Annotated in this window: 52 protein-coding genes and 2 pseudogenes; 16 read left to right on the plus strand and 38 right to left on the minus strand. The window is 59.9% G+C overall.

Going from position 1 to position 56,814, the window contains the following annotated elements; all coding sequences use genetic code 11:
* The 23 genes and pseudogenes from ACF8EA_RS11765 to rpmH all read right to left on the minus strand — a co-directional run.
* Positions 1-175 (minus strand): annotated as a pseudogene (locus ACF8EA_RS11765) (IS5/IS1182 family transposase); the annotation flags it as partial.
* Between the two features lie 355 nt (positions 176-530).
* Positions 531-872: a TniQ family protein gene (locus tag ACF8EA_RS11770; protein ID WP_392522096.1), complete on the minus strand. Its 342-nt coding sequence runs from the start codon at positions 870-872 to the stop codon at positions 531-533.
* A gap of 317 nt (positions 873-1,189) precedes the next feature.
* On the minus strand, positions 1,190-3,025 hold the full coding sequence (gene glmS, locus ACF8EA_RS11775; RefSeq protein ID WP_392522097.1) for a glutamine--fructose-6-phosphate transaminase (isomerizing): 1,836 nt from the start codon (positions 3,023-3,025) through the stop codon (positions 1,190-1,192).
* Positions 3,026-3,028: 3 nt separating this feature from the next.
* Complete coding sequence (locus tag ACF8EA_RS11780; RefSeq protein WP_003253204.1) at positions 3,029-3,805, minus strand: DeoR/GlpR family DNA-binding transcription regulator; 777 nt, start codon at positions 3,803-3,805, stop codon at positions 3,029-3,031.
* Between the two features lie 189 nt (positions 3,806-3,994).
* Positions 3,995-5,362: a bifunctional UDP-N-acetylglucosamine diphosphorylase/glucosamine-1-phosphate N-acetyltransferase GlmU gene (glmU, locus tag ACF8EA_RS11785; RefSeq protein WP_274143793.1), complete on the minus strand. Its 1,368-nt coding sequence runs from the start codon at positions 5,360-5,362 to the stop codon at positions 3,995-3,997.
* Positions 5,363-5,481: 119 nt separating this feature from the next.
* A complete protein-coding gene (locus ACF8EA_RS11790) occupies positions 5,482-5,901 on the minus strand; it encodes a F0F1 ATP synthase subunit epsilon (RefSeq protein WP_021785309.1) in 420 nt (139 codons plus the stop codon).
* A gap of 43 nt (positions 5,902-5,944) precedes the next feature.
* Positions 5,945-7,321, minus strand: a complete 1,377-nt coding sequence (atpD, locus tag ACF8EA_RS11795) for a F0F1 ATP synthase subunit beta (RefSeq protein WP_003253197.1) — start codon at positions 7,319-7,321, stop codon at positions 5,945-5,947.
* A gap of 27 nt (positions 7,322-7,348) precedes the next feature.
* Entirely contained in the window at positions 7,349-8,209 is an 861-nt protein-coding gene (gene atpG, locus ACF8EA_RS11800) for a F0F1 ATP synthase subunit gamma (protein WP_003253195.1), read from the minus strand.
* Positions 8,210-8,257: 48 nt separating this feature from the next.
* Complete coding sequence (gene atpA / locus ACF8EA_RS11805) at positions 8,258-9,802, minus strand: F0F1 ATP synthase subunit alpha (RefSeq protein ID WP_021785310.1); 1,545 nt, start codon at positions 9,800-9,802, stop codon at positions 8,258-8,260.
* A 21-nt stretch (positions 9,803-9,823) separates the two neighbouring features.
* Positions 9,824-10,360, minus strand: coding sequence for a F0F1 ATP synthase subunit delta (locus tag ACF8EA_RS11810; RefSeq protein WP_003253191.1), 537 nt, complete (start codon positions 10,358-10,360; stop codon positions 9,824-9,826).
* Positions 10,361-10,372: 12 nt separating this feature from the next.
* Positions 10,373-10,843, minus strand: coding sequence for a F0F1 ATP synthase subunit B (locus ACF8EA_RS11815; RefSeq protein WP_010955888.1), 471 nt, complete (start codon positions 10,841-10,843; stop codon positions 10,373-10,375).
* 56 nt (positions 10,844-10,899) lie between these two features.
* Positions 10,900-11,157 (minus strand): F0F1 ATP synthase subunit C, encoded by a 258-nt coding sequence (gene atpE, locus ACF8EA_RS11820; RefSeq protein ID WP_003097235.1) that lies wholly within the window; start codon positions 11,155-11,157, stop codon positions 10,900-10,902.
* Positions 11,158-11,301: 144 nt separating this feature from the next.
* Complete coding sequence (atpB, locus tag ACF8EA_RS11825) at positions 11,302-12,171, minus strand: F0F1 ATP synthase subunit A (RefSeq protein ID WP_392522100.1); 870 nt, start codon at positions 12,169-12,171, stop codon at positions 11,302-11,304.
* Positions 12,172-12,187: 16 nt separating this feature from the next.
* Complete coding sequence (locus ACF8EA_RS11830; RefSeq protein ID WP_008092225.1) at positions 12,188-12,595, minus strand: F0F1 ATP synthase subunit I; 408 nt, start codon at positions 12,593-12,595, stop codon at positions 12,188-12,190.
* A 149-nt stretch (positions 12,596-12,744) separates the two neighbouring features.
* Positions 12,745-13,617 (minus strand): ParB/RepB/Spo0J family partition protein, encoded by an 873-nt coding sequence (locus ACF8EA_RS11835; protein WP_003253185.1) that lies wholly within the window; start codon positions 13,615-13,617, stop codon positions 12,745-12,747.
* Between the two features lie 9 nt (positions 13,618-13,626).
* A complete protein-coding gene (locus tag ACF8EA_RS11840; protein ID WP_003253182.1) occupies positions 13,627-14,418 on the minus strand; it encodes a ParA family protein in 792 nt (263 codons plus the stop codon).
* A gap of 18 nt (positions 14,419-14,436) precedes the next feature.
* Positions 14,437-15,087: a 16S rRNA (guanine(527)-N(7))-methyltransferase RsmG gene (gene rsmG, locus ACF8EA_RS11845; protein ID WP_021785311.1), complete on the minus strand. Its 651-nt coding sequence runs from the start codon at positions 15,085-15,087 to the stop codon at positions 14,437-14,439.
* On the minus strand, positions 15,084-16,976 hold the full coding sequence (mnmG, locus tag ACF8EA_RS11850; RefSeq protein WP_274119163.1) for a tRNA uridine-5-carboxymethylaminomethyl(34) synthesis enzyme MnmG: 1,893 nt from the start codon (positions 16,974-16,976) through the stop codon (positions 15,084-15,086). The genes rsmG and mnmG overlap by 4 nt, the downstream gene beginning before the upstream one ends.
* A gap of 635 nt (positions 16,977-17,611) precedes the next feature.
* Positions 17,612-18,982 (minus strand): tRNA uridine-5-carboxymethylaminomethyl(34) synthesis GTPase MnmE, encoded by a 1,371-nt coding sequence (gene mnmE / locus ACF8EA_RS11855; RefSeq protein ID WP_392522102.1) that lies wholly within the window; start codon positions 18,980-18,982, stop codon positions 17,612-17,614.
* Positions 18,983-19,069: 87 nt separating this feature from the next.
* A complete protein-coding gene (yidC, locus tag ACF8EA_RS11860; RefSeq protein ID WP_021785314.1) occupies positions 19,070-20,752 on the minus strand; it encodes a membrane protein insertase YidC in 1,683 nt (560 codons plus the stop codon).
* A gap of 2 nt (positions 20,753-20,754) precedes the next feature.
* Complete coding sequence (yidD, locus tag ACF8EA_RS11865; protein WP_003253169.1) at positions 20,755-21,000, minus strand: membrane protein insertion efficiency factor YidD; 246 nt, start codon at positions 20,998-21,000, stop codon at positions 20,755-20,757.
* Positions 20,993-21,397 (minus strand): ribonuclease P protein component, encoded by a 405-nt coding sequence (gene rnpA / locus ACF8EA_RS11870; protein WP_003253166.1) that lies wholly within the window; start codon positions 21,395-21,397, stop codon positions 20,993-20,995. Before rnpA ends, yidD begins: the two co-directional genes overlap by 8 nt.
* A 13-nt stretch (positions 21,398-21,410) precedes the next feature.
* Positions 21,411-21,545 carry a 50S ribosomal protein L34 gene (rpmH, locus tag ACF8EA_RS11875; RefSeq protein ID WP_003253163.1) on the minus strand — a complete coding sequence of 45 codons (135 nt, stop codon included), beginning with the start codon at positions 21,543-21,545 and terminating at the stop codon, positions 21,411-21,413.
* Between the two features lie 595 nt (positions 21,546-22,140).
* Here rpmH and dnaA point away from each other — a divergent pair.
* From dnaA to gyrB, 4 genes are read left to right on the plus strand one after another with little or no spacing between them, the layout of a single operon-like run.
* On the plus strand, positions 22,141-23,658 hold the full coding sequence (gene dnaA / locus ACF8EA_RS11880) for a chromosomal replication initiator protein DnaA (protein WP_176682963.1): 1,518 nt from the start codon (positions 22,141-22,143) through the stop codon (positions 23,656-23,658).
* Between the two features lie 40 nt (positions 23,659-23,698).
* Complete coding sequence (dnaN, locus tag ACF8EA_RS11885; protein WP_021785316.1) at positions 23,699-24,802, plus strand: DNA polymerase III subunit beta; 1,104 nt, start codon at positions 23,699-23,701, stop codon at positions 24,800-24,802.
* A 15-nt stretch (positions 24,803-24,817) separates the two neighbouring features.
* A complete protein-coding gene (gene recF / locus ACF8EA_RS11890) occupies positions 24,818-25,921 on the plus strand; it encodes a DNA replication/repair protein RecF (protein ID WP_003253154.1) in 1,104 nt (367 codons plus the stop codon).
* A gap of 4 nt (positions 25,922-25,925) precedes the next feature.
* Positions 25,926-28,346, plus strand: coding sequence for a DNA topoisomerase (ATP-hydrolyzing) subunit B (gene gyrB, locus ACF8EA_RS11895; RefSeq protein ID WP_021785317.1), 2,421 nt, complete (start codon positions 25,926-25,928; stop codon positions 28,344-28,346).
* Positions 28,347-28,410: 64 nt separating this feature from the next.
* Here gyrB and ACF8EA_RS11900 read toward each other — a convergent pair whose 3' ends face one another.
* Together ACF8EA_RS11900 and ACF8EA_RS11905 are read right to left on the minus strand one after the other, a co-directional pair.
* The gene (locus tag ACF8EA_RS11900; protein WP_392522104.1) at positions 28,411-28,818 is read right to left on the minus strand and encodes an RcnB family protein; all 408 of its coding nucleotides are present in this window, start codon (positions 28,816-28,818) and stop codon (positions 28,411-28,413) included.
* 129 nt (positions 28,819-28,947) lie between these two features.
* Positions 28,948-29,439: pseudogene (locus ACF8EA_RS11905) on the minus strand (helix-turn-helix domain-containing protein); the annotation flags it as partial.
* 358 nt (positions 29,440-29,797) lie between these two features.
* On the opposite strand from ACF8EA_RS11905, the gene ACF8EA_RS11910 reads away from it, so the two are divergent.
* The 3 genes from ACF8EA_RS11910 to ACF8EA_RS11920 are packed head-to-tail and all read left to right on the plus strand — an operon-like array spanning position 29,798 to position 32,807.
* Positions 29,798-30,682 carry an MBL fold metallo-hydrolase gene (locus tag ACF8EA_RS11910; RefSeq protein WP_010951461.1) on the plus strand — a complete coding sequence of 295 codons (885 nt, stop codon included), beginning with the start codon at positions 29,798-29,800 and terminating at the stop codon, positions 30,680-30,682.
* A gap of 41 nt (positions 30,683-30,723) precedes the next feature.
* A complete protein-coding gene (locus ACF8EA_RS11915; protein ID WP_392522106.1) occupies positions 30,724-31,992 on the plus strand; it encodes an FAD/NAD(P)-binding oxidoreductase in 1,269 nt (422 codons plus the stop codon).
* Positions 31,989-32,807, plus strand: coding sequence for a sulfite exporter TauE/SafE family protein (locus ACF8EA_RS11920; RefSeq protein ID WP_392522108.1), 819 nt, complete (start codon positions 31,989-31,991; stop codon positions 32,805-32,807). The genes ACF8EA_RS11915 and ACF8EA_RS11920 overlap by 4 nt, the downstream gene beginning before the upstream one ends.
* On the opposite strand, the gene ACF8EA_RS11925 is transcribed toward ACF8EA_RS11920, so the two are convergent.
* Entirely contained in the window at positions 32,796-33,683 is an 888-nt protein-coding gene (locus ACF8EA_RS11925; RefSeq protein ID WP_021784548.1) for a LysR family transcriptional regulator, read from the minus strand. The genes ACF8EA_RS11920 and ACF8EA_RS11925 overlap by 12 nt on opposite strands.
* 231 nt (positions 33,684-33,914) lie before the next feature.
* On the opposite strand from ACF8EA_RS11925, the gene ACF8EA_RS11930 reads away from it, so the two are divergent.
* Positions 33,915-35,561: a GMC family oxidoreductase gene (locus tag ACF8EA_RS11930; RefSeq protein ID WP_392522109.1), complete on the plus strand. Its 1,647-nt coding sequence runs from the start codon at positions 33,915-33,917 to the stop codon at positions 35,559-35,561.
* A 97-nt stretch (positions 35,562-35,658) separates the two neighbouring features.
* The gene (locus tag ACF8EA_RS11935) at positions 35,659-37,278 is read left to right on the plus strand and encodes an MFS transporter (protein ID WP_392522111.1); all 1,620 of its coding nucleotides are present in this window, start codon (positions 35,659-35,661) and stop codon (positions 37,276-37,278) included.
* Between the two features lie 177 nt (positions 37,279-37,455).
* Here ACF8EA_RS11935 and ACF8EA_RS11940 read toward each other — a convergent pair whose 3' ends face one another.
* The 4 genes from ACF8EA_RS11940 to glyQ are packed head-to-tail and all read right to left on the minus strand — an operon-like array spanning position 37,456 to position 41,816.
* Entirely contained in the window at positions 37,456-38,241 is a 786-nt protein-coding gene (locus ACF8EA_RS11940) for a 1-acyl-sn-glycerol-3-phosphate acyltransferase (RefSeq protein WP_103469532.1), read from the minus strand.
* A gap of 45 nt (positions 38,242-38,286) precedes the next feature.
* Complete coding sequence (gene gmhB / locus ACF8EA_RS11945) at positions 38,287-38,814, minus strand: D-glycero-beta-D-manno-heptose 1,7-bisphosphate 7-phosphatase (RefSeq protein ID WP_003253129.1); 528 nt, start codon at positions 38,812-38,814, stop codon at positions 38,287-38,289.
* A 3-nt stretch (positions 38,815-38,817) separates the two neighbouring features.
* Positions 38,818-40,872 (minus strand): glycine--tRNA ligase subunit beta, encoded by a 2,055-nt coding sequence (gene glyS / locus ACF8EA_RS11950; RefSeq protein WP_392522112.1) that lies wholly within the window; start codon positions 40,870-40,872, stop codon positions 38,818-38,820.
* Positions 40,869-41,816, minus strand: coding sequence for a glycine--tRNA ligase subunit alpha (gene glyQ, locus ACF8EA_RS11955; RefSeq protein WP_003253126.1), 948 nt, complete (start codon positions 41,814-41,816; stop codon positions 40,869-40,871). The genes glyS and glyQ overlap by 4 nt, the downstream gene beginning before the upstream one ends.
* Positions 41,817-41,899: 83 nt before the next feature.
* On the opposite strand from glyQ, the gene ACF8EA_RS11960 reads away from it, so the two are divergent.
* Entirely contained in the window at positions 41,900-42,451 is a 552-nt protein-coding gene (locus ACF8EA_RS11960) for a DNA-3-methyladenine glycosylase I (RefSeq protein WP_021784553.1), read from the plus strand.
* 40 nt (positions 42,452-42,491) lie between these two features.
* Complete coding sequence (locus tag ACF8EA_RS11965) at positions 42,492-43,379, plus strand: lysophospholipid acyltransferase (RefSeq protein WP_392522113.1); 888 nt, start codon at positions 42,492-42,494, stop codon at positions 43,377-43,379.
* Positions 43,380-43,476: 97 nt separating this feature from the next.
* Here ACF8EA_RS11965 and ACF8EA_RS11970 read toward each other — a convergent pair whose 3' ends face one another.
* Genes ACF8EA_RS11970 through def form a run of 5 tightly spaced genes read right to left on the minus strand, consistent with a single transcriptional unit; the run spans position 43,477 to position 48,006 of the window.
* The gene (locus ACF8EA_RS11970; protein WP_392522114.1) at positions 43,477-43,791 is read right to left on the minus strand and encodes a tetratricopeptide repeat protein; all 315 of its coding nucleotides are present in this window, start codon (positions 43,789-43,791) and stop codon (positions 43,477-43,479) included.
* An 11-nt stretch (positions 43,792-43,802) separates the two neighbouring features.
* Positions 43,803-45,176 (minus strand): Trk system potassium transporter TrkA, encoded by a 1,374-nt coding sequence (gene trkA / locus ACF8EA_RS11975; RefSeq protein WP_021784554.1) that lies wholly within the window; start codon positions 45,174-45,176, stop codon positions 43,803-43,805.
* A gap of 23 nt (positions 45,177-45,199) precedes the next feature.
* The gene (rsmB, locus tag ACF8EA_RS11980; protein ID WP_392522116.1) at positions 45,200-46,510 is read right to left on the minus strand and encodes a 16S rRNA (cytosine(967)-C(5))-methyltransferase RsmB; all 1,311 of its coding nucleotides are present in this window, start codon (positions 46,508-46,510) and stop codon (positions 45,200-45,202) included.
* Positions 46,507-47,439: a methionyl-tRNA formyltransferase gene (fmt, locus tag ACF8EA_RS11985; RefSeq protein ID WP_392522117.1), complete on the minus strand. Its 933-nt coding sequence runs from the start codon at positions 47,437-47,439 to the stop codon at positions 46,507-46,509. Before fmt ends, rsmB begins: the two co-directional genes overlap by 4 nt.
* 60 nt (positions 47,440-47,499) lie before the next feature.
* Complete coding sequence (def, locus tag ACF8EA_RS11990; protein WP_003253111.1) at positions 47,500-48,006, minus strand: peptide deformylase; 507 nt, start codon at positions 48,004-48,006, stop codon at positions 47,500-47,502.
* 206 nt (positions 48,007-48,212) lie between these two features.
* Here def and dprA point away from each other — a divergent pair, with 206 nt between their 5' ends.
* From dprA to ACF8EA_RS12005, 3 genes are all read left to right on the plus strand, one after another.
* Positions 48,213-49,310 carry a DNA-processing protein DprA gene (dprA, locus tag ACF8EA_RS11995; RefSeq protein WP_084850788.1) on the plus strand — a complete coding sequence of 366 codons (1,098 nt, stop codon included), beginning with the start codon at positions 48,213-48,215 and terminating at the stop codon, positions 49,308-49,310.
* Positions 49,311-49,352: 42 nt separating this feature from the next.
* Positions 49,353-49,910 (plus strand): L-threonylcarbamoyladenylate synthase, encoded by a 558-nt coding sequence (locus tag ACF8EA_RS12000; RefSeq protein ID WP_392522119.1) that lies wholly within the window; start codon positions 49,353-49,355, stop codon positions 49,908-49,910.
* 914 nt (positions 49,911-50,824) lie between these two features.
* On the plus strand, positions 50,825-51,142 hold the full coding sequence (locus ACF8EA_RS12005; RefSeq protein WP_392522121.1) for a hypothetical protein: 318 nt from the start codon (positions 50,825-50,827) through the stop codon (positions 51,140-51,142).
* Positions 51,143-51,269: 127 nt separating this feature from the next.
* On the opposite strand, the gene ACF8EA_RS12010 is transcribed toward ACF8EA_RS12005, so the two are convergent.
* Entirely contained in the window at positions 51,270-52,247 is a 978-nt protein-coding gene (locus ACF8EA_RS12010) for an NADPH:quinone reductase (protein WP_392522122.1), read from the minus strand.
* Between the two features lie 134 nt (positions 52,248-52,381).
* Here ACF8EA_RS12010 and hemF point away from each other — a divergent pair, with 134 nt between their 5' ends.
* Together hemF and aroE are read left to right on the plus strand one after the other, a co-directional pair.
* A complete protein-coding gene (gene hemF, locus ACF8EA_RS12015; RefSeq protein ID WP_176682979.1) occupies positions 52,382-53,293 on the plus strand; it encodes an oxygen-dependent coproporphyrinogen oxidase in 912 nt (303 codons plus the stop codon).
* Between the two features lie 25 nt (positions 53,294-53,318).
* Positions 53,319-54,143 (plus strand): shikimate dehydrogenase, encoded by an 825-nt coding sequence (aroE, locus tag ACF8EA_RS12020; RefSeq protein ID WP_021784560.1) that lies wholly within the window; start codon positions 53,319-53,321, stop codon positions 54,141-54,143.
* 27 nt (positions 54,144-54,170) lie between these two features.
* On the opposite strand, the gene ACF8EA_RS12025 is transcribed toward aroE, so the two are convergent.
* Complete coding sequence (locus tag ACF8EA_RS12025) at positions 54,171-55,736, minus strand: SulP family inorganic anion transporter (protein ID WP_392522124.1); 1,566 nt, start codon at positions 55,734-55,736, stop codon at positions 54,171-54,173.
* A gap of 142 nt (positions 55,737-55,878) precedes the next feature.
* Complete coding sequence (gene choX / locus ACF8EA_RS12030; RefSeq protein WP_392522126.1) at positions 55,879-56,802, minus strand: choline ABC transporter substrate-binding protein; 924 nt, start codon at positions 56,800-56,802, stop codon at positions 55,879-55,881.
* Positions 56,803-56,814 lie beyond the last annotated feature (12 nt).

Genomic DNA, 56,814 nt, shown 5'->3' on the forward strand with positions numbered 1-56,814 from the left:
CTGGGCGACCTGTTGCTGCCGGATCGACGCCTGCGAAACCGAGCGCGCTCAGGTCGAGTTCATCGACAAAGACATCGACCACTCGCACTGGGTTTTCATCGGTGATGTAGTCATCCAGGCACTCTGGCAGCAATGTGACCTGCGTCCGAGCCTCACCTTCGATGAACCGCTTCATGATTTTCCCCGCCACGATCACGACGGTCAGAAGGTTAGACAACTGCGGGCGTTTTCACACAGCCTGGACCCAGAGCATGCATTCACGACGGCCAGTTGCTGGCCGTGTAAACCACTTTTTTTACCTGTAAACCACCTAGGTTTACAGGTAAAAAAAGTGGTTTACACGTTTCCATCCGGCAAGCATTTTTCAGCTGGGTTTTTTAGGCTTACCCGACTTCATTTCCTCCACATACTTCGCGAATGCCACCTGAGTTTCACCAGGGGTGGCCTTGGGTAAAGGCTTACGCCGCGGGGGTTTGGCGTGGGGGCTCCGGCTTGCTGATTCGATATGCTTTAAAGCTTTGCGCTCCTGCTCAGTCATGGCCTCTCCACATAACATCTAGACGATGTTTCGGATCGCCCAATGAAGTTTTGCAATACGGGCAGTGTGTAAGCAATAACGTATTATGCTTGTGGCAAACAGTGTCGTTTTCAAACCGGGAATATGCCCGACGCCAATATGAGAAACCAAGCCTTACTAAGTCCTCCTTAGCGCACTCAGGACAGTAACTTACATTTTTTTCGGTGTACGGCTCACCCTTAAATGGATAGAGCTTCCGCGAGTAGGAAATATCCTGAGAATGTTTAACAACGTAATTCACAGCGAGGGAAGTATGAAGGGAAATCAGCCGATCGAACCATAGCTTCCATCCCACCCCAGAAAGACCGAAATTTCTTTCAGGTCAGATTTGAAGAATCGAACCTTATTTTGAAATTTACGGATGTCGTCGACAGCATGAGAGTCCCAGCAGAGGAACAAAGAACGTTCCAGATACGAACGAATTGACTCTTCTGGCTGAATTTGCAAATGCGGTATGGAGAGCATGCTGAGACTGCTTGGATAACGTAACTGTGTCGGGCCGACCCTCGCGACCGCGGCCCCTATGGGAGGCCGCAGTCGCGCATGACAGCTTTTATTGTGGCGGTACCGCTTTTATTGTCGGAAACCATTTCATCAACACCTGACTACCCGTTACTCGACAGTCACCGATTTGGCCAGATTACGAGGCTGGTCAACGTCGGTCCCCTTGAGCACGGCCACGTAATAAGACAGCAATTGCAGCGGAATGGTGTACAGGATTGGCGCCAGGGCATCGGCAATGTGCGGCACCTTGATCACGTGGGTGCCTTCGCCATTGGTCATGCCAGCATGCTCATCGGCGAACACGACCAGCTCGCCACCACGGGCACGCACTTCCTGCAGGTTGGACTTCAGCTTCTCCAGCAGTTCGTTGTTCGGTGCAACGGTAACCACCGGCATGTCGTTGTCCACCAGAGCCAGCGGGCCGTGCTTCAACTCGCCTGCTGGGTAAGCTTCGGCGTGGATGTAGGAGATTTCTTTAAGCTTGAGAGCACCTTCCATCGCCACCGGGTACTGCGCGCCGCGGCCGAGGAACAGGGTATGGTGCTTGTCGGCGAACAGCTCGGCAATTTTCTCGACGGTGGCATCCATGGCCAGGGCTTCGCCCAGGCGGGTAGGCAGTCGACGCAACTCTTCAACCAGCTCAGCTTCGACACCGGCTTCCAGCGTACCGCGCACCTGACCAAGGGCCAGGGTCAGCAGCATCAGCGAAACCAGCTGGGTGGTGAACGCTTTGGTCGAAGCCACGCCGATTTCAGGGCCGGCCAAGGTCAGCAGGGTCAAGTCCGACTCGCGTACCAGCGAGCTGATACCCACGTTGCAGATCGCCAGGCTGCCAAGGAAACCCAACTCCTTGGCGTTGCGCAGTGCGGCCAAGGTATCGGCGGTTTCGCCGGACTGCGAGATGGAGACGAACAGAGTATCCGGCTGCACCACCACCTTGCGGTAACGGAACTCGCTGGCCACTTCTACCTGGCAAGGGATGCCGGCCAGGCTTTCCAGCCAGTAACGCGCAACCATACCGGCGTGGTAGCTGGTGCCACAGGCAACGATCTGCACGTTGCGCACCTTGGCAAACAGGTCGGCAGCTTGCGGGCCAAAGGCCTGGACCAGCACGTTGTCCTTGCCCAGGCGGCCTTCAAGCGTGCGCTGAACAACGCTTGGCTGCTCGTGAATTTCCTTGAGCATGAAGTGGCGGTAAGCGCCCTTGTCAGCAGCCTCGGCACCTTCGTGATACTGCACGGTTTCGCGCTGGACCTTATTGCCCTGCTGGTCCCAGATAGAGACCTGATCACGGCGGATTTCAGCGATGTCGCCTTCTTCCAGGTACATGAAGCGGTCAGTAACCTGGCGCAGCGCCAATTGGTCGGACGCCAGGAAGTTCTCGCCAAGGCCCAGGCCGATTACCAGCGGGCTGCCACTGCGTGCGGCGACCAGGCGGTCCGGCTGCTTGGCACTGATCAGCGCCAGGCCGTAAGCACCATGCAGGCGCTTCACCGCCGCCTTCAGGGCGTCGGTCATGTCTGGAATGCTCTTCAGGGTGTGGTGGATCAGGTGGACGATGACTTCGGTATCGGTCTGCGAAGTGAAGAGATAGCCCAGTTCCTTCAGCTCTTCGCGCAGCTCTTCGTGGTTTTCGATGATGCCGTTGTGCACCACGGCCACGTCATTGCCCGAGAAGTGCGGGTGGGCGTTGCCTTCAGTCGGCGCGCCGTGGGTAGCCCAACGGGTGTGGGCAATACCCAACTGGCCTGCCAACGGCTCATCAGCAACAGCGACCTCCAGCTCGCTGACCTTGCCGATGCGGCGGCGGCGCTGCAGTTCACCGGTCTGGGTGAGTACAGCCAAACCGGCACTGTCGTAACCGCGGTATTCAAGACGCTTGAGGCCTTCGATCAGGATGGCTGTGATATTACGCTCGGCGACAGCACCAACGATTCCACACATGTTTTATTGCTCCTGGCTGATCGCGGCGCAGATCAGGTTGATGCCGCGGGCTTGAATTTGTTCGCGCGCTGCTGCTGGCAGGCGTTCATCTGTAATAAGGGTGTGTACGCTGCCCCAGGGCAGCTCGAGGTTAGGGATCTTGCGCCCCACCTTGTCCGACTCGACCATCACGATCACTTCACGGGCAACTTCGGCCATGACCCGGCTCAGCCCAAGCAGCTCGTTGAAGGTAGTGGTACCCCGGCCGAGGTCGATGCCGTCGGCACCGATGAATAATTGGTCGAAATCGTAGGAGCGCAGTACCTGCTCCGCGACCTGGCCCTGGAACGATTCGGAATGCGGGTCCCAGGTGCCACCGGTCATCAGCAGCACCGGCTCGTGTTCGAGGTCGCAGATTGCACGGGCCACATTGAGCGAATTGGTCATCACCACCAGGCCTGGCTGGCGCCCCAGTTCGGGGATCATTGCCGCCGTGGTGCTGCCGCTGTCGATGATAATGCGCGCATGTTCGCGGATACGTCCCACCGCGGCACGCGCAATGGCCTTTTTATAAGAAGAGACGGGTTGTGCCGGTTCACCGAGCAACTCTTGCGGCACCGGCACCGCACCACCGTAGCGGCGTAACAACAAGCCGTTGGTTTCCAAGGCGGCAAGGTCTTTGCGAATGGTCACTTCCGAGGTGGCGAAACGCTTGGCCAACGCGTCCACACTTACCTCGCCCTGCTCGCTGAGCAAAGCCAGAATATTGTGTCGCCGTTGTGGTGTGTTTCGTTTCGACATGTGCGTTTAAGTTTCGATTCGAAAGTTAATGGTTGCAATCAAAACCTAAGACGAGCGATCCGTCAAGCTGTCGTTGACCTGTGGATTGTTTGCCTCTGCTTTGACGCGGTCCTTTATGCGCGGCAGCGCCAATAAAAAAGCCGACTTATTCACATAAGTCGGCTTTCGATCGAAACGGCTGTGAATAACTCAGCTCTTCTTGATCTTCTCAGGGCGCTTCCAGCCCGAAATGTTGCGCTGGCGTGCACGAGCTACAGCCAGGTCACCCGCTTCTACGGCCTGGGTGATGGTCGAGCCGGCTGCGGTGGTCGCGCCGGCCTTGATTTCCACAGGCGCCACCAGCGAGTTGTTCGAACCGATGAACACGTCTTCACCCATCACGGTCTTGAACTTGTTGGCGCCATCGTAGTTGCAGGTGATGGTGCCGGCGCCGATATTGGTGCGCGCACCGATTTCGGCATCACCCAGGTAGGTCAGGTGACCAGCCTTGGCCCCTTCACCCAGGTGGGCGTTTTTCAGTTCGACGAAGTTACCCACATGGGCCTTGGCGTCCAGTACGCTGCCCGGGCGCAGGCGAGCAAACGGGCCAGCATCGCTGCCTTCTCCCATCACGGCGCCTTCGAGGTGGCTGTTGGCCTTGACCACCGCGCCTTTGCGCAGGGTCGTGTTCTTGATCACGCAGTTAGGGCCGATCTGCACATCGTCTTCGATGACCACCTTGCCTTCGAGAATCACGTTGATGTCGATCAGCACGTCACGACCAACGCTTACTTCACCACGAACATCGAAGCGTGCCGGGTCACGCAGGGTAACCCCCTGAGCCATCAGACGGCGGCCTTCACGCAACTGGTAGTGACGCTCCAGCTCGGACAGCTGGCGGCGGTCGTTGGCGCCCTGCACTTCCATAGGGTCGTGCGGCTGTTCAGTTGCCACCACCAAGCCATCAGCCACTGCCATGGCAATTACGTCGGTCAGGTAATACTCGCCCTGAGCGTTGTTGTTCGACAGGCGGCCCATCCAGTCGGCAAGGCGCGCGGCTGGCAGTGCCAGAATTCCGGTGTTGCCTTCCTTGATAGCTTTTTGCGCGTCGTTGGCGTCCTTGTGCTCAACGATGGCAGTTACCTTGCCCTGCTCGTCACGCACGATCCGGCCATAGCCGGTCGGATCATCGAGGGTGACGGTAAGCAGTCCCAGTTGCTGATCGTTGGCCTTCGCCAACAGACGCTGCAGGGTCTCCACTTCGATCAACGGCACGTCGCCGTACAACACCAGCACAGTGTCAGCGGTCAGCGCCGGCAGTGCCTGGGCAACAGCATGACCGGTACCCAGCTGTTTATCCTGCATCACGAAATTCAGGTCGTCAGCGGCCAGGCGCTCGCGAACCAGTTCGGCACCATGGCCAATGACCACATGAATACCTTGCGGCTGAAGTTGGCGCGCACTGTGGATAACATGGCCGAGCATGGAATTGCCAGCTACCGGGTGCAACACTTTGGGCAGCGCCGAGCGCATGCGGGTGCCTTGGCCGGCGGCGAGAATAACGATATCGAGTGACATTACTGGCTACCAATCCTGGGCGGTCAGTGAAAGACCGTGGGGAGAAAACAGAAAAAGAAAAAGGGTAGCCGAGGCTACCCTTTTACTCAATCGCAACAGCAGTTATCAGCCTTGGCCGATTACTTGCCTCTGCGCATTTGCTGGACGGTACGCAGCTGAGCTGCGGCCTCGGCCAGACGTGCGGCGGCGGCACTGTAGTCGAAGTCCGCGCCTTTCAGATTCAGGGCGTTCTCGGCGGCCTTGAGGGCCTCCTGAGCCTGAGCTTCATCCAGGTCTGTAGCACGTTGCACGGTATCGGCAAGCACCTTGACCATGTTCGGCTGAACCTCGAGGAAACCACCAGAGATGTAGAACACCTCTTGTGCGCCACCCTGCTTGGTCAGCGTGATCGGACCAGGCTTGAGATTGGTGATCAGCGGCGCATGGCCTGGAGCGATACCAAGATCACCCAGGTTACCGTGCGCAACCACCATCTCGACCAGGCCGGAGAAGATCTCTCCTTCCGCGCTGACGATATCGCAATGGACTGTCATAGCCATCTGCTTGCCTCAACCTGATAGCGCCCCTTGCGGGGCGCAGGAATTACAGTTTCTTGGCTTTCTCGATCGCTTCGTCGATGCTGCCGACCATGTAGAACGCTTGTTCTGGCAGGTGGTCGTAGTCACCTTTGAGGATGCCGCTGAAGCCAGCGATGGTGTCTTTCAGGGAAACGTACTTGCCTGGCGAACCGGTGAAGACTTCTGCCACGAAGAACGGCTGCGACAGGAAGCGCTGGATCTTACGAGCGCGGGCTACCAGTTGCTTGTCGGCTTCGGACAGTTCGTCCATACCCAGGATCGCAATGATGTCCTTCAGCTCTTTGTAGCGCTGCAGAACATACTGAACGCCACGAGCGGTCTCGTAGTGCTCGTTGCCGATCACGTTCGGGTCCAGCTGGCGCGAAGTCGAGTCCAGTGGGTCGACCGCTGGGTAGATACCCAGGGAGGCGATGTCACGGGACAGAACGACGGTGGCGTCCAAGTGGGCGAAGGTGGTCGCTGGCGACGGGTCGGTCAAGTCGTCCGCAGGTACATATACGGCCTGTACCGAGGTGATCGAACCTTCCTTGGTGGAGGTGATGCGCTCTTGCAGAACGCCCATCTCTTCAGCCAGGGTCGGCTGGTAACCTACTGCCGAAGGCATACGGCCCAGCAGTGCGGATACTTCGGTACCGGCCAGGGTGTAACGATAGATGTTGTCGACGAACAGCAGAACGTCGTTACCTTCGTCACGGAACTTCTCAGCCATGGTCAGGCCGGTCAGCGCTACACGCAGACGGTTTCCTGGTGGCTCGTTCATCTGACCGTAGACCAGCGCTACCTTGTCGAGAACGTTGGAGTCCTTCATCTCGTGGTAGAAGTCGTTACCCTCACGAGTACGCTCACCCACACCAGCGAACACGGAGTAACCGCTGTGTTCCATGGCGATGTTACGGATCAGTTCCATCATGTTTACGGTCTTGCCGACACCGGCACCACCGAACAGACCAACCTTACCACCCTTGGCGAACGGGCAAACCAGGTCGATAACCTTGATGCCGGTTTCCAGCAGGTCGTTGCCGCCTGCCTGGTCAGCGAACGAAGGCGCTGGCTGGTGGATACCGCGACGCTCTTCTTCGCCGATCGGGCCGGCTTCGTCGATCGGGTTGCCCAGTACGTCCATGATACGGCCCAGGGTGGCCTTACCAACTGGAACGGAAATGGCAGCGCCGGTGTCGACGACATCCAGACCGCGCTTCAGGCCTTCGGTCGAGCCCATCGCAATGGTACGAACCACGCCGTCGCCCAGCTGCTGCTGAACTTCCAGGGTGGTTTCCGCGCCTTGTACTTTAAGCGCGTTGTATACACTCGGCACGACGTCGCGTGGGAATTCCACGTCGATGACGGCGCCGATGATTTGAACGATACGTCCGCTACTCATAGCTGGATCCTCTGAATATGTGAACCGTTAAACCGCGGCAGCGCCGCCGACGATTTCCGAGATCTCCTGGGTGATCGCAGCCTGACGCGCCTTGTTGTAGATCAACTGAAGCTCTTTGATCAAATCACCGGCGTTGTCTGTGGCGTTCTTCATGGCGATCATCCGGGCCGCTTGTTCAGCAGCGTTGTTCTCGACCACCGCCTGGTATACCTGCGACTCCACGTAACGCACCATCAAGCCGTCCAGCAGCTCTTTTGCGTCGGGTTCGTACAGGTAGTCCCAGTGATGCTTGAGATCCTGATCCGGGGTTGCCACCAACGGTACCAATTGCTCGACCGTCGGCTTCTGGGTCATGGTATTGATGAACTTGTTCGAAACCACCGAGAGGCGATCGATACGGCCGTCCAGGTAGGCGTCCAGCATCACTTTGACGGAGCCGATCAGATCGTTGATCGATGGCTCTTCGCCCAAATGGCTGATCGCTGCTACGACGTTGCCGCCAAAGATGCGGAAGAAAGTCGCACCCTTGCTGCCGATCACGCACAGGTCGATTTCCACGCCCTGTTCGCGGTTTGCGCTCATGTCCTTGACCAGGGCCTTGAACAGGTTGGTGTTCAAGCCACCGCACAGACCACGGTCACTGCTCACCACGATATAACCGGCGCGCTTTACAGGGCGCTCGATCATGAACGGGTGGCGGTATTCCGGGTTGGCGTTGGCCAGATGACCGATCACCTGGCGGATACGTTCCGCGTAAGGACGGCTAGCAGCCATGCGCATTTGTGCCTTGCGCATCTTGCTGACCGCCACTTTCTCCATGGCGCTGGTAATTTTTTGCGTGCTTTTGATGCTCGCAATCTTACTGCGAATCTCTTTTGCGCCTGCCATGTATCACCTATCAGGTTAGCAAGCGGGGGCCTGAGCCCCCGCTGCGGCTTACCAGGTCTGGGTGGCCTTGAACTTCTCGATACCGGCTTTCAGGCCTGCGTCGATTTCGTCGTTGAAGTCACCCTTCACGTTGATCTTCGCCATCAGTTCAGCGTGATCACGGTTGAAGAAGGCGATCAGTGCTTGCTCGAAGCTGCCGATCTTGGAGACCTCTACGTCGGTCAGGAAGCCACGCTCAGCGGCGTACAGCGACAGAGCCATGTCCGCAATGGACATCGGCGCGTACTGCTTCTGCTTCATCAGCTCGGTAACGCGCTGACCATGCTCCAGCTGCTTGCGGGTCGCTTCGTCCAGATCGGACGCGAACTGGGCGAATGCAGCCAGTTCACGGTACTGAGCCAGAGCGGTACGAATACCACCGGACAGCTTCTTGATGATCTTGGTCTGAGCGGCACCACCTACACGGGATACCGAAACACCGGCGTTCACTGCAGGGCGGATGCCCGAGTTGAACATGGCCGATTCCAGGAAGATCTGACCGTCGGTGATGGAAATCACGTTGGTCGGAACGAACGCAGAAACGTCGCCAGCCTGGGTTTCGATGATCGGCAGAGCGGTCAGGGAACCGGTTTTGCCAGTGACAGCACCGTTGGTGAACTTCTCGACGTACTCTTCCGAAACGCGCGATGCACGCTCCAGCAGACGGGAGTGGAGATAGAACACGTCGCCTGGGTATGCTTCGCGTCCTGGTGGACGGCGCAGCAGCAGGGAGATCTGACGGTAGGCAACGGCCTGCTTGGACAGGTCATCGTAAACGATCAGTGCGTCTTCACCGCGGTCGCGGAAGAACTCGCCCATGGTGCAACCGGCGTATGGCGCCAGGAATTGCAGTGCGGCGGATTCCGAAGCACTGGCAACAACCACGATGGTGTTGGCCAGGGCGCCGTTTTCTTCCAGCTTGCGAACGATGTTGGCAACGGTGGAACGCTTCTGGCCGACAGCAACATAAACACAGAAAATACCGGAGTCTTTCTGGTTGATGATGGCGTCGATGGCCATGGCGGTCTTGCCGATCTGACGGTCGCCAATGATCAGCTCACGCTGGCCACGGCCGACAGGAATCATGGCGTCGACGGATTTGTAACCAGTCTGTACAGGCTGGTCTACCGACTTACGCCAGATCACGCCTGGAGCAACTTTCTCGACTGCGTCGGTCTCGGTGTTGCCCAGAGGACCTTTGCCATCGATAGGGTTGCCCAGTGCGTCGACGACGCGACCCAGCAGTTCCTTACCAACCGGAACTTCCAGGATGCGGCCGGTGCACTTGGCGCTCATGCCTTCGGCGAGGGTGTCATATGCACCCAGGATCACTGCACCTACGGAGTCTTGCTCCAGGTTCAGGGCCATGCCGTAGACGCCACCAGGGAACTCGATCATTTCGCCGTACATGACGTCGGCCAGACCGTGGATCCGCACGATACCGTCGGATACCGAAACAACGGTACCTTCGTTACGGGCTTGGGAGCTCACATCGAGGTTATCGATGCGGCCCTTGATGATTTCACTAATTTCGGAAGGATTGAGTTGCTGCATTGCTCTGCTGCCCCTTCAAACTCAAGATTTCAATGCTTCGGCCAGTTTCGCGATTTTGCCGCGAACAGAGCCATCGATTACCAGGTCACCGGCGCGGATGACGACGCCGCCAATCAGGCTGGCATCCTCCGACGCGTGCAGGCGCACTTCCTGGCCTAACCGTGCACTGAGAACCTTGGCGAGTTTGTCTTGCTGTTCTTGGTTCAACGCGAAGGCACTGGTGACTTCCACGTCCACGGATTTCTCTTGCTCGGCCTTGTACAGGTCGAACAGGGCGGCAATCTCCGGCAGAAGCAGGAGACGGTCGTTTTCCGCGGCAACATGAATGAAATTCTGTGCCTGTGCATTGAACTTGTCACCGCACACGTCAATGAACGTGGCGGCCTTTTCTGCGCTCGTCAGTCGCGGGGCCTTGAGCAGGCGCTGCATGGTGTCGTCTTGCGACACCGCAGCAGCCAGGCCGAGCATGGCTGACCAATTGGCCAGTTGCTGATGGGCCTGGGCATGCTCAAAGGCAGCCTTAGCGTAAGGTCGGGCCAACGTGGTCAGTTCTGCCATGATCGCCCTCGCTTAAATTTCAGCGGCCAGTTTGTTAACCAGCTCCGCATGCGCGTTTTGATCGATTGTGGCGCCAAGGATCTTTTCAGCACCACCAACGGCCAGAGCACCCACTTGGGCACGCAGGGCGTCTTTAGCGCTGTTCAGTTCCTGTTCGATCTCGGCCAGAGCCTGAGCCTTCACACGGTCAGCTTCGACACGAGCCTGTTCACGGGCTTCGTCGACAAGCTGAGCAGCGCGTTTCTTGCTTTGCTCGATGATTTCGGCTGCCTGTGCTTTAGCTTCACGCAGTTGCTGACCCGCTTTCTCTTGGGCCAGCTCCAGGTCGCGAGCTGCGCGGTTGGCAGCGTCCAAGCCGTCGGCAATCTTCTTTTGGCGCTCTTGCAGGGCAGTGATGACCGGAGGCCATACATACTTCATGCAGAAGAGTACAAAAATCAGGAAAGCAACGGATTGGCCAATCAGGGTTGCATTAATGTTCACGCCAACACCTCGCTCGGTCTTAATTCATACAGCCATCAACTCGTGGTGACGAGTGATTAGCCGGCGATCTGACCAACGAACGGATTCGCGAAGGTGAAGAACAGAGCGATACCAACACCGATCATGGTTACGGCGTCGAGCAGACCGGCAACGATGAACATTTTGACCTGCAGCATCGGAACCATTTCTGGCTGACGAGCAGCGCCTTCCAGGAACTTGCCACCCAGCAGGCCGAAACCAATGGCGGTACCCAGAGCACCCAGGCCGATCAGCAGAGCAACAGCGATAGCGGTCAGACCAACTACAGTTTCCATCTTTCCTCCCGACTTTTACGTCGTATTGGTTAGGTTTTTAGTTTGAAGCGGTAAAACAAATCGTTTGGTACAGCATGCCCTTGCGGACTTTTTAAGCCCTCCCCCCGTACAGGCAGGGAAGGCTATCAGACACGCCAGGCGGTCTTAATGGTTATCTTCGTGAGCCATCGACAGGTAGACGATGGTCAGCATCATGAAGATGAAAGCTTGCAGGGTGATGATCAGGATGTGGAACACAGCCCACGCCCATTGCAGCACCACACCCAGGCCGCTGAGCCACAGCAGGCCAGAGCCGAACATTACAGCGATCAGGATGAACACCAGCTCGCCAGCATACATGTTGCCGAACAGACGCAGTGCCAACGAGATCGGCTTAGCGATCAGGGTGACGAATTCCAGCAGGAAGTTGACAGGAATCAGCAGGATCTGCACGAAGATATTCTTGCTGCCAAACGGGTGCAGGGTCAGCTCACCGATGAAGCCGCCCAGTCCCTTGACCTTGATGCTGTAGAAGATGATCAGGGCGAAGACGCAGAAGGCCATTGCCAGGGTCGCGTTCGGGTCGGTGGTCGACACGGCGCGGAACGGAATGTGCGGGTCACCGGAAATCCGGATGGCCAGCTGAGGAATCCAGTCGACCGGTACCAGGTCGACGGCGTTCATCAGGAATACCCAGACGAAAATGGTCAGCGCCAGCGGTGCGATTACCGGGCTACGGCCGTGGAAGGAGTCCTTCACGCTGCCGTTGACGAAGTCGACCATCACTTCAACGAAGTTCTGCAGACCGCCAGGTTGGCCGGAAGTCGCCTTCTTGGCCGCCATGCGGAAGATCAACAGGAAGATCAGACCCAGCGCGACGGACCAACCCAGGGTGTCCAGGTGGAACGCCCAGAAGCCCATTGCCTTGGCTTCTGCAGCCGAATGGGCGAAGCCCCAGCTGCCGTCTGGTAGTTGACCGTAGGTCAGGTTCTGCAAGTGGTGCTGGATATAGCCCGAAGCGGTTTCTGCTGCCATGGTTGCCTCAAACGCCCTAAGGTCTCGAAAGTCTTTTATTCATCAGCAGGGGCGCGAACCAGCTGACCAAAAGGGTCAACACGAAGACGCCGAATACTGCTAACGGCGCCAGTGGCTTCACTCCTGCAAAGGTCAGTGCAAAAAGCACTGCCGTCAAAATCATCTTGCCTGCCTCGCCCGCGTAAAACGACTTGACGATAGCTTGTGCCGCCCGAGCCCCGCTGAAGCGAAAAGCCTTCCAGGCGAAATACACATTGGGCAGCCAGGCAATCAAACCTCCGCAAAGGCCTGAATATCCACTGACCGCCCCTTTCCACTGCCACAACACCAAGGTTGCCAGCAGCAGTACGACAAATTGAGCCAGCAGTACCGGAAAAACCGCCCAGCGATGGAAAGGCAGGCGGTTTGGCGTGCGTATTTCCATCACAACTGCTCCTCGGAAGTCGACCAACAAGTCAGCTATGACTTGGCATAATTTGTGCCGACAAAATGCGCGCAGAGTATAGGGGTGGATTAACCCCTATTCAACTCTTCGGTAGTGATTTCCGACTTCGCGCTACAACAGGAATTGTTTCAGCGGATGTGAGCGAGCACGCCTTGCAACTCGTCAAGCGAGTTGTAGCGAATAACCAACTGGCCTTTGCCCTTGTTGCCATGACGAATCTGTACGGCCGAGCCCAGGCGCTCTGCGAGCCGCTGTTCAAGCCGTGCGATATCCGGATCAGGTTTGCTCGGTTCGACCGGATCAGGCTTGTCGCTGAGCCACTGACGGACCAGTGCCTCGGTTTGGCGCACGGTGAGGCCACGTGCGACAACATGACGCGCCCCCTCCTCCTGACGATTTTCATCCAGGCCGAGCAATGCACGGGCGTGCCCCATCTCCAGGTCACCGTGGGCGAGCATGGTCTTGATCGCATCGGGCAAGGTAATGAGGCGCAGCAGGTTGGCCACGGTCACCCGCGACTTGCCCACAGCGTCAGCCACCTGCTGCTGGGTGAGCTCGAATTCCTGTTGCAGGCGCTGCAGGGCCATGGCCTCTTCCAGTGGGTTGAGGTCTTCGCGCTGGATGTTCTCGATCAATGCCATGGCGATGGCGGCTTCGTCGGGCACTTCGCGGACCATGGCCGGGATCGTGTCCAGGCCGGCCTGCTGGGTGGCGCGCCAACGGCGCTCACCGGCGATGATCTCGTATCGGTTGTCGCCAATCGGGCGTACCACGATCGGTTGCATCACACCATGGTTGCGAATCGAGTGCGCAAGCTCTTCCAGCGCCTCCGGGTCCATGTCACGGCGAGGTTGATACTTGCCACGCTGGACCAGCTCGACCGGCAGGTGTTGCAGTTCTTTCTGGTCGATCTTCACAGCCTGCTCTTCGAGCGCGCTGACGGAAGGACCACTGAGCAGTGCATCCAACCCACGTCCGAGACCCCGTTTCTTGACGGCCATACGGATTCCTTAAGTTGTTTGTGCAGTGCGTGATGGACGGCGTTGACGGCGTACCAGTTCCCCAGCCAGGGCCAGGTAAGCCAGCGCGCCCCGCGATTGCTTGTCGTAAGCAAGGGCTGGCATGCCGAAGCTGGGGGCCTCGGCCAAGCGAATGTTGCGCGGAATGACCGTGTCGTAAAGCTGAGGGCCAAAGTGCTCCTTCAACTGCGCCGAAACATCGTTGTTCAGGCTCAGGCGCGGATCGTACATGGTCCGCAGCAGGCCCTCGATCTTCAACTCCGGGTTCAACCGGGCGGCGATGCGCTTGATGTTATCCACAAGGTCGCTGAGACCTTCCAGTGCGTAATACTCGCACTGCATGGGGATAATTACGCCATCGGAAGCGACCAGCGCATTGAGCGTAAGCATCGACAGCGACGGCGGGCAGTCGATGAGGATGTAGTCGTAGTTATCGCGGATAGGCGCCAGCGCGTTGCGCAGACGGCTCTCCTTGACCTGCATTTCCAGCAGCACCACCTCAGCGGCGGTCAGGTCGCGGTTGGCCGGCAGCAACTGGAAGCCTCCGTGCTCGGAGTAGTGCATAGCCTGGGCCAAGTCGCACTCCCCGATCAGCAGGTCGTAGACCGAGTGCTCGAGCTCGTGCTTGTCCACACCGCTGCCCATGGTGGCGTTGCCCTGCGGATCGAGGTCGATCAGCAGGACACGACGCTTGGTCGCAGCCAGCGAGGCGGCGAGATTGATACAGGTGGTTGTCTTGCCCACACCACCTTTCTGGTTCGCGATTGCGAATACCTTAGCCATTGTTGCGAGTGTTCCCAGTCATGCCTTGCGGCGCAGTATCAGCAGATGGCGCTGGCCCTGGCAACCCGGAACGGTCAGGGCCTGTTCGCTTTCCACTGTGAAGTCTGCGGGCAATGCTACCAGTTCATCGGCAGGATGCAGCCCCTTCATTGCAAGCCATTGCGTCCCGGTGTCGCCCAAGTGGCGGGTCCAGTTGGTGAAGTTCTCCATGCTGCTGAAGGCGCGGGAGATGATTCCGTCGAACGGTTGTGCCGGCTGGAAGGCCTCGACCCGGCTGTGGATAACCGTGAGGTTGTCCAGCCTGAGTTCCATTTTCACCTGTGTCAGGAAACGGGTTTTCTTGCCATTGGCGTCCAGCACGGTGACGCGCTTGTGTGGATGCAGGATAGCCAGCGGAATGCCGGGCATGCCACCGCCGCTGCCAACATCCAGCCAGTTTTCACGGTCGTTGTGGATAAAAGACATGACGCTAAGGCTGTCGAGCAAATGACGCGAAACCATCTCGTCCGGGTCGCGCACGGCAGTCAGGTTGTAGGCTTTGTTCCATTTGATCAACAGAGCCAGGTAGCCAAGCAGCTTCTCGTGCTGCTCGGCAGTCAGCTCGACACCAAGCTGGCGCGCACCTGTGGACAACTCTTCAGCGTGTTGAGGGGTGACCAGGGAACTCAAGCGCTTTGCTCCAATTCGCGGCCAGCGCCGCGTTTTTTCAAGTGAATCAGCAACAGGGAAATCGCCGCCGGGGTCACACCCGGGATACGCGAAGCCTGACCCAGCGTCTCCGGACGGGTCTGGCTCAGCTTGCCCTGTATCTCCTTGGACAGGCCGGAAATCGTCGTGTAGTCGATATCCACAGGCAGGCGTGTGTCTTCGCTGGCGCGCAGTCGGGCAATTTCATCCTGCTGGCGGTCGATGTAGCCGGCGTACTTGGTGCGGATCTCGACCTGCTCGGCAACCTGTGAATCGATTACGTCACCGCCAGTCGCTTCGATCAGGCCGGCGTAGTCGATTTCGGGGCGCGCCAGCAGGTTGAGCAAGCTGTACTCGTGGCTCAGCGGAGTGCCGAACTTATCCACAATGGCCTGGCCTTGCTCGGTATTCGGCCGAACCCAGGTCGATTTCAGGCGCTGTTCCTCACGCTCGATACCGTCGCGCTTGGCGCAGAACGCGGCCCAGCGCTGGTCATCGATCAGGCCCAGTTCACGGCCCTTTTCGGTCAGGCGAAGGTCGGCGTTGTCTTCGCGCAGGATCAGGCGGTACTCGGCGCGCGAAGTGAACATGCGGTACGGCTCCTGAGTACCCAAAGTGATCAGGTCGTCGACCAGCACACCGATGTACGCTTCATCGCGGCGCGGGCACCAGCTGTCGCGACCTTGCGCACGCAGTGCAGCGTTGGTCCCGGCCAACAGACCTTGGGCACCGGCTTCTTCGTAACCGGTGGTGCCGTTGATCTGCCCGGCGAAGAACAGGCCGCCGATGACTTTGGTCTCGAGGCTGTACTTGAGGTCACGGGGATCGAAGTAGTCGTATTCGATGGCATAGCCCGGGCGCACGATGTGGGCGTTTTCCATGCCGCGGATCGAACGGACCAACTCCAGTTGCACGTCGAACGGCAGCGAAGTGGAAATACCATTGGGGTACAGCTCATGGGTGTTCAGGCCTTCCGGCTCAATAAACACCTGGTGGCTTTCCTTGTCGGCGAAGCGGTGGATCTTGTCTTCGATCGACGGACAGTAGCGCGGACCGACACCTTCGATCACGCCCGAGTACATCGGTGAGCGGTCGAGGTTCGAGGCAATGATCTCGTGGGTGCGCGCATTGGTGTGGGTAATCCAGCAGCTCACCTGACGCGGGTGCATTTCGGCATTGCCCATGAACGACATCACCGGGATCGGCGTATCGCCTGGCTGTTCGGTCATTACCGAGAAATCCACAGAGCGGCCGTCGATGCGTGGCGGGGTACCGGTTTTCAGGCGGCCGACGCGCAGCGGAAGTTCACGCATGCGGTGGGCAAGGGCAATCGAAGGTGGATCACCGGCGCGACCACCGGAATGGTTTTGCAGACCAATGTGGATAAGGCCGCCGAGGAAGGTACCGGTAGTCAGTACCACCGATTCGGCAAAGAAACGCAGGCCCATCTGGGTCACCACGCCTTTGACCTGGTCCTGCTCGACGATCAGGTCGTCGCAGGACTGTTGGAATATCCACAGGTTTGGCTGGTTTTCCAGGATTTCACGCACCACTGCCTTGTAGATGGCGCGGTCGGCTTGTGCACGGGTGGCACGTACGGCCGGGCCCTTGCGGTTGTTCAGAACGCGGAACTGGATGCCGCTCTTGTCGGTGGCCAGCGCCATGGCGCCGCCGAGCGCATCGATCTCTTTGACCAGATGGCTTTTGCCAATACCGCCGATGGCGGGGTTGCAGCTCATGTGACCGAGGGTTTCCACGTTATGGGTCAGCAGCAGGGTTTTTACACCCATGCGTGCAGACGCAAGCGCAGCCTCGGTACCGGCATGGCCGCCGCCGATGACGATCACGTCAAAACGGGAAGGGAAATCCACCACGCACCTCGTGCCTGTTTTTGCGAATAGAGAAGGTAAGCGGACAAGTATAGGGACTTCACCCCCAGTAAAGAAACCGTCTGAGCAAATTTTGACCAGTCTGTGGATGAGTGGCAGACAACAGAAATCAAAGATGAAGAATTTAAAAAAGCTTTGTTTTTATGTTTATTCTTATGCACAGCCTTTTCTGTGGATAAGGTCTTGGACGCCACGATTTACGTCATGTAGAGAGAAATTAAACCCTGTGGCTGGAGTGCCATGAGGGCTATGGATAACGTCTTTTAGCCTGTGGATTAAATAGCTATTTACCCACAAGGGGGTTTTTCCTCAGAAAAAAAGCCTGCTTATCAACTGAGCTGAAGGCGAGTTTTCCACAGGGCTCCTGAGCACAGTTTTCACGCTGGGTAAGGAAAATTCATCGCGCAGGCGACCAGGCATGGTCAATGTGGGAGCGAGCGAGCCCGTGAAAGGGCCGGTACATCCGCAGAAAATTAGTGCTTGCAAGGGCCTGTTCGGGGGCCCACCCGTTCCCACAGGTGCTTGGGTCATCGGCCTGCACTCATCTTCTGCAATGAATTTCAGGCAAAAAAAAGCCGCTCCCTAAGGAGCGGCGCTTGGCCTTGCCTGGCTGTGGATTACTTGCCGATGCAGAAGCTGGAGAAAATCCGCCCAAGCAGGTCATCCGAGCTGAATGCTCCTGTGATTTCCCCCAGCGCATGCTGTGCCTGGCGTAAGTCCTCAGCCAGAAGCTCTCCCGCGCCCGCCAAGGTCAATTGGGCACGGCCGTGCTCCAGGTGCTCGCTGGCCTGGCGCAAGGCATCCAGATGGCGCCGGCGGGCGCTGAAGCCACTCTCTGCAGTCTGTTCGTAACCCATACAGCCCTTCAGATGGTCGCGTAGCAGTTGCAGCCCTGTGTCGTCGCCCTTGGCGCTTAGGGTGATCGTCACGTGCCCGTCATCGCACTGCTCCAGCGCCACCTGCTCCCCACTCAGGTCAGCCTTGTTGCGTATCAGAGTGACCTTTGCCGGGTCGGGTCGCTGGTCAAGAAACTCGGGCCACAAAGCGAACGGGTCGCTGGCCTCGGGCGCAGTGGAGTCGACCACCAGCAGAACACGGTCTGCCTCGCCAATGGCCTTCAGGGCGCGTTCCACACCGATCTTTTCCACATGGTCATCGGTATCGCGCAAACCGGCAGTATCGACAACGTGCAGCGGCATGCCGTCGATGTGGATATGTTCGCGCAAGATATCCCGCGTGGTGCCGGCGATGTCCGTGACGATGGCTGCTTCCCGTCCGGCCAGCTGGTTCAGCAAACTTGATTTACCGGCATTCGGCCGACCGGCAATGACTACCGTCATGCCGTCGCGCAGCAAGGCGCCCTGCCCGGCCTCGCGCTGCACAGTGGATAACTCGCTGCGCACAGCATCAAGCATCGACAGCACGTGGCCATCGGCAAGGAAGTCGATCTCTTCCTCAGGAAAATCGATCGCCGCCTCGACGTAAATACGCAGGGCAATCAACGCCTCGGTAAGGCTGTGCACACGCTTGGAGAATTCCCCTTGCAGCGAGCGCAAGGCGTTTCGCGCTGCCTGGCTGGAACTGGCCTCGATCAGATCGGCGATGGCTTCGGCCTGAGCCAGGTCGAGCTTGTCGTTGAGGAAGGCGCGCTCGCTGAATTCGCCCGGACGGGCCAGACGACAGCCGACTTGTACACAGCGCTGCAGCAGCATGTCCAGAACCACCGGGCCACCGTGCCCCTGCAGTTCCAGCACGTCCTCGCCAGTGAATGAATTAGGCCCGGGAAAGAACAGCGCAATCCCTTCGTCCAGCACCAGCCCCTCATCGTCGCGGAACGGGCCGTAATGGGCATGCCGAGGGGTCAGGGTGCGGCCGGTGATCAATTGGCCGGCCTTGGCAGCCAGAGGACCGGACAACCTGACAATACCCACACCACCACGGCCCTGAGCCGTGGCGATGGCGGCGATGGTTTCACGCACAATGTTCATGCTCGAAAGCCTCTACGACAAAACGACAGATAGCAAAAACGCCCCACTAGGGGGCGTTTTTTATTCACAGGCTAGCGTATTAGCCCGTCAAGCAGCAGCTTTTTTGGTAGCTGCTTCGATACGGCGAGTGATGTACCACTGCTGCGAAATCGACAGGCAGTTGTTCACAACCCAGTACAGCACCAGACCGGCAGGGAACCACAGGAAGAAGAAGGTGAAGATGATCGGCATCATTTTCATCACCTTGGCCTGCATCGGATCCGGCGGTGTAGGGTTCAGGCGCTGCTGGATGAACATGGTGGCGCCCATGATGATCGGCAGGATGAAGAACGGATCCTTGATCGACAGGTCGGTAATCCACAGGATCCATGGGGCCTGGCGCATTTCCACGCTTTCCAGCAATACCCAGTACAGGGCCAGGAATACCGGCATCTGCACCAGGATCGGCAGGCAGCCGCCCAGTGGGTTGATCTTCTCTTTCTTGTACAGCTCCATCATCGCCTGGGACATCTTCTGGCGATCGTCACCGAAGCGTTCCTTGAGTGCGGCGAGCTTAGGTGCAACGGCACGCATACGCGCCATGGAGCGGTAGCTGGCAGCCGACAGCGGGAAGAACAGGCCTTTGATCAACATGGTCAGCACGATGATCGACCAGCCCCAGTTACCCAGCAGGCTGTGGATATGTTGCAGCAGCCAGAAGATCGGCTGGGCGATAAACCACAGGAAGCCGTAGTCGACGGTCAATTCCAGGCCTGGGGACAACTCTTTCAGCTTGGACTGGATCTTCGGACCGGCGTACAGCATGGCGCTGGTTTCGACCTTGCCGCCAGCCGGTACGCTGATAACCGGGCCGGTGTAACCGATGATGTAGTTGCCCTGGCTATCCTTGCGGGTCTGGACAACGTTGTTGTCCGACTTGGCTGGAATCCAGGCGGTCACGAAGTAGTGCTGCAGCCAGGCAACCCAGCCGCCGGACACATTTTCTTTCAAACTACCTTTGTCCATGTCCTTCATCGAGACCTTTTTGTAAGGCTCGGAAGCTGTCCACAGGGCGGCACCCAGGTAGGTAGCGGTACCAGTGGCAGTGCTGGATGACGGATCGCCGCTGGCATCACGCTTGAGCTGGGCAAACATGTTGCCGCTCCACGCCTGGCTGCTCTGGTTGTCGATCAGATAGCTGACATTCAGGTCGTACTCACCGCGCTTGAAGCTGAAACGCTTGATGTAGTTGACGCCGTTGTCACTGAACTTCAGGTCTACCACCAGTTGTTCCTGGCCGTCGGCCAGCTGGTAGCTTTTCTGTTCGGCGGCATACAGGGGACGGCCGCTGGCGCGGGCATCCGGACCGTCGGTGCCGGTCAGACCGCTTTGTGCCAGGTAAACACGCTCACCACCGTTGTCGAACAACTGGAATGGAATGTTCGGGTGGTCTTGACGGCGCGGGTACTTCGGCAGGTTCAGCTGAACGATGTCACCACCGACCGGATCGATAGCCAGTTCCAGAACGTCGGTCTTGACTCGGATCAGGTCCTTGCTGAGTGCGACCGGTGCCAGTTCGGCAGGGCTCGATTCGGCGTTGGCGCTCGGTACATCGGCGCTGGCACCGTTGTTACCGGCCGGCACGCCATCGGGCAAGCCCGGAGCAACAGTGCTGGCAGCAGTATTCTGAGTCGGCAGGGCAGCCTGGCCGTAGTCATCGTTCCACTTCAGGACCATGACGTAGGACACGACTGCCAGCGCGGCGATCAGGATCGTGCGTTTAATATCCATGATTACTCGGCTATCGAAGAAGTTCGGGAGGAAGGAGCGGGTGGAACGGGGTCGAAACCGCCGTCATTCCACGGATGACAACGCCCCAGGCGACGAACGGCCAGCCACCCACCACGCCAGATGCCATGGTTTTCGATGGCTTCATACGCGTAACAGGAGCAACTGGGGAAAAACCGACAGTGATTGGCCATCAGAGGACTAATGGCATAACGGTAAAACTGGATCGGAACGAGTGCCAGTTTACGCATCTTGGCTGTCTACCCCTGCGGAATTGGCGGTGACTGCTGGTGTCGGCCGGCTGCGCGCCAGGCGTTTCCAGAGCTTGCCAAAGTGTTGGTGCAATTCCGGGTTTTCTATCTCACCCAATCCCTTGCGCGCGACGATCACGATGTCCAGGCCGGCAAGCAATTGCTGGTTCAGACGAAAGGAATCGCGCATCAAGCGCTTGAGGCGGTTGCGTTGAACGGCGAGCTTGACACTCTTCTTGCCGATTACCAAGCCAAGGCGTGGGTGATCGAGGCCGTTCTCGCGAGCAAGGATCAGCAGGTTTTTCCCTGGAACCTTGCCGGTTGGGGAGTCGAAGACCGCTTTGAAATGCCGGGGTGTAAGCAGTCGCTTTTCCCGACTGAAGTCCTGACTCACCACCTGTGCCGAAAAATCAAATGGCCAGACGCTTACGGCCTTTGGCACGACGACGCGACAGAACAGCACGGCCGTTCTTGGTAGCCATACGGGCACGGAAACCGTGGGTGCGGGCGCGCTTGATGGTGCTTGGTTGGAAAGTACGTTTCATGGCGTGTTACCTGGTTTGTCGACGACGGGCCGGGATGGCCCCCTTTTTAAGAGACCGGCGATTCTAGAGAAAGCAAGCCCATAGGTCAATTTCCAACCAGTCATTGCATATAGAGCGTGTGATGGACGGTACCTCCTGGATCGTGCCAAAGGGGTGCTTGATCGGACACCCGCATCGGGGACAACATGAAAAAAAAGAAGAGACATATAAAAAGCTTTTCTGAAGAACTTATAAATCTTAGGTGGATAACCTTCTGTGGATAACCATCGTCAGGCCATGAAATACGTGCTGTACAGAGTTTTACAACTTTGTTCTGAACCGGTGCTGCGGCTGTTTCCATCATGAGTGAAAGCTGTGGATGAAAAGACCTGTTATCCACAGCTGAGTTATCAACAGACTTGCGCCTAGGGTTGTGCATAGACCTCATGCATGGTTATCCACAGACCTTATTCACAGAGCCGGAGCGCCGTTTTGGTCGATAAATGGCTGTTTTGTCATGGTTCCTAACGTGTCCACATGTGGATAACTGAACGCTCGACCGGTACAATGGCGGTTTGTTTTTGCCTCATCCGGCTTTCAAACTCAGGGGATATCCGTGTCAGTGGAACTTTGGCAGCAGTGCGTGGAGCTTCTGCGCGATGAACTGCCTGCCCAGCAATTCAACACCTGGATCCGTCCGCTACAGGTCGAAGCCGAAGGCGACGAGTTGCGCGTCTATGCGCCTAACCGTTTCGTCCTCGATTGGGTCAATGAAAAGTACCTGGGTCGCTTGCTCGAGCTGTTGGGTGAGAACGGTAGCGGCATTGCACCTGCCCTTTCCTTATTAATAGGTAGCCGACGCAGCTCGGCCCCAAGGGCTGCGCCCAACGCGCCAGTCAGCGCTGCCGTTGCGGCTTCGCTGGCGCAGACCCAGGCACACAAGGCTGCCCCGGCAGCAGCGGTTGAGCCTGTTGCCGTGGCTGCGGCCGAGCCTGTGCTGGTCGAGACGTCTTCGCGTGACAGCTTTGATGCCATGGCAGAGCCAGCTGCGGCGCCGCCCAGTGGTGGCCGGGCTGAACAGCGCACCGTGCAGGTTGAAGGTGCGCTCAAGCACACCAGCTACCTGAACCGGACCTTTACCTTTGACACTTTCGTCGAAGGCAAGTCGAACCAGCTCGCCCGCGCGGCTGCCTGGCAGGTTGCGGACAACCCCAAGCATGGCTACAACCCGCTGTTCCTTTATGGCGGTGTGGGTTTGGGTAAAACCCACCTTATGCATGCTGTGGGTAACCATCTGCTGAAGAAGAATCCGAACGCCAAGGTGGTGTACCTGCATTCGGAGCGTTTCGTCGCGGACATGGTCAAAGCGTTGCAGCTCAATGCCATCAACGAATTCAAGCGCTTCTACCGCTCGGTGGACGCGTTGCTGATCGACGATATCCAGTTCTTCGCTCGCAAAGAGCGCTCGCAGGAAGAGTTTTTCCACACCTTCAACGCCTTGCTTGAGGGTGGCCAGCAGGTAATCCTTACCTCTGACCGCTATCCCAAGGAAATCGAAGGCCTGGAAGAGCGTCTGAAGTCGCGCTTTGGTTGGGGGCTGACGGTGGCTGTCGAGCCGCCAGAACTGGAGACCCGCGTAGCAATTCTGATGAAGAAGGCCGATCAGGCCAAAGTCGAGCTCCCGCATGACGCAGCCTTTTTCATCGCTCAGCGCATTCGATCCAACGTCCGTGAGCTGGAAGGTGCACTGAAGCGGGTTATCGCTCACTCGCATTTCATGGGGCGTGACATCACCATCGAGCTGATTCGTGAATCGCTCAAGGATCTGTTGGCGCTGCAAGACAAACTGGTCAGTGTGGATAACATTCAGCGTACTGTTGCTGAGTACTACAAGATCAAGATCTCCGATCTGCTGTCCAAGCGTCGTTCGCGTTCTGTCGCGCGCCCGCGTCAGGTAGCCATGGCCCTGTCCAAGGAGTTGACCAACCACAGTCTGCCGGAAATCGGCGACATGTTCGGTGGTCGCGACCATACGACCGTGCTGCACGCCTGCCGCAAAATCAATGAACTGAAGGAATCCGACGCGGACATCCGCGAGGACTACAAGAACCTGCTGCGGACGCTGACGACCTGATGGCCGTCTGCGCAGCTAATTGAAGGCAAGGGACTAGACCATGCATTTCACCATTCAACGCGAAGCCCTGTTGAAACCCCTGCAACTGGTCGCCGGTGTCGTCGAGCGCCGTCAGACCTTGCCGGTCCTGTCCAACGTATTGCTGGTCGTACAAGGCCAGCAACTGTCGTTGACCGGTACCGACCTGGAAGTCGAACTGGTAGGCCGCGTGCAACTGGATGAGCCGGCCGAGCCCGGCGAAATCACTGTTCCGGCGCGCAAGCTGATGGACATCTGCAAAAGCTTGCCTAACGACGCCCTGATCGATATCAAGGTCGATGAGCAGAAATTGTTGGTAAAGGCCGGCCGCAGCCGCTTCACCTTGTCGACCCTGCCTGCCAACGACTTCCCGACTGTGGAAGAAGGCCCGGGTTCGCTGACCTGCAACCTGGAGCAGAGCAAGCTGCGCCGCCTGATCGAGCGAACCAGCTTCGCCATGGCCCAGCAGGATGTGCGCTATTACCTCAACGGTATGCTGCTTGAGGTTTCCCGCAACACGTTGCGCGCCGTATCCACCGACGGTCACCGCTTGGCGCTTTGCTCGATGAGCGCGCCGATCGAGCAGGAGGATCGACACCAGGTCATCGTGCCGCGTAAAGGTATCCTGGAATTGGCGCGCCTGCTGACCGACCCTGAAGGTATGGTCAGCATCGTGCTGGGCCAGCATCACATCCGCGCCACTACTGGCGAGTTCACCTTTACCTCCAAGCTGGTGGACGGCAAGTTCCCGGACTACGAGCGCGTACTGCCCAAAGGCGGTGACAAGCTGGTTGTCGGAGACCGCCAGGCGCTGCGTGAGGCCTTCAGCCGTACTGCGATTCTTTCCAACGAAAAGTACCGCGGTATTCGCCTGCAACTGGCAGCCGGCCAGCTGAAGATCCAGGCTAACAACCCCGAGCAGGAAGAAGCTGAAGAAGAAATCAGCGTGGACTACGAAGGTAGCTCGCTGGAGATTGGTTTCAACGTCAGCTACTTGCTGGACGTGCTGGGCGTGATGACTACTGAGCAAGTTCGTCTGATCTTGTCCGATTCCAACAGCAGTGCGCTGCTGCAGGAAGCTGGCAATGACGATTCTTCCTACGTTGTCATGCCGATGCGCCTGTAACCTGTAGCAGGCGAAATGTCCCTTCGACGTATCATGGTCACCGCGGTGCGCAACTTGCACCCGGTGACACTCTTACCCTCCCCCCGCATCAACATCCTTTACGGCGCCAACGGCAGCGGCAAGACCAGCGTGCTAGAAGCCGTGCATTTGCTTGGGCTGGCCCGTTCATTTCGCAGCACCCGCCTTAATCCGGTTATTCAGTACGAACAGGCTGCCTGTACTGTGTTCGGCGAGGTTCAGCTGACGGAGGGTGGTACGAGCAACCTGGGTGTGTCCCGTGAGCGCCAAGGGGAGTTTACTATCCGTATCGATGGGCAGAATGCGCGCAGTGCTGCGCAATTGGCTGAGTTACTGCCGCTTCAGCTCATCAACCCAGACAGTTTCCGGCTGCTTGAAGGTGCCCCAAAAATACGCCGCCAGTTTCTGGACTGGGGTGTGTTCCACGTGGAACCTCGTTTTCTGCCAGCCTGGCAACGCCTTCAGAAGGCGCTGCGGCAGCGGAACTCATGGTTGCGTCATGGTACACTTGACCCAGCTTCGCAAGCCGCCTGGGACCGGGAACTGTGCCTGGCTAGCGCGGAAATAGATGAATACCGTCGCAACTACATCAAGGCCTTGAAGCCCGTCTTCGAGCGAACCCTGAGCGAACTGGTCGAGCTGGACGGGTTGACCCTGAGCTACTACCGAGGCTGGGACAAGGACCGGGAACTGCAAGAAGTACTCGCCTCCTCTCTCCTTCGCGATCAGCAGATGGGCCATACCCAAGCCGGTCCGCAGCGTGCTGATCTGCGTTTGCGGTTGGCTGGCAACAACGCAGCCGACATCCTGTCGCGTGGTCAGCAAAAGTTGGTGGTATGCGCATTGCGCATTGCCCAAGGCCACCTCGTTAGTCAGGCTCGCCGCGGTCACTGTATTTATCTCGTGGATGACTTGCCGTCCGAACTGGATGACCAGCATCGCCGCGCACTGTGCCGCTTGCTTGAAGAATTACGCTGCCAGGTGTTCATCACCTGTGTAGATCACGAATTACTGAGGGAAGGCTGGCAGACGGAAACGCCAGTTGCTTTGTTCCACGTGGAACAAGGCCGTATCACCCAGACCCACGACCATCGGGAGTGAAGGCATGAGCGAAAATCAAACGTACGACTCCTCCAGCATTAAGGTGCTGAAAGGTTTGGATGCCGTACGCAAGCGTCCCGGCATGTACATTGGCGACACCGATGATGGTAGTGGCCTGCACCACATGGTCTTCGAGGTGGTCGACAACTCGATCGACGAAGCCCTCGCCGGTCACTGCGATGACATCACTGTCATCATCCACCCGGACGAATCTATCAGTGTGCGCGACAACGGTCGCGGCATTCCGGTCGATGTGCACAAGGAAGAAGGCGTTTCCGCAGCCGAGGTCATCATGACTGTGCTGCACGCCGGCGGTAAGTTCGACGACAACTCCTACAAAGTATCCGGCGGTCTGCACGGTGTAGGTGTGTCGGTTGTGAACGCCCTGTCCGAGAAGCTGGTTCTGACCGTTCGCCGTAGCGGCAAGATCTGGGAACAGACTTATGTTCACGGTGTTCCACAAGCGCCTATGGCGGTTGTCGGTGACAGTGAAACCACGGGTACCCACATCCACTTCAAGCCATCGGCTGAAACCTTCAAGAACATTCACTTCAGCTGGGACATCCTGGCCAAGCGCATCCGCGAACTGTCGTTCCTCAACTCGGGCGTTGGCATTCTGCTGAAGGATGAGCGCAGCGGTAAGGAAGAGTTCTTCAAGTACGAAGGCGGCCTGCGTGCGTTCGTCGAGTACTTGAACACCAACAAGACGCCGGTCAACTCCCAGGTGTTCCACTTCAACGTTCAGCGTGAGGATGGCGTGGGTGTTGAAGTCGCCCTGCAATGGAACGACAGCTTCAACGAAAACCTGCTGTGCTTCACCAACAATATTCCGCAGCGTGATGGCGGTACCCACCTGGTGGGTTTCCGTTCCTCGCTGACCCGTAGCCTTAACAACTACATCGAGCAGGAAGGCCTGGCCAAGAAGAACAAGGTGGCAACCACTGGCGACGACGCCCGTGAAGGCCTTACTGCGATCATCTCGGTTAAGGTACCGGACCCGAAGTTCAGCTCGCAGACCAAAGACAAGCTGGTCTCCTCGGAGGTGAAAACTGCCGTGGAACAGGAGATGAACAAGTTCTTCGCCGATTTCCTGTTGGAAAACCCGAACGAGGCCAAGGCCGTCGTTGGCAAGATGATCGACGCTGCTCGCGCCCGTGAAGCCGCCCGTAAAGCCCGTGAGATGACCCGCCGTAAAGGTGCGCTGGATATCGCTGGCCTGCCGGGCAAACTGGCGGACTGCCAAGAGAAGGATCCTGCTCTCTCCGAACTGTACCTGGTGGAGGGTGACTCTGCGGGTGGCTCGGCCAAGCAAGGCCGCAACCGTCGTACCCAGGCGATCTTGCCGCTGAAGGGTAAAATCCTCAACGTCGAGAAAGCGCGCTTCGACAAGATGATTTCTTCCCAGGAAGTGGGCACGCTGATCACCGCGCTGGGCTGTGGTATCGGCCGCGAAGAGTACAACATCGATAAACTGCGTTATCACAACATCATCATCATGACCGATGCTGACGTTGACGGTTCGCACATCCGTACACTGCTGCTGACCTTCTTCTTCCGTCAGCTGCCGGAGCTGGTCGAGCGTGGTTACATCTATATTGCCCAGCCACCGCTGTACAAGGTGAAAAGAGGCAAGCAGGAGCAGTACATCAAGGACGATGAGGCCATGGAAGAGTACATGACCCAGTCGGCTCTGGAAGATGCCAGCCTGCACCTGGACGAATCGGCGCCAGCAGTTTCCGGTGTGCAGCTGGAAGCGCTGGTGAATGAGTTCCGTAGTGTCATGAAGACCCTCAAGCGCCTGTCGCGCTTGTACCCGGAAGAGCTGACTGAGCACTTCGTCTACCTGCCCGAGGTGACTCTGGAGCAGTTGGGCGACCACGCTGTGATGCAGGCCTGGCTGGCCCAGTTCCAGGCGCGTCTGAACTCCAATCAGAAGTCTGGCTTGGCTTACAACGCCAGCCTGCGTGAAGACAAAGAGCGCAACGTATGGCTGCCTGAAGTGGAAATCACCTCCCATGGCTTAGCCAGCTACATCACGTTCAACCGCGACTTCTTCGGCAGCAATGACTACCGTACCGTAGTCAACATTGGTGCCAAGCTGTCGAGCCTGTTGGGTGAGGGTGCGTACGTACAGCGCGGTGAACGGCGCAAGGCAATCGTCGAGTTCAAAGAGGGCCTGGATTGGCTGATGAATGAGACCACCAAGCGCCATACGATTCAGCGATACAAAGGGCTGGGTGAGATGAACCCGGACCAGCTGTGGGAAACCACCATGGACCCGACCGTTCGCCGTATGCTCAAGGTCACCATCGAAGATGCCATCGCAGCAGACCAGATCTTCAACACCCTGATGGGTGATGCGGTCGAGCCGCGTCGTGACTTCATCGAAAGTAACGCGCTGTCGGTGTCGAACCTGGACTTCTGATCAGGTGTAATTCGCCAGACACTAAGAAGCCCGCTGATGCGGGCTTTTTAGTGCCTGCAAAGAATCAGTAGCCGGTGAGAATGTTCACGATCACACCGCTGGCAATAGCCACCAGCACATAGTCGCCATTCACATACAGCCAGCGATGATCACGAGGTGGCGCATACAGGTGGCGCGCTTTCCAGTCGGTTACCCAGTAACGGTCACCACGGTAACGTGGATCAACGGCATGACCACGGTGCCACTGCTTATGAGGTATCGGCATGCCGTGTTGTGGGCGGAAGTTGGGATCTCGGTAAGCAGGACCGTGGCCGTTGTCATGGCGGCCCTGTTGGTGTGACTGGGCATGTGGCGGGTTGCCTTGGTGCGATCGGCTGCCATCATGTCGATCAGGTGGACCAGGCTGCGCGAAGCTGACCAGCGGTACGCTGAGTATGAGCGCGGCGCAGATCACGGTTAGGGGGGTCTTCATTTGATGTGGTCCTCTGCCTGTTATCGCCTGGCACGTATTGATTGCCAGGTTCGGTTAACTGATCAGACCACGATTTTTCCCTTGTAATGTCAGGACGCAGGTAAAGGTCCGGTAAAGTCTGCCGTTCTTTCAGTGCAGCCCGAGCGCTTTCAAGCGGCGATAAAGCGTGCGTTCACTCATGCCAAGGTGACTGGCCAGTTCGCTACGCGACCCCTTGAACTGTTCCAGCGCCTGCGCCAATTCACCCAGGTCATTGCGATGGCCGTTTCCTTTAGCTGCGCCAGCCAGTCCGGTGTCTTCCGGCAAATGCTCCGGTCTGATCACACCGTCATCGGCAAATAAACGCGCGCGTTCCAGAATGTTGCGCAACTCGCGGATATTGCCCGGAAATGAATGCAACGCAAGTTGCTGCAAGGCAGCATCACTCAGCCTGGGCGTTGCTTGGCCGGCCATGCGTTGCAGCAGGCTCTGGGCGAGTAGCGGCAGACCTTCCACCCGTTCGCGCAATGCAGGCAGACGAATTGGAAAGCCGCTGATGCGGTAGTACAGGTCTTCACGGAAGAAACCATCCGCGACCATTTTCTTGAGCGGTTTGTGGGTGGCCGATATTAGGCGGAAATCCGGGCGATAGGCCGCATTGGCGGCGAGGATGTTGTAGTCGGTGTCCAACACGATGGTCGGGAGGGCATCGTGCTCAAGGTAGGAAACCAGCAAGGTAGGAAACCAGAGCTAGGATGAGGGGATGGGCTTCAGGCATGACGGCACCGTATGGATGACCGATGCAGGGTAATAAGGACTGCCAAACACTGCCATTAGCTGTCAGTCGCCTGCCGCCTGGGCTGTCAGTTTTATCGGCAACTGTCTGCAACTGGCCGGTTTTATTGGCCAGTGAGTGGCAAAAAGCCTGGCATGCATCTTGATAAAGCTCCTGTCACTGCCTACGCCTGTACAAGGCGGGGCGGATAAATTGGAGAACGTGATGATCATCGGCAACAACCTTCACGTGGACGCCTTTTACGACGAGGCGACCTCGACCATCAGCTACCTGGTCATGGACCGTGAAACCCGACAATGCGCACTGATCGACAGCGTGCTGGATTACGACCCAAAGTCCGGACGCACCTGCAGCGCTTCGGCTGATCGCCTGATCGAGCGTGTGAACGAGCTGAATGCCAGTGTGCGGTGGGTGCTGGAAACCCATGTACACGCCGACCACCTTTCAGCCGCTGCCTACCTGAAGGAAAAGCTGGGCGGTCATACCGCTATCGGCGCGCATATCACCCAGGTGCAGAAAGTGTTTGGCGCCTTGTTCAATGCAGAGCCCGGCTTCGCCCGTGATGGCAGCCAGTTCGATGTGCTGCTCGAAGACGAGGAAGGTTTCCGGATTGGCAACCTGCAGGCCCGGGCGCTGCACACACCTGGGCACACGCCCGCGTGCATGAGTTTCATGATCGAGGATGCCGGCGAGATTGCGGTATTTGTTGGAGACACCTTGTTCATGCCCGACTACGGCACCGCCCGCTGCGACTTCCCCGGGGCCGATGCCCGCACCTTGTACCGCTCAATCCGTCGCCTGCTGGCTTTCCCCGATCAGACTCGGTTGTTCATGTGCCACGACTACCTGCCAGGTGGCCGCGACATGCAGTACGTCACTACTGTCGCCGAGCAGCGCGCCCACAACATTCACATCCACCAGGGTATCGACGAGGACAGCTTCGTGGCCATGCGCGAAGCCCGCGACAAGACGCTCGAAATGCCGGTGCTGATATTGCCTTCAGTGCAGGTGAACATGCGCAGCGGCCAACTGCCCCCACCGGAGGCGAACGGTGTGAGCTATCTGAAGATCCCGCTGAACAAGCTGTAACCGCCCTGCCCTCCATAATCAGATTTCCAGGATTTACCGCCATGCCTGCCTCGTTGTCCCCTGCCAATACCGACCACCACAAGGTGGTCATCGTCGGTGCCGGTGCCGCCGGTATCGCCACTGCTTCCAGCCTGATCAGCCGCGACCCGTCGTTGGACGTCGCCTTGATCGACCCTGCCGAAGTGCACTATTACCAACCCGGCTGGACCATGGTCGGTGCAGGTGTGTTCAAGGCACCAAGCACGGCCCGCACCATGGCGTCGACCATTCCTCGTGGTGTGCGCTGGGTCAAGGCACGGGTAAAGGGATTCGACCCGCTGGGCCAGCTGGTCATCCTCAATGATGGTCGCACCATCAGCTATGAACAGCTGATCGTCTGCCCCGGCCTCAAGCTGGACTGGGCGGCCATCGATGGGCTCAGCGAGACCCTGGGCCGCAACGGTGTCACCTCCAACTATCGCTACGACCTGGCGCCCTATACCTGGGAACTGGTGCAAAAGCTCAAGCAAGGACGCGCGGTGTTCTGCCAGCCGCCCATGCCGATCAAGTGCGCCGGTGCACCCCAGAAGGCGCTGTATCTGTCTTGCGACCACTGGCTACGCCATGGCCATTTGGGCGCGGTGAAAGCCAGCTTCTACAATGCGGGTGCCGTGTTGTTCGGTGTCGCCGACTACGTGCCCGCGCTGATGAAATACATCGAGAAATACGCCGTCGATCTCAACTTCTCCCACAGGCTGCTTGCCGTAGATGGCCCGGGCAAGCGCGCTACATTCTTGCGTACCTTGCCCGATGGCAGCAGCGAAACGCGCATCGAGGCCTTCGACATGCTGCACGTGGTGCCACCACAGGTGGCGCCAGACTTCATTCGCGAAAGCCCCTTGGCCGATAGCTCCGGCTGGGTCGACGTCGATCCGCATACCCTGCGCCATCGCAAATACACCAACGTTCATGCCCTGGGTGACGTGGCTAACACCAGCAATGCCAAGACCGCCGCGGCGGCCCGCAAGCAGGCACCGGTGGTCGCCAACAATGTGCTGGTGGCATTGGGCAGGCTGGGAACCCTGGCCCATTACGACGGCTATGGCTCGTGCCCGCTTACCGTCGAGCGCGGCAAGATCGTCCTGGCCGAGTTCACCTATGGCGGCAAGCTGGCACCGAGCTTCCCCAATTGGTTGCTGGATGGCCGCAAGCCAACACGCTTGGCCTGGCTGCTCAAGGCACAGGCGCTGCCACCGTTGTACTGGCAAGGCATGCTCAAGGGGCGCGAGTGGTTGGCACGTCCGCAACTGGTAGCCGAGGGTGGGCAGTGATCGAGCATCAACTGTTAGGGGCGGGCCTGGGCGCAATCATCGGCGCGGTGCTGGCACTGACCGGCGCAGGCGGTGGCATTCTCGCTGTACCCTTGCTGGTGTTCGGCCTGGGGTTATCGATAGTCGAGGCGGCCCCGGTCGGCCTGCTGGCTGTTGGTTTGGCTGCGGGGGTTGGCGCAGTGCTGGGCTTGCGCCAAGGGCTGGTGCGTTATCGGGCTGCGCTGTTCATTGCCTCGGTTGGTGTGGCAGCAGCGCCGTTCGGGCTGATGCTGGCGCACCGACTGCCAAATACACCGTTGCAGTTGGTGTTCGCCGGGGTGCTGGTTTATGCCTGCCTGCGTATCTGGCGCAAGGCGGCCAAAGAACTGCGTGGCGAAGCCAATGAAGCTCATCGCTTTATTGAGCCATGTGTGCTGAACCCGCTGCAGGGTCGTTTGCGCTGGACCCTGCCCTGCGCGCGCGCATTGGCATTCACGGGTGCCTTGTCCGGCTTGTTGTCCGGCCTGCTCGGCGTGGGTGGGGGGTTCGTCATCATCCCGGCCCTGAACCGCTACACCAATCTGCGCATGGCCAGCATCGTCTCCACCTCGCTGGCGGTGATTGCCCTGGTCTCTACCGGCAGTGTGGTCAGCGCCAGCCTTGCGGGCGTCATGCACTGGCAGGTTGGCGCCCCGTTTGCCTTCGGCGCGGTGCTCGGCCTGCTGCTGTCGCGACCATTGGCAGCCAGGTTGGCCGGGCCGCGCCTGCAGCAGATGTTTGCCTTGGCAGGTTGGGCCGCTGCCTTGTTGTTGGCCGGCAAGGCGTTACTGGGCTAGCAACTCGCTCTGTTCGGCCGCGCACAACGCCAGCAGGTAGTCCCACACCACCCGCAGGCGCACAGACTTGTGCAGCTCGCGGCGGGTGCAGATCCAGTAGCTGCGCTGGATGGTCTCACCCGGCAGCACGCGCACCAGTGTCGGGTCGTGGCGGGCCATGTAATTGGGCAGCACGGCGATGCCCAGCCCCGCGCGGGCGGCGGCTTGTTGGGCGATCACGCTGGTGCTGCGAAACACCACGTTGGGTGCTCGGCAGAAACTGTTGAGAAACAGCAGTTCCTGGCTGAACAGCAAATCGTCGACGTAGCCGATCCAGCTGTGCCGAGCCAGGTCTTCGCGGTGGCGCAGTGGCGGCGCGCGGTCCAGGTAGTCCTGGCTGGCGTATAGCGCCAAGCGGTAGTCGGTGAGTTTGCGGGTGATCAGCAGATCGGCGTTGGGTCGCTCCAGATGGATGCTGATTTCCGCCTCGCGGTTGAGGATGCTGACGAAACGCGGCACCGCTACCAGCTCCACTTCCAGGCCGGGGTAGCGCTCGAACAACGCGTTCATGCGCGGGGTGAAGAACATGATGCCGATGCCTTCGGTTACCCCCAGGCGAATCTTGCCCAGCGGGGTGATGGCCTGGGTGATTTCTTCCTGCGCCAGCAGGGCGACATTTTCCATGGCTTCGGCATGCTTGAGCAGGGCTTGGCCCGATGGGGTCAGCTCGTACCCCTGGGCATGCTGCACGAACAGCGCGGTCCCCAGGCTCTGCTCGATGCTCTCGATGTGCCGGGCCACGGTGCTGTGGGTAGTGTTGAGGCGCTTGGCGGCGGTCAGCAGGCGGCCGCTGCGCTGCAACTCGAGGAAAAACCGCAGATCGTTCCAGTCGAACATGCTTGTCCTTTTTGGCAGTTCGTTCCGGCCTCTTCGCGGGCAGTCCAGGTGCGCTGAACATCCTGCAGGCAACGTGGTCCCGGTGGGAGCGGGCGAGCCCGCGAAGAGGTCGGTACAGGCTTGCCACTGTGCTAAAACGCACAGCGGCTGCGCGAAATCTCGTGTTTCCACCACGAAATTACTCACTAAGATGGACCGGGACAAGAATAAAAAACAGGCGCGAGGTTGCACATGCCATCAGCCGATTCTGTCTTCGATTACGTGGTGGTGGGGGCCGGTCCCGCCGGATGCCTGCTGGCCAATCGTTTGTCCGCCGACCCTTCCTGCCGCGTGCTGCTGCTGGAGGCGGGTGGTCGTGACAATTATCCCTGGATCCACATCCCCGTCGGTTACCTCTACTGCATCGGCAACCCACGCACCGACTGGTGCTTCAAGACCGAGGCACAGCCTGGCCTCGGCGGTCGCGCTTTGGGTTATCCAAGGGGCAAGGTGCTAGGTGGCTGTTCTTCGATCAATGGCATGATCTACATGCGGGGGCAAGCCGCCGACTATGACCATTGGGCCGCGCAAGGCAACGACGGCTGGGCGTGGAAAGATGTGTTGCCGCTGTTCAAGGCCAGTGAAAACCACTTTGCCGGCGCCAGTGAGCACCATGGCGCGGAGGGCGAATGGCGGGTCGAGCGCCAGCGCTACAGCTGGCCGATCCTTGATGCTTTCCGTGATGCCGCCGAGCAGAGCGGAATTGGCAAGGTCGAAGATTTCAACACCGGCGACAACCAGGGTTGTGGATATTTTCAGGTCAACCAGCGCAGTGGTGTGCGTTGGAACGCTTCCAAAGCCTTCCTGCGGCCGATCAAGGATCGCGCCAACCTCACTGTGCTGACTGGCGTGCAGGTTGACCAGGTACTGCTCGACAACACCCGCGCAAGGGCGGTGAAGGCGCTCTGGCAAGGGGCCTGGCATGAGTTTGCGGCGCGTCGCGAGATCATCCTCTGTGCTGGGGCGGTTGGTTCACCGGGCATCCTCCAGCGCTCCGGCATCGGTCCGCGTCAGTTGCTGGAAAGCTTGGGCATTGGTGTTCGCCACGATATGCCCGGCGTTGGTGGCAACTTGCAGGACCACCTGCAACTTCGCCTGATCTACCAGATCCGCAACACCCGCACCTTGAACCAGATGGCCAACAGCCTGTGGGGCAAGATGGGCATGGGCCTGCGTTACCTCTACGACCGCAGCGGGCCGCTGGCCATGGCGCCGAGCCAGTTAGGCGCGTTCGTGCGTTCAAGCCCCGAACAGGCCACCGCCAACCTTCAGTATCACGTGCAGCCGCTGTCACTGGAACGCTTCGGTGAGCCGTTGCATCAGTTCCCGGCCTTTACTGCCTCGGTGTGCAACCTGCGCCCAGCCAGCCGCGGGCGTATCGATATCTGCAGCACCGACATGAACAGCACACCGCTGATCGACCCCAATTACCTCAGTGCTCCCCAGGACTTGCGCGTTGCCGCCGAAGCCATTCGCCTTACCCGGCGCATCGTCCAGGCCCCTGCCCTCGCCGCTTTCGAGCCCAAGGAATATTTGCCGGGCCCGGCGCTGCAAAGCGAGGAAGAACTGTTCGAGGCCGCTGGCAAGATCGGCACCACCATCTTCCACCCGGTCGGTACCTGTCGCATGGGCAACGGTGCCATGGACGTTGTGGATAACCAACTGCGTGTACATGGCATCCCCGGTCTTCGCGTGGCAGATGCTTCGATCATGCCGCAGATTACTTCCGGCAATACATGTTCCCCCACCCTGATGATCGCCGAAAAGGCGGCGCAACTGATCCTCAAAGGAGCGGCTACCCAGACCAACCTGAACGAAGACGCGTTACCGACGCCCTGACCCGGGTGCGTGCAGTACCGGCGGCTTGCGGTCAGAAGTCGCCGACAGTGGAACAACAAGAATAATCACTGTGGCCTACGGGCCGAGGACAGCAACGATGTCGGATTACATCCAAGAGCAGGATGCGGTGGCCAGCAGCCCCAGCCGCCGTGAAGAACGCAAGATCATTTTCGCGTCATCCCTCGGGACGGTTTTCGAGTGGTATGACTTTTTTCTCTATGGTGCGTTGGCAGCGGTCATCAGCAAGCAGTTCTTCGCTGGCGTGAACGATACCACCGCTTTCATCTTTGCCCTTATGGCCTTTGCTGCAGGCTTTCTGGTGCGGCCGTTTGGCGCGCTGGTGTTCGGCCGCCTGGGTGACATGATCGGGCGCAAGTACACCTTTCTGGTCACCATCGTGCTGATGGGCCTGTCCACTTTCGCTGTTGGGTTGTTGCCCACCTACGCCAGCATCGGCATCGCCGCACCGATCATCCTGGTGGTCCTGCGCATGCTTCAGGGGCTGGCGCTGGGCGGTGAGTATGGCGGTGCCGCCACTTACGTGGCCGAGCATGCGCCGCCCGGCAAGCGTGGCTTGCACACAGGTTTCATCCAGTCCACCGCAACGCTGGGCCTGTTGTTGTCGCTCTTGGTGGTGCTGGGTAGTCGCTACGTCAGTGGCGACCAGTTCGAAACCTGGGGCTGGCGCTTGCCGTTCCTGCTGTCGATCGTGCTGCTGGCGATCTCCACCTGGATTCGCATGAGCATGCACGAGTCGCCGGCCTTTGTGAAAATGAAGGCTCAGGGCAAGGTCAGCAAGTCGCCCATCCGTGAGTCATTCACCTCCTGGCCAAACCTGAAAGTGGTGCTTACCGCCCTGTTCAGCATCAACGCGGGGCAGGCTGTGACCTTCTACACGGCGCAGTTCTACGTTCTGTTCTTCATGACCCAGATGCTGAAAATGGACTCGGCTCAGGCCAACACCCTGCTCATCATCAGCGTTGTGATTGGCGCGCCGTTCTTCGTGTTCTTCGGCTGGTTGTCCGACCGTATCGGCCGCAAGCCGATCCTGATGCTCGGCCTGTTGCTGGCCACGGTACTGTACTTCCCACTGTTCAAGGCGCTGAGCCACTATGCCAACCCGCAGATCGACGCTGCCAGCCGTCAGGCGCCGATCGTGGTCACCGCCGACCCGCAAGGCTGCACATTCCAGTTCGACCCAGTGGGCAAGGCACGTTTTGACAGCCCGTGCGACAAGGTCAAGACCTTCCTGGTCAAGCAGGGCCTGCCGTACAGCTCGGTAAGCGTGGCCGGCAGTGAGGTGGTGGTCAACATCGGTGACAAGACCATCAACGGCTTTGACGAAACCGCCATGCGTACTGCAATCGAGCAGGCTGGTTACCCGGCCAAGGCGGACCCTGCGCAGGTCAACCAGGTAATGGTGGTGGTACTGATCGTGGCGATGATCCTGATCGCGACCATGACCTATGGCCCGTTGGCGGCGGTGATGGTCGAGCTGTTCCCGACCCGCATCCGCTACACCTCGATGTCGCTGCCCTACCACATTGGTAATGGCTGGTTTGGTGGTTTCCTGCCTACCGTATCGTTTGCGCTGGTGGTCTATACCGGGGATATCTTCTACGGGCTGTGGTACCCGGTGCTGGTGACCGGGATCAGCCTGGTGGTTGGGATCTTCTGTCTGAAGGAAACCAAGGATGTAGATATCGACAAAGTCTGATGCTGTCCACATGCCATAAAAAAACCGGCTGTAAAAGCCGGTTTTTTTATGCCTCAAAAAAACTTATGCACGATTTTCAGAAAAAATTCATACAGAAAAATAAATAGCAAATTCAAATACTTAGCTATCAATTCAAGCATTTAATCCAAAAACTGCACACAAGTTATCCACAGAAGGTCATGCCATCTGCTCCTGAGGTTTTTCCTCTGCTGGCGGCAGCGATCCCATGGCCCGCTGGGTCGCTTCGTTCCAGGCTGCAGCGCGGTCGTTGAGTTCGGCGATGGCCCGTGGCCCAGTGCCGTTGGCGTACATCGGTTCGCCAATTACCACTTCGATTGTACCGGCACGCTTGCCCCAACCGGTCTTGGGCCAGAACTTGCCGGCGTTGTGGGCAATCGGCAGCACCGGCAGCCCGGCATTCACGGCCAGTGCGGTACCGCCGCGGGAGAACTTGCCGATGGTGCCGAACGGCACACGGGTGCCTTCTGGAAAAATCAGCACCCACGTCTTCTGCTTGAGCAGTTCGTCACCCTTGCTCGCCACCTGGCGCAGCGCTTCCTTGGGGTTGTCGCGGTTGATCGCGATGGGCCGCAGCATGGCCATGGCCCAACCGAAGAACGGTACATACAGCAGTTCGCGCTTGAGCACCTGGCTAAGCGGCGAGAAGTACTGCGACAGGAAGAAGGTTTCCCAGGTGCTCTGGTGATTGGACAGAATCACGCAAGGCTCAGCTGGCACGTTCTCGGCGCCAGTGATCTTGTAGTCGATGCCCAGGATGGTGCGCACCAGGAACAGCGCGCAGCGGCACCAGTACACGTTGATGAACCTGTAGCGCTTGGGGAACGACAGGAACGGCGCGACGAAGAAGCTCAGCGAGCACCACAGCAGCGAACTGGTGCCCAGCAGCAGGTAAAAAAGAAAGATTCTGATCGCCTGCAGGATCGACATAGTGGCTTGTACCATTGCGGGCATGCCCGCCTGAGAAAAATGCGCCAGAAGGCGCACTGTTTAAATTAGTTCTCTGGCGATAGCTGCCAGATCGTCGAAAATCAGTGTAGTTTCCGGGACGCCTTTTTCCAGGGTCCGCTCACCTTTGCCGGTCTTCACCAGCACGGGTTGTGCACCGACGGCCAGGGCGGCCTCCAGGTCACCTTTGCTGTCGCCGACGAACCATACGCCTTCAAGGCCAATCTGGTAATGCTCGGCGATCGCCCGCAGCATGCCGGGCTTGGGCTTGCGGCAATCGCACCCTTCGTCCGGCCCATGCGGGCAATACACGATATGGCCCACCTCGCCGCCCTGCTCGGCCACCAGCGCGCGCAGGCGCGCGTGCATGGCCTCAAGGGTTGCCAGCGGGTAGTAGCCACGGGCAATGCCGGACTGGTTGGTGGCCACGGCCACCGTCCAGCCCGCCTTGCTCAACTGCGCGATCGCATCGACCGAACCGGGGATCGGCACCCATTCTTCCAGCGTCTTGATGTACGCATCGGAGTCGTAGTTGATCACCCCGTCACGGTCGAGAATCAGCAGTTTCAAGGCTTACCCCAGCAGCGAAATGTCAGCCACGCCCAGGAACAGGCCGCGTAGGCGGCTGAGCAGGGCATAACGGTTGGCACGTACCTTGGCGTCTTCGGCGTTGACCATGACAGCCTCGAAGAAGGCATCGACCGGGTCACGCAGGGCCGCCAGGCGGGCCAGCGATTCGCTGTACTGACGTGCTGCAGCCATCGGTTGCACGGCCTGGTCGGCCTGCTGGATGGCCGAGTACAGGGAGAACTCGTTGGCATTGTCGAAGTACTTCGGTTCGACCTGCTCGGCGATGGCACCTTCGGCCTTGCTCAGCAGGTTCGACACGCGCTTGTTCACCGCGGCCAGGGCCTCGGCTTCCGGCAGTTTGCGGAACGCCTGTACGGCTTGCACGCGCTGGTCGAAGTCCAGCGCGGAGCCTGGCTGCAGTGCGCGTACCGACAGGTACGTAGCCACGTCGATGCCTTCGTCTTCGTAACGCGCGCGCAGGCGGTCGAAAATGAACTCCAGTACTTGCTCGGCCAGGCCGGCGGCCTTGACCTTGGCGCCGAACTGCTTGACCGCGAACTCGACCGCACCGGTCAGGTCCAGGTCCAGTTGCTTCTCGATCAGGATCCGCAGCACGCCCAGAGCAGCACGGCGCAAGGCGTACGGGTCCTTGCTGCCGGTAGGCAGCATGCCGATGCCGAAGATGCCCACCAGGGTGTCGAGCTTGTCGGCGATGGCCACGGCAGCACCGGTCAGGGTCTGCGGCAGCTCTGCACCAGCACCGCGCGGCATGTACTGCTCGTTCAGGGCCAGGGCCACGTCTTCCGGCTCACCGTCGTTGAGCGCGTAGTAGTAACCGGCAACACCCTGCATTTCAGGGAATTCGCCGACCATCTCGGTGGCCAGGTCGCACTTCGACAGCAGGCCGGCACGGCCAGCGCGCTGGGCATCGCCGCCGATCAGCGGGGCAACGAAGGCGGCCAGCCTGGAAACACGTTCGGCCTTGTCGTACACGGTGCCGAGCTGAGCCTGGAACACCACATTCTTGAGGCGCTCGTTGAAGGTTTCCAGTGGCTGCTTCTTGTCCTGCTTGAAGAAGAACTCGGCGTCGGTCAGGCGCGGGCGCACGACCTTTTCGTTGCCTTGCACGATCTGCTTCGGGTCGCGGCTTTCGATGTTGGCCACGGTAATGAAGCGCGGCAGCAGCTTGCCTTCGCTGTCCAGCAGGCAGAAGTACTTCTGGTTGTCCTGCATGGTGGTAATCAGGGCTTCCTGCGGCACTTCAAGGAAACGCTCTTCGAACGAGCACACCAGCGGCACTGGCCATTCGACCAGAGCAGTCACTTCGTCCAGCAGCGCCGGTGGCACGATGGCAGTGCCTTCCTGCTGCATGGCAAGCTCGGCGGTGCGCTTGCTGATCAACTCGCGGCGCTCGGCGAAGTCGGCCAGCACGTAAGCTTTACGCAGGTCTTCGACATAGTTGGCCGGTGTGGTGATGACCACGGCTTCCGGATGGTGGAAGCGGTGGCCACGGGATTCACGGCCGGCCTTCTGCGACAGAATGGTGCAGTCGACCACTTGGTCGCCCAGCAGCATTACCAGCCATTGGGTCGGGCGTACGAACTCTTCCCGGCTGGTCGCCCAACGCATGCGCTTGGGGATCGGCAGGTCGTTCAGCGAATCTTCGACGATGGTCGGCAGCAGGTCAGTGGTGGCCTTGCCCGGGATGTGCTGGGAGAAGCGCAGCTTGGGGCCGCTCTGGTCGATTTCGGCCAGTTCAACACCGCACTTCTTGGCAAAGCCCAGCGCAGCCTGGGTCGGCTGGCCTTCGGCGTTGAAGGCTGCCTGCAGGGGCGGGCCGTCGATATTGATGCTGCGGTCAGGCTGCTGCACGTCCAGCTGGCGAATCAGTACGGCCAGACGACGCGGCGCGGCGTACACCTGCTTGGCGGTGTAGTTCAGGCCAGCCGCCTGCAGGCCTTTTTCGATACCGGCCAGGAAAGCGTCGCCGAGGTTGGCGAGGGCCTTGGGTGGCAGCTCTTCGGTGCCCAGTTCTACCAGAAAATCTTGAGCACTCATTGTGCAGCCTCCAGCTTAGCCAACACTTCGTCACGCAGTTCAGGGGTGGCCATCGGGAAGCCCAGGCGTGCGCGGGCTTGCAGATAGCTTTGCGCCACGTCCCGGGCCAGGGTACGTACACGCAGGATGTAACGCTGGCGCTCGGTTACCGAGATGGCGCGGCGGGCGTCCAGCAGGTTGAAGGTGTGCGAGGCCTTCAGGACCATTTCATAGGTCGGCAGCGGCAGCTCCAGCTTGATCAGGCGGTTGGCTTCGCTTTCGTAGAAATCGAACAGTTCGAACAGCTTGTCGACGTTGGCATGTTCAAAGTTGTAGGTCGACTGCTCCACCTCGTTCTGGTGGAACACGTCACCGTAGGTGACCTTGCCGAACGGGCCGTCGGCCCACACCAGGTCGTAAACCGAATCGACGCCCTGGATGTACATGGCCAGGCGCTCCAGGCCGTAGGTGATTTCACCGGTGACCGGGTAGCACTCGATGCCGCCTACCTGCTGGAAGTAGGTGAACTGGGTGACTTCCATGCCGTTGAGCCAGATTTCCCAGCCCAGACCCCAGGCGCCGAGGGTCGGCGATTCCCAGTTGTCTTCGACGAAACGAATGTCGTGCACCAGCGGATCCAGGCCGATGGCTTTCAGCGAGCCGAGGTACAGCTCCTGGAAGTTGGCCGGGTTCGGTTTGAGCACCACCTGGAACTGGTAGTAGTGCTGCAGGCGGTTGGGGTTTTCGCCATACCGCCCGTCGGCAGGACGACGGCTAGGCTGCACATAGGCGGCGTTCCAGGTTTCTGGACCCACGGCGCGCAGGAATGTAGCGGTGTGGAAAGTGCCGGCGCCTACTTCCATATCGTAGGGCTGAAGTACCACACAACCTTGAGCTGCCCAGTAGTTCTGCAGGGCGAGGATCAGGTCTTGGAAGGTACGCACGGCTGGCGTAGGCTGGCTCACGAAATTCACCTGTATCTGGGGATGCGGATGTAAAGAGCGGGAGTATAACCTGATTCGCCTCGCCCTCTACTCATTGGAGCCTTATGCCACGCTGCTTTTGGTGTACCGACGATCCGTTGTACCAGGCCTACCACGACCAGGAATGGGGAATGCCACAGCGCGACCCGGCGTTGCTCTTCGAGATGCTTTTGCTCGAAGGGTTCCAGGCGGGGCTTTCGTGGATTACCGTTTTGCGCAAACGCGAGCGTTATCGCCAGGTGATGTACGGCTTCGACCCCTTAAAGCTGGCGGCCATGAGCGACGAGCGTATCGAAGAATTGATGCAGGATGCAGGCATCATCCGCAATCGCCTCAAGCTCAAGGCTGCGCGGCGCAACGCCCAGGCCTGGCTGGCTGTGGATAACCCTGCCGAATGGCTGTGGTCGTTCGTCGGCGGCTCGCCGAAGATCAACCACTTCAAGGCTCGCGGCGACGTGCCGGCGGTTACCGATGAAGCCAAGGCAATGAGCAAGGCCCTGCAGAAAGCTGGCTTCACGTTCGTCGGTCCGACTATTTGCTACGCCTTCATGCAGGCCACCGGCATGGTCATGGACCACACCACCGACTGCGATCGCTACGCCGCCTTGTCGCGCTGAGGGTTACAATGCGCGCCTTGCTGAAATAAGGAATTCGCCTGTGGAAAAGTTCAAGGGCGCCCTGATGGTCGGGGTGCTGCGCCTATTTGCCAAGCTGCCCTGGGGCGCTGTGCAGCGTGTCGGCGCCGGTATTGGCTGGCTGATGTGGAAAATCCCCAACAGTTCGCGCAACGTGGTACGGATCAACCTGGCCAAATGTTTCCCGGAGATGGACCCGGATGCCCGTGAGCAACTGGTGGGCCAGGCGCTGCGGGATATCGGTAAATCCTTTGTCGAAAGTGCCTGTGCCTGGATATGGCCGCCACAGCGCTCGCTGGAGCTGGTCAAGGAAGTGCATGGCCTGGAAGTGCTGGAGCAGGCCCTGGCCTCGGGTAAAGGCGTGGTCGGCATCACCAGCCACCTGGGCAACTGGGAAGTGTTGAACCACTTCTATTGTAACCAGTGCAAACCGATCATCTTCTACCGCCCGCCGAAGTTGAAGGCGGTGGATGACCTGCTGCGCGAGCAGCGCGTGCAGATGGGTAATCGCGTGGCGCCGTCGACCAAGGAAGGCATCCTCAGCGTGATCAAGGAAGTGCGCCGTGGTGGCCAGGTGGGTATTCCTGCCGACCCGGAGCCGGCGGAATCGGCGGGCGTGTTCGTGCCGTTCCTCGGCACCCAGGCGCTGACCAGCAAGTTCGTGCCGAACATGCTGGCCGGTGGCAAGGCGGTAGGCGTGTTCCTGCATGCGCTGCGGTTGCCGGATGGCTCGGGCTTCAAGGTGTTCCTCGAAGCTGCTCCGGAAGAGATGTACAGCACCGATGTGAACGTGTCGGCTGCGGCGATGAGCAAGGTGGTCGAGCGCTATGTGCGTGAGTACCCGAGCCAGTACATGTGGAGCATGAAGCGCTTCAAGAAGCGCCCGGCCGGCGAACCGCGCTGGTATTAAGCCATTCACCGCCCTCTGTAGGAGCGGGTTTACCCGCGAATGCGTTGTTTGATTCACCGACGCATTCGCGGGTAAACCCGCTCCTACAAGGGCCGCGTCAACCCGCTGCTTTGTTGAGCTTCTTCAGGAATACGGTCATTTCTTTTTCGGCCTGCTTGTCACCATGGACCTGCGCCGCCACGATCCCGTCTTCCCACGCCTTGCGCGCCGCCGCCAGGTCGCCCTGCAACTGATAGGCCTTGCCCAGCAGCTTCCATGCTGCCGAGTATTTCGGATCCTGCTCTACACAGCGCGCCAGGTGCACCGCTGCTTCAGCGCCGTTACCTTCATCCAGCCAGGCCTTGCCCAGGCCAAACCTCAGCAGCGGGTTATCCACACCTTTAGCCAGCATCTTCTCCAGCGACTCGCGCATGCCCTCTTCTCCTAGAAGAAACTCAAGCCGACGTGGAACAGCTTCTCCACATCGCGAATATGCTTTTTATCCACAACGAAGAGGATCACATGGTCCCCTGATTCGATCATGGTGTCGTCATGGGCAATCATCACCTCTTCATCACGGATGATCGCACCGATGGTGGTGCCCGGTGGCAGCGTGATGTCTTCGATTGCCTTGCCGACCACCTTGCTCGACTTCGAGTCCCCGTGTGCCACCGCCTCGATAGCCTCGGCTGCACCACGGCGCAGCGAGTGCACACTGACGATGTCGCCGCGACGGACGTGCGCCAGCAGGGTGCCGATGGTGGCGAGCTGCGGGCTGATGGCAATGTCGATTTCGCCGCCCTGCACCAGGTCGACATAAGCCGGGTTGTTGATGATGGTCATCACCTTGCCTGCGCCCAGGCGCTTGGCCAGCAGCGACGACATGATGTTGGCTTCGTCATCGTTGGTCAGGGCCAGGAAAATATCGGCGTCGGCGATGTTCTCTTCGAGCATCAGGTCTTTGTCCGAGGCGCTGCCTTGCAGTACTACAGTGCTTTCGAGGGTATCGGAGAGGTGGCGACAACGCGCCGGGCTCATCTCGATGATCTTCACCTGATATCGGCTTTCGATGGCTTCCGCCAGGCGCTCGCCAATCTGCCCGCCGCCGGCGATGACAATGCGTTTATTGGTCTCGTCGATGCGGCGCAGTTCGCCCATCACCGCGCGGATATCTTTCTTCGCGGCAATGAAGAACACCTCGTCGTCGGCTTCGATCACCGTGTCGCCACGCGGGGTGATCGGCCGGTCGCGGCGGAAGATGGCTGCCACGCGGGTGTCGACGTTGGGCATGTGCGCACGGATCTGGCGCAATTGCTGGCCGACCAGCGGGCCGCCATAGTAGGCCTTCACTGCCACGAGCTGGGCCTTGCCTTCGGCGAAGTCGATCACTTGCAGCGAGCCTGGGTGTTCGATCAGGCGCTTGATGTAATTGGTCACCACCTGCTCGGGGCTGATCAGAACGTCGACCGGGATATGGTCGTTGTCGAACAGCTCTTCGCGGGTCAGGTAGGACGATTCGCGCACCCGTGCAATCTTGGTCGGGGTATGGAACAGCGAATAGGCCACCTGGCAGGCAACCATGTTGGTCTCGTCACTGTTGGTTACCGCCACCAGCATGTCGGCGTCGTCGGCACCGGCCTGGCGCAGCACCGTCGGCAGTGAGCCGCGGCCCTGGACAGTGCGGATGTCCAGGCGGTCGCCGAGGTCGCGCAGGCGGTCGCCGTCGGTGTCGACCACGGTAATGTCGTTGGCTTCGCTGGCCAGGTGTTCAGCCAGCGTACCGCCTACCTGCCCTGCGCCGAGGATGATGATCTTCATGCGCTACTCCCTATCCTTTGTTCTTATCCGCGCGAGGCGGCGATCTTGATCAGCTTGGCATAGTAGAAACCGTCGTGGCCGCCTTCCTGGGCCAGCAACTGACGGCCGTGGGGCTGGCGCAGGCCGGCTTCGGTCGCCAGGTCCAGCTCGCGGGCGCCCGGGGTGCGCGCGAGGAAGGCTTTGATCACTTCAGTGTTCTCGGTCGGCAAGGTGGAGCAGGTGGCGTATAGCAGCATGCCGCCCACTTCCAAGGTCGGCCACAGGGCATCGAGCAGCTCGCCTTGCAGCGTGGCCAAAGCCGGGATGTCGTCGGCTTGGCGGGCCAGTTTGATGTCCGGGTGGCGGCGAATTACGCCGGTGGCCGAGCACGGCGCGTCGAGCAGAATGCGCTGGAATGGCTTGCCGTCCCACCAGCTGGCAGTGTCGCGTGCATCGCAGGCGATCAGCTCGGCGTCCAGCTGCAGGCGGTCGAGGTTTTCTCGCACGCGGGTCAGCCGCTTGGCTTCGAGATCGATGGCCACCATGTGCGCCAGGCCAGCCTCGGCCTCCAGCAGGTGGCAGGTCTTGCCGCCCGGTGCGCAGCAAGCATCGAGCACGCGTTGGCCGGGGGCCAGTTCCAGCAGGTCGGCAGATAGCTGCGCAGCTTCGTCCTGCACGCTCACCCAGCCTTCGGCGAAGCCTGGCAGGCCGCGCACGTCGCAGGCTTCGGCCAGCACGATGCCATCCCGGCTGTACTGGCATGCGCTGGCGCCAATGCCGGCTTCGGCCAGCAGTGCCAAGTAGGCATCGCGGGTATGGTGACGGCGATTGACCCGCAGAATCATCGGCGGGTGGGCATTGTTGGCGGCGCAGATGGCTTCCCACTGCTCTGGCCAGAAGGCTTTCAGCGCTTTTTGCAGCCAGCGCGGGTGCGCGGTACGCACCACCGGGTCGCGCTCCATGCCGGCGAGCAGCTCCTCGCCTTCGCGCTGTGCACGGCGCAGTACGGCATTGAGCAGGCCCTTGGCCCACGGCTTCTTCAGTTTGTCGGCACAGCCCACGGTCTCGCCGATGGCTGCATGGGCCGGAATACGGGTGTAGAACAGCTGGTACAAGCCGACCAGCAGCAGCGCCTGAACATCGGCATCGGCTGCCTTGAAGGGCTTTTGCAACAGCTGCGCGGCCAACAGGTCAAGGCGTGGCTGCCAGCGTGCGGTGCCGAACGCCAGGTCTTGGGTCAGGCCGCGGTCGCGTTCATCTACCTTGTCCAGTTGCGCGGGCAGCGAGCTGTTCAGCGAAGCCTTGCCGCTGAGCACAGCAGCAAGCGCACGGGCGGCGGCGAGGCGTGGGTTCATTGGCCCAGCACCTTGCCGGCGGCGAACTTCTCGCGGCGGCTGTTGAACAGGTCACTGAAGCTCAATGCCTTGCCACCAGGCAGTTGCAGGCGGGTCAGGCTCAGGGCTTGGTCACCGCACGCAACTAGGAGGCCGTCCTTGCTGGCGGAAAGTATCTCGCCCGGGGCGCCTTGGCCTGTGGACAGGTTGGCGGCCAGCACCTTGACGCTTTCACCATCCAGGGTGCTGTGGCACACCGGCCATGGGTTGAAGGCGCGGATCAGGCGTTCCAGTTCGATCGCCGGGCGGGTCCAGTCGATACGCGCTTCGTCCTTGTTCAGTTTGTGCGCGTAGGTGGCCAGGGCATCATCCTGTACTTCACCTTGCAGCGAACCGTCTGCCAGGCCGGCGATGGCCTGAACGACTGCGGGCGGGCCCATTTCGGCCAGGCGATCGTGCAAGGTGCCGCCGGTATCCTCGGCGCTGATCGGGGTGACTACCTTGAGCAGCATCGGGCCGGTGTCCAGGCCGGCTTCCATGCGCATCACGGTCACGCCGCTTTCGGCGTCGCCGGCTTCCACGGCACGCTGGATTGGCGCCGCACCGCGCCAGCGTGGCAGCAGGGAGGCGTGGCTGTTGATGCAACCCAAGCGCGGGATATCCAGCACCACCTGCGGCAGGATCAGGCCGTAGGCGACCACTACCATCAGGTCGGGTTTCAGTGCGGCCAGTTCGGCCTGCGCATCGGCGTCGCGCAGGGTCTGCGGCTGGAACACCGGGATGTCATGGGCCACTGCCAGTGCCTTGACCGCACTTGGCATCAGCTTCTGTCCACGACCGGCGGGGCGGTCGGGCTGGGTGTAGACGGCCACGATCTCGTAGGGGCTGTCGAGCAGGGCCTTGAGGTGTTCGGCGGCAAACTCTGGAGTGCCTGCAAAGACGATGCGCATGGAGTTCTCGCTTCAAAAAAGAAAAAGGCTTGCCGGAGCAAGCCTTCAGGAAGGTAGGGATCAGGCTTGCTGGCGGTGCTGCTTTTCCAGCTTCTTCTTGATCCGGTCGCGCTTGAGCTGCGACAGGTAGTCGACGAACAGCTTGCCGTTGAGGTGGTCGAATTCGTGCTGTACGCACACCGCCAGCAGGCCTTCGCATTCCAGTTCGAACGGCTTGCCGTCGCGGTCCTGGGCCTTGACCCGGACACGCAGCGGGCGGTCGACGTTTTCGTAGAAGCCCGGTACCGACAGGCAGCCCTCCTGGTACTGGCCCATGTCATGGGTCAGCTCTTCGACCGACGGGTTGATGAAGACGCGCGGTTCGCTGCGGTCTTCGCTGAGGTCCATGACCACAACCTGCTTGTGCACGTTCACCTGGGTAGCGGCCAGGCCGATGCCAGGGGCTTCGTACATGGTTTCAAACATGTCGTCGATCAGCTGACGCAGGGCGTCGTCGAACTCCGTCACCGGTTTGGCGAGGGTGCGCAGGCGCGGGTCCGGGAATTCGAGAATGTTCAAGATGGCCATAAGGTCAGGCAGTCACTGTGCGTTCGGTTGAAAACTGAGCACACATAATAAAGGGAAACGGGGATTTCGGCACCTGGCAAGCTCGTCTAGGGTGACTATGGGCTTGATAGCCCCCAGTCAATGGACAGCTTTTCAAAGTGTTACTCACAGAGTTATCCACAGCTTGTACCACGTAAATGGCCCTGTTTCGATCAAGGATGATCTCAATGCCCAGTCACCATTCGTCGCCCTGCCCGCCTGCCGAACTGGAGGCACGCTTACGCCTGCACCGCCTCCCCGAGGCTGGATTGCGGCGCTTTCGAACGTTGCTCGAAGCCTTCGGCAGTGCCTCCTCCGCACTCAGTGCTCCCGCTTCGGCCTGGCGAGCGTTGGGCATCCCCCAAGCTACCATCGATGCCCGGCGCAGTGCCGAGGTACGCGATGGCGCACTGGCCGCAATGGCTTGGCTGGAGCGCCCTGGCCAGCATTTGCTGATGTGGGACGGCCCAGACTACCCAGCCTTGCTGGCAGAAATCGACGATGCCCCGCCGCTGCTTTTTGTCGCTGGCGAACCTGCCTTGCTCGATCGTCCTCAGCTGGCGATCGTGGGCAGCAGACGTGCCACACCCCCGGCGCTCGACACCGCCCGGGCATTTTCCCGCTACCTCGCGCAGGCTGGTTTCACCATTACCAGCGGGCTGGCGGTAGGTGTCGACGGTGCCGCTCATCGGGCCGCGTTGCAGGCTGGCGGCGGCACGATTGCCGTGCTCGGTACGGGGTTGCAAAAACTTTATCCACAGCGGCATCGGGACCTTGCGCAGGCGATGATCGACAATGGCAGTGCGCTGGTTTCCGAGTATCCCCTGGATGCCGGGCCGCTGCCCGGCAACTTCCCACGGCGCAACCGCATCATCAGTGGGCTGTCGCTCGGTGTGCTGGTGGTCGAGGCGAGCCTCGCCAGCGGCTCGCTGATCACGGCGCGTCTGGCCGCGGAGCAAGGCCGCGAGGTGTACGCCATTCCGGGCTCCATTCATCACCCGGGGGCCAAGGGCTGCCACCAGCTGATTCGTGATGGGGCGCTGCTGGTGGAAACTGTGGAGCAGATCCTGGAAAGCTTGCAGGGTTGGCAGAACCTGCCGCCTGCGGTTGTCGACAGATTCGACCATCCCCTGCTTGCCCTGCTGCATGCCGCACCCCAGACCAGTGAAAGCCTGGCCCACTGTAGCGAGCTGCCATTGGCCGACGTGCTGGCGCAGTTGACCGAGCTGGAGCTGGAAGGCCGGGTCAGCAATGAAGCCGGGCGTTGGTTTGCCCGCGCGGGCTAAGTACACTGCTCACATGCAAGGTATATAGGCGGAGAAACAGCAATGGTGAGCAGTTTTCGTGTGCAACAAGCCGCACGTGAGATCCGGGCGGGCGCGGTGATCGCCTACCCGACGGAAGCGGTCTGGGGCCTGGGCTGCGACCCATGGAACGAGGATGCGGTGTATCGCCTGCTGGCGCTGAAGTCGCGTCCTGTGGATAAAGGGCTGATTCTGATCGCTGACAATATCCATCAGTTCGACTTCCTGTTCGAGGACTTCCCCGAAGACTGGATCGACCGCATGAGCAGCACCTGGCCGGGGCCGAACACCTGGCTGGTGCCGCACCAGGACCTGTTGCCCGAATGGGTGACCGGGCAGCATGACACGGTGGCGCTGCGGGTCAGTGATCACCCGGTGGTGCGTGAGCTGTGCGCGCTGGTGGGGCCGTTGATTTCCACCTCGTGCAACCCTGGCGGGCGCCCGGCGGCGAAGACCCGGTTGCGGGTTGAGCAGTACTTCCATGGCCAGTTGGACCTGGTGCTGGGTGGCGCTCTGGGCGGGCGGAAAAACCCGAGTGTGATTCGCAACCTGGCAACCGGCGAAGTTGTTCGGCCGGGCTGACATCTTTCCACAAGCCTTCTGCAGATTTTTCTGATTTGTCTCGGTTGGCGGGCGATTGTGTGAGGGCTGACGGGTGCCAGCCTTGAAGCTCTCTTCGCCTATGAGATCGAGCGCCGCCCGCGCGGCGCATCGCGAGCTGCGCTCGCTCCTACGTTTGTTTTTGGCCAGTAACGCCTGTTACAGGCGCGCGCGACCGCCTTGTTTTTACGATGCGATCTTGAGCCATACGCCAAAGCGTTCGCGCGCAAATGGCACAGAAATAATTGGCCCGAAACAAACGTAGGAGCGAGCGCAGCTCGCGATGCGCCGCGCGGGCGGCGCTCGATCTGCGCGACACCACAGAAACCAAGGCGAGCGCCTGGTTGCCGTTACGCGATCTGCGTGCGCCAAATCGATTGAGGGGGTGGCCTAGGCCCTATCGCCCGAAAAAACAAAGGCCGCATAAGCGGCCCAAATGGTAAGGATGTACTCGCCCGGATAACTTGAGTTCAGCCGACGCACCAGTACAACCTGAAGCAGAAACGCTTCGCTTCCAAACCAGCATGGTCAAGGCAGTGCCCTTTCTATCGCGTGCTGTGCATGCGCCTCCTGTTGCCATTTGCGTGATCAGGGTTTTCTGATTTTTGCCAAAATGGCTGTCCAGCTGGGCACTTCGGAAATATCCTACGAACCGCGTCTCCTTCCATCACCTTCTAAGTGGGAACCTCTGCCTCTAGGCTCTATCCGTCGCCGAATAACTTGGCGATCGGGTGTGGTAGCCCGGATGCATTTTTTCCATGACAGTCTATGGTGGCTGTGCGTGGGAGGCTTTCGAGCCTGCCTGGATTGGAAAATGCCCGGGTCTACCACCTCGCGTACAGTCGCCACCCATTCACGTGGTAGTGAAGGTTGGCGGCCTTGAGGAGCATTTTCCAATGATGAAGAAAATAGTCCCCGATCCACCTCTCCCATGCACCTCCACCCGCCCCTTCGGCCGCTGCGATGCCGGCCACGATCCACTCTTCACCGTCAACCCAAACATTTCTGCCGAGGACGCTCTGGTCCACGTAGCCCTGTACCTGCGCAGCGCTTACGAAACCGGCTACAAAGCTTTGGACTACATGCGTGAAGAAGGCCGTGGCATGTTCTGGTCGAACCTGCATGCGATTGAGATGGCTGAGGGTGTGATCGAGACGATACTCGATGGCATCGAGTCGACGCCATCGCCGTCACGGCCAGCCTCCAAGGCATAGCGCTGCTATCGAGGCCGACTCAATACCTGTAGGAGCGGGCTTGCCCGCGAAGACCGGCAAAGCCGGTGCCATCCATCGCGGTGGCTTCTTCGCGGGTAAAACCGCTCCTACAGGGAATGTGCGTGGCTCAGGGAATCAGTACGGTCGACCCCACAGTCCTGCGCGCCGACAGCTCTGCCTGCGCCTTGGCCGCCTCGCTCAGTGGATACCGCTGCTGGATATCCACAGCCAGCTTCCCGCTCGCAATCATCGCAAACAGGTCATCGGCCATGGCCTGGGTGTTCTCGGCATTGTTGGCATAGCTCGCCAAGGTCGGCCGGGTGACATACAGCGAGCCCTTCTGCGCCAGAATCCCCAGGTTCACCCCGCTCACCGCACCGGAAGCGTTGCCAAAGCTCACCATCAACCCGCGTGGCTGCAGGCAGTCCAGCGAGGTGAGCCAGGTGTCGGCACCCACGCCGTCATACACCACCGGACATTTCTTGCCGTCGGTCAGCTCCAGTACGCGCTTGGCCACATCTTCACGGCTGTAGTCGATGGTCGCCCAAGCCCCCAGCGCCTTGGCCCGCTCGGCCTTCTCGGCAGAGCTCACGGTGCCGATCAGCTTGGCGCCCAGGGCCTTGGCCCATTGGCAGGCCAGCGACCCTACACCACCGGCTGCGGCATGGAACAGGATCACATCACCCGCCTTCACCTCATAGGTCTGCTTCAGCAGGTACTGTACGGTCAAACCCTTGAGCATCACCGCTGCCGCCTGCTCGAAGCTGATGGTGTCCGGCAGCTTGACCAGGTTGGCTTCCGGTAGCGTATGCACCTCGCTGTAGGCGCCCAGCGGTCCGCCGGCATGTGCCACACGGTCTCCTACCTTCAGCCGGGACACGCCTTCGCCCACGGCCTCAACCACACCTGCCGCTTCTGTACCCAGCCCCGAAGGCAGGGACGGCGGCGCATACAGCCCGCTTCGGAAGTAGGTATCGATGAAGTTCAGGCCGATCGCATGGTTACGCACACGCACCTGCTGTGGCCCGGGTGGGGTGGGTTCGAATTCCACAAACTGCAGCACTTCCGGGCCACCATGCTGGCTGAACTGGATACGCTTGGCCATCTCGCACTCCTGTAGTCGGGATCGGAAAAGGCCTTCTATCGGACGCCTTTGCTTGGTCGTCGTCAACTGCGGCGCACGCGCTGGCGGTGGTATGCTACGCGGCGAATTCTTCCCTGCCCGTTCCTGGTGACCCGATGACTAGCCGCACCGAGGCCGTGAAAGCCTACCTGCTCGACCTGCAAGACCGCATCTGCTCTGCCCTCGAAACAGAAGACGGCGGTGCCCGCTTCGTCGAGGACGCCTGGGTGCGCGAAGCCGGTGGCGGGGGCCGCACGCGGGTTATCGGTGAGGGCAAAGTGATCGAAAAAGGTGGGGTCAACTTCTCCCATGTGTTTGGTGCCGGCCTGCCGCCGTCGGCCAGTGCCCACCGCCCCGAACTGGCAGGCCGTGGTTTCGAAGCCTTGGGCGTGTCGCTGGTGATACACCCGCACAACCCGCATGTGCCCACTTCCCACGCCAACGTTCGCTTCTTCATCGCCGAAAAGGAAGGTGAAGAGGCCGTATGGTGGTTCGGCGGCGGCTTTGACCTGACGCCATACTATGGCAACGAAGAAGACTGCATTCATTGGCACCGAGTGGCCGAGCAGGCCTGCGCGCCGTTTGGCGCCGACGTGTACCCACGCTATAAAGCCTGGTGCGATCGCTACTTCCACCTCAAGCACCGTGGCGAGCCACGGGGTATTGGCGGCTTGTTCTTCGATGACCTGAACGAGTGGGACTTCGACACTTGCTTCGCCTTCATCCGCGCCATTGGCGATGCCTTCGTCGACGCCTACCTGCCGATCGTCCAGCGCCGCAAGAACACGCCCTACACCCCGCAGCAGCGCGAGTTCCAGGAATACCGCCGTGGCCGGTACGTGGAGTTCAACCTGGTCTATGACCGCGGCACCCTGTTTGGCCTGCAATCCGGTGGCCGCACCGAATCCATCCTCATGTCGCTGCCACCGCAGGTGCGTTGGGGTTATGACTGGAAGGCCGCGCCCGGCAGTGAAGAAGCGCGCCTGACAGAGTACTTCCTGCAGGACCGCGACTGGCTCGGCCAGTAAGCCTGTGGGTAAACAAGGAGCCGTCATGGACCAGTACGTCGTTTTTGGTAACCCCATCGGCCACAGCAAGTCGCCGCTGATCCACCGCCTGTTCGCCGAGCAGACCGGTCAGGACCTGGAATATGCCACGCTGCTGGCGCCACTGGACGAGTTCAGCGACTGCGCGCGCGGCTTCTTCAAGCAAGGCAGTGGCGGCAATGTCACCGTGCCGTTCAAGGAAGAGGCTTACCGCCTGTGCGACAGCCTGACCCCGCGTGCCCGGCGCGCTGGCGCAGTGAACACGCTGAGCAAGCTGGCTGATGGCACCCTGCAGGGCGACAACACCGATGGTGCTGGCCTGGTGCGCGACCTGACGGTGAATGCCGGGGTCGAGCTGGCGGGCAAGCGCATTCTCATCCTCGGTGCCGGTGGCGCCGTGCGCGGCGTGCTGGAGCCTATTCTGGCGCACAAGCCGCAGTCGCTGGTGATTGCCAACCGTACAGTGGAAAAGGCCGAGCAGCTGGCGCGCGAGTTCGATGAACTGGGGCCGGTGGTGGCCAGCGGGTTTGCCTGGTTGCAGGAACCTGTGGATGTGATCATCAACGCCACCTCGGCGAGCTTGGCCGGGGAAATGCCACCGATTGCCGACAGCCTGGTCGAGGCGGGTCGTACGGTTTGCTACGACATGATGTATGGCAAAGAGCCGACGCCGTTTTGCCAGTGGGCTACCAAGCTGGGGGCTGCCAAGGTACTGGATGGGTTGGGGATGCTGGCTGAACAGGCGGCTGAAGCCTTCTTTATCTGGCGTGGCGTGAGGCCGGATACGGCGCCGGTATTGGCCGAACTGCGTCGGCAACTTGCCAGGGGCTGAGATTGCAGGGCCGCTTTGCGGCCCCAATCAATCCTCAAACCGGATCGGGCACAACTCCACACCTTCCAGCTTCTGCAATTCCTCGATCACCTGCGGCCTGGCCCGGTGCAAGGTCAAACTCCCCCCCAATCGGCGCAACCGCCGCGCCTCGCGGTGCAACATGTCCACACCCGAGTAATCGATGAAATTCACCTGCCGGGCATCGATCACTACATGCGGCCCTTGGCAGCGCTGCAAGCGCACCTGCAGGTAGTGCGCAGCACCAAAGAAAATCGACCCACCTACCCGCAGTACATCCGCATCCCCTTCACGGCTTTGTTGGATCCGTGGTCGTGAGGTGCGCTTCAAGTAGAAGAACAGCGAAGCCAGCACTCCGGCATAGATGGCTGTCTGCAGCTCCAGCAGCAATGTCGCTGCCGCCGTCAGCGCCATCACCAGAAACTCCGAGTGGCTGACCCGGAACAATGCACGGATCCCTCGGTGGTCCACCAACCCCCAGCAGATCAGCAGAATGCTGCCGGCCATGGCCGGTATCGGCAGGTGCGCAATCAGGCCGGCGCCGGCAACCGCGAACAACGCCAACCACAGCGCCGAAAACACCCCGGCCATCGGTGAGCGGGCGCCCGCCTCGTAGCTCAGGCCCGAGCGGGTGAAGGAGCCGGCAGACAGGTAGCCAGAGAAAAATGCACCGGCAATGTTCGACAGGCCCTGTGCGCGGATTTCCTGGTCCGGGTCGATCAGTTGTTCTGAACGTGCCGATAGCGAGCGGGCAATCGACAGGCTGGTGACCAACCCCAGCATGCCTACCGCCACGGCGCTGGGCAGCAGACGCAGCATCAGCTCTACGTCCAGCAAAGGCAGCGGGCTGAAAGGCGGGAGTTGCCCGGTGAACGCTGCCACCCGCGGCACATGGCCAAAGAAGCCCGGCATCAGCCAGGCCAGCAAGCTGACCAGGATCAGGCTTATCAACAGGCTCGGCCAGCGTGGGCGCCAGAGTTTGAAGGCCACACCGATCACTATGGTGGCCAGGCCCAGCAGCAAGGAAGGCAGGTCGACCTCGCCTGCGTGGCTGGCCAGGTCTTGCACGGTCTTCAGCGCGGTGGACTGGCTGGGCAGGGCCATGCCCAGCAGGTTGGGCAGTTGGCCCAAGGCAATGACGATGGCGGCACCCAGCGTGAAACCGAGCACCACGGAATGGGAGACGAAATTGACCAGCGCGCCGAAGCGCAACAGCCCGAGCAGCAGCTGGAAAATGCCGCCAAGAAAGGTCAGCAGCAACACCAGCGTGATGTAGTCAGCGCTACCGGCCACGGCCAGCGGGCTGATGCTGGCGTAGAGCACGATGGAAATGGCGGCGGTCGGGCCGCAGATCAGGTACCAGGAAGAGCCCCACAAGCAGGCGATCAGTACCGGCACGATGGCAGCGTAAAGCCCATATTCGGCGGGCAGGCCGGCGATCAGGGCGTAGGCGATGGATTGCGGCAGGGCGAGGATGGCGCCGCTCAGGCCTACCAGCAGGTCCTGGCGCAGGCTGCGGCCCGATTGGCGGGGAAGCCAGCTGAGGAAGGGCAGCAGTAAAGAGAGGCGATGCATGGGTTATCCACAATCCTTAAGGGGTCGCCAAGCCCTGTGGGAGCGGGCATGCCCGCGAAAAAGCCAACGCGTTGCTTGGCACCGGCTTTGCCGGTGTTCGCGGGCGCGCCCGCTCCCACAGGGTTGGTGTGTCTTTGTGAGATTACAGTTTGGCTTTGACGGCCTCCAGGGCATCCCCATCGGCCTTGGTGGTAACCCCGGCCAACCACCCATCCAACCGTTCAGGATGCGCTTTCACCCAGGCCTTGGCCGCTTCATCGAAGCTGATCTTCTTGTCCACAACCTCTGCCATGATGCTGTTTTCCATGTCCAGTGTGAACTTGAGGTTACCTAGCAGCTTCGCCGCATTGGGGCAGGCTTGTGGATAACCCTTGCGGGTCAGCGTGTATACCTCGCCCTTGCTGCCGAACCACTTTTCCCCACCGGTCAGGTAATGCATTTTCAGTTTCACGTTCATCGGGTGCGGGGTCCAGCCAAGGAAGGTGATGAATTGCTGCTTCTTCACCGCCCGGTCGACCTGAGCCAGCATCGCCTGCTCGCTGGACTCCACCAGCTTCCACTGGCCGAGGTTGAATTCATTCTTGTCGATGATTTTCTTGAGCGACAGGTTGGCCGGGGCGCCGGAGCCGATTCCGTACAGCTTTTTGTTGAACTGCCCGGCGTGTTTTTGCAGGTCAGCGAAGTCCTTCACCCCGGCATTCCACACATAGTCGGGCACTGCGAGGGTGAACTCGGTTCCCTCCAGGTTGCGCGACAGCTGCTGCACATCGCCGTTGGCGATGAACTTGTCATGGAAACCTTGATGTGCGGGCATCCAGTTGCCGAGGAAGGCGTCGACCTGGCCGTCCTTGAGGCCGCCATAGATGATCGGTACGGCCAGGCTGTCGATCTTCACCTGGTAACCCAGGCTTTCCAGTAACAGGCGTGCCACGGCATTGGTCGAGGCAATATCACTCCAGCCGGGGTCGGCCATTTTCACGGTACTGCATTGCGCGTCGCTGTCTGCGGCGTGGGCCGTGCTGGCGCTCAGGGCCAGGGCGAACACGGCGGCGGAGAACTTGTGCATGGCGGCCTCTCT

The organism is Pseudomonas sp. YQ_5 (genome assembly GCF_043103305.1).
Lineage (GTDB): Bacteria > Pseudomonadota > Gammaproteobacteria > Pseudomonadales > Pseudomonadaceae > Aquipseudomonas > Aquipseudomonas putida_Y.

What these genes read in the sequence shown, in the direction of transcription:
- glmU (WP_274143793.1), bottom strand. Translation starts at nt 5,362, where the DNA reads ATGTCACTCGATATCGTTATTCTCGCCGCCGGCCAAGGCACCCGCATG.
- yidC (WP_021785314.1), bottom strand. Translation starts at nt 20,752, where the DNA reads ATGGATATTAAACGCACGATCCTGATCGCCGCGCTGGCAGTCGTGTCC.
- ACF8EA_RS11835 (WP_003253185.1), bottom strand. Translation starts at nt 13,617, where the DNA reads ATGGCCGTCAAGAAACGGGGTCTCGGACGTGGGTTGGATGCACTGCTC.
- ACF8EA_RS11780 (WP_003253204.1), bottom strand. Translation starts at nt 3,805, where the DNA reads ATGTCGAAACGAAACACACCACAACGGCGACACAATATTCTGGCTTTG.
- dprA (WP_084850788.1), top strand. Translation starts at nt 48,213, where the DNA reads ATGCCCAGTCACCATTCGTCGCCCTGCCCGCCTGCCGAACTGGAGGCA.
- recF (WP_003253154.1), top strand. Translation starts at nt 24,818, where the DNA reads ATGTCCCTTCGACGTATCATGGTCACCGCGGTGCGCAACTTGCACCCG.
- aroE (WP_021784560.1), top strand. Translation starts at nt 53,319, where the DNA reads ATGGACCAGTACGTCGTTTTTGGTAACCCCATCGGCCACAGCAAGTCG.
- ACF8EA_RS11940 (WP_103469532.1), bottom strand. Translation starts at nt 38,241, where the DNA reads ATGGTACAAGCCACTATGTCGATCCTGCAGGCGATCAGAATCTTTCTT.
- ACF8EA_RS12025 (WP_392522124.1), bottom strand. Translation starts at nt 55,736, where the DNA reads ATGCATCGCCTCTCTTTACTGCTGCCCTTCCTCAGCTGGCTTCCCCGC.
- choX (WP_392522126.1), bottom strand. Translation starts at nt 56,802, where the DNA reads ATGCACAAGTTCTCCGCCGCCGTGTTCGCCCTGGCCCTGAGCGCCAGC.
- mnmE (WP_392522102.1), bottom strand. Translation starts at nt 18,982, where the DNA reads ATGAACATTGTGCGTGAAACCATCGCCGCCATCGCCACGGCTCAGGGC.
- atpE (WP_003097235.1), bottom strand. Translation starts at nt 11,157, where the DNA reads ATGGAAACTGTAGTTGGTCTGACCGCTATCGCTGTTGCTCTGCTGATC.
- hemF (WP_176682979.1), top strand. Translation starts at nt 52,382, where the DNA reads ATGACTAGCCGCACCGAGGCCGTGAAAGCCTACCTGCTCGACCTGCAA.
- ACF8EA_RS11910 (WP_010951461.1), top strand. Translation starts at nt 29,798, where the DNA reads ATGATCATCGGCAACAACCTTCACGTGGACGCCTTTTACGACGAGGCG.
- ACF8EA_RS11840 (WP_003253182.1), bottom strand. Translation starts at nt 14,418, where the DNA reads ATGGCTAAGGTATTCGCAATCGCGAACCAGAAAGGTGGTGTGGGCAAG.
- def (WP_003253111.1), bottom strand. Translation starts at nt 48,006, where the DNA reads ATGGCCATCTTGAACATTCTCGAATTCCCGGACCCGCGCCTGCGCACC.
- fmt (WP_392522117.1), bottom strand. Translation starts at nt 47,439, where the DNA reads ATGCGCATCGTCTTTGCAGGCACTCCAGAGTTTGCCGCCGAACACCTC.
- ACF8EA_RS11915 (WP_392522106.1), top strand. Translation starts at nt 30,724, where the DNA reads ATGCCTGCCTCGTTGTCCCCTGCCAATACCGACCACCACAAGGTGGTC.
- ACF8EA_RS12010 (WP_392522122.1), bottom strand. Translation starts at nt 52,247, where the DNA reads ATGGCCAAGCGTATCCAGTTCAGCCAGCATGGTGGCCCGGAAGTGCTG.
- rsmB (WP_392522116.1), bottom strand. Translation starts at nt 46,510, where the DNA reads ATGAACCCACGCCTCGCCGCCGCCCGTGCGCTTGCTGCTGTGCTCAGC.
- ACF8EA_RS11900 (WP_392522104.1), bottom strand. Translation starts at nt 28,818, where the DNA reads ATGAAGACCCCCCTAACCGTGATCTGCGCCGCGCTCATACTCAGCGTA.
- ACF8EA_RS12005 (WP_392522121.1), top strand. Translation starts at nt 50,825, where the DNA reads ATGATGAAGAAAATAGTCCCCGATCCACCTCTCCCATGCACCTCCACC.
- trkA (WP_021784554.1), bottom strand. Translation starts at nt 45,176, where the DNA reads ATGAAGATCATCATCCTCGGCGCAGGGCAGGTAGGCGGTACGCTGGCT.
- glmS (WP_392522097.1), bottom strand. Translation starts at nt 3,025, where the DNA reads ATGTGTGGAATCGTTGGTGCTGTCGCCGAGCGTAATATCACAGCCATC.
- rpmH (WP_003253163.1), bottom strand. Translation starts at nt 21,545, where the DNA reads ATGAAACGTACTTTCCAACCAAGCACCATCAAGCGCGCCCGCACCCAC.
- atpD (WP_003253197.1), bottom strand. Translation starts at nt 7,321, where the DNA reads ATGAGTAGCGGACGTATCGTTCAAATCATCGGCGCCGTCATCGACGTG.
- gyrB (WP_021785317.1), top strand. Translation starts at nt 25,926, where the DNA reads ATGAGCGAAAATCAAACGTACGACTCCTCCAGCATTAAGGTGCTGAAA.
- atpG (WP_003253195.1), bottom strand. Translation starts at nt 8,209, where the DNA reads ATGGCAGGCGCAAAAGAGATTCGCAGTAAGATTGCGAGCATCAAAAGC.
- atpA (WP_021785310.1), bottom strand. Translation starts at nt 9,802, where the DNA reads ATGCAGCAACTCAATCCTTCCGAAATTAGTGAAATCATCAAGGGCCGC.
- ACF8EA_RS11930 (WP_392522109.1), top strand. Translation starts at nt 33,915, where the DNA reads ATGCCATCAGCCGATTCTGTCTTCGATTACGTGGTGGTGGGGGCCGGT.
- ACF8EA_RS11960 (WP_021784553.1), top strand. Translation starts at nt 41,900, where the DNA reads ATGCCACGCTGCTTTTGGTGTACCGACGATCCGTTGTACCAGGCCTAC.
- ACF8EA_RS11810 (WP_003253191.1), bottom strand. Translation starts at nt 10,360, where the DNA reads ATGGCAGAACTGACCACGTTGGCCCGACCTTACGCTAAGGCTGCCTTT.
- ACF8EA_RS12000 (WP_392522119.1), top strand. Translation starts at nt 49,353, where the DNA reads ATGGTGAGCAGTTTTCGTGTGCAACAAGCCGCACGTGAGATCCGGGCG.
- ACF8EA_RS11830 (WP_008092225.1), bottom strand. Translation starts at nt 12,595, where the DNA reads ATGGAAATACGCACGCCAAACCGCCTGCCTTTCCATCGCTGGGCGGTT.
- dnaN (WP_021785316.1), top strand. Translation starts at nt 23,699, where the DNA reads ATGCATTTCACCATTCAACGCGAAGCCCTGTTGAAACCCCTGCAACTG.
- ACF8EA_RS11790 (WP_021785309.1), bottom strand. Translation starts at nt 5,901, where the DNA reads ATGGCTATGACAGTCCATTGCGATATCGTCAGCGCGGAAGGAGAGATC.
- glyS (WP_392522112.1), bottom strand. Translation starts at nt 40,872, where the DNA reads ATGAGTGCTCAAGATTTTCTGGTAGAACTGGGCACCGAAGAGCTGCCA.
- atpB (WP_392522100.1), bottom strand. Translation starts at nt 12,171, where the DNA reads ATGGCAGCAGAAACCGCTTCGGGCTATATCCAGCACCACTTGCAGAAC.
- yidD (WP_003253169.1), bottom strand. Translation starts at nt 21,000, where the DNA reads ATGCGTAAACTGGCACTCGTTCCGATCCAGTTTTACCGTTATGCCATT.
- ACF8EA_RS11925 (WP_021784548.1), bottom strand. Translation starts at nt 33,683, where the DNA reads ATGTTCGACTGGAACGATCTGCGGTTTTTCCTCGAGTTGCAGCGCAGC.
- ACF8EA_RS11970 (WP_392522114.1), bottom strand. Translation starts at nt 43,791, where the DNA reads ATGCGCGAGTCGCTGGAGAAGATGCTGGCTAAAGGTGTGGATAACCCG.
- ACF8EA_RS11935 (WP_392522111.1), top strand. Translation starts at nt 35,659, where the DNA reads ATGTCGGATTACATCCAAGAGCAGGATGCGGTGGCCAGCAGCCCCAGC.